The organism is Hymenobacter sp. M1-2, from assembly GCF_057808495.1.
The window spans coordinates 1-57,671 of record NZ_JBTYZO010000014.1 but is presented as its reverse complement, the minus strand read 5'-3'; the positions used below and the strand labels follow the sequence as shown (position 1 = coordinate 57,671).

Sequence of the window (57,671 nt, the reverse complement as noted above, 5' to 3'; positions counted from 1 at the left end):
GAGCAACGCTACGTTTCCGCCTTCCCCGTGCCCTATCACCCCAATCTGAGCCAGATTCACTTCGGGGCGAGTACGCAAGAAGTTTAGTCCGGCCTGCACATCGCTCACCAATTCGGCGGTCGTGGTCAACGCCAAGTCGCCGGTGGAGCTACCAGTACCACGGTCATCGAAGCGAAGCACAACAATACCGCGACGCGTAAGATAGTCGGCCAACGAACCGAGCAGATGATAGTCGCCAACGGTAGCGTCTCGGTCGTGCGGTCCAGCATCCGACATCAGCACCACTGCCGGGAATGGGCCCGGGCCGGCAGGAACCGTGAGCATGCCGCCGAGGCGCACATTTACCGTCACGTTGGTGTAGGTTACTTCTTCTTCCCGATAAGGTGGGGTGAGGCGGGCCTTAGGAGCAGTATTGATGGGAGCCGGGCTGAAAGAAAGCGTCAGGGGAGCTTGGTAGCCGGGCTGTTGCCAGGTTCCCTGCACCTGCTTGCCATCGGGAGCTAGCCGCCCAATGAAGCGGCTGCCCGCTTCTTCCGCGGCGAATATTACTGTATCGCCGCGCACATCCACCCGCACCGACATGCGGCTTACCTTTTGCAGGGGCACGTCGAGGGTGGCAAAATAGGAACCGTCGGTGAGGCTGACGAGGCGAAAAATCACCTCCAGCTCGCCACCGGGCATCTTTAACGGGCCTTTCCACAGTCCGTCAAGAGCCGGCCTAGCCATAGCTACTGGCCCAACCACGCAAAGCAACAATATGAGCAGCCAACGGCGAAGCAAAAACGCGCAAAGAGTTTTTTTCATGTCAAGTAGAGAAAAAGCAACCAGCATAGACCGGTCGCTTCTCCGCAATATAGGAACATCTGGTGCCAGCATTGCAAAAAAAGAGCTTCTAAGCCAAAGATGCAGCTACTATATACGCACAGCGCCCTTTTCCGGAGTGGAAAAGGGCGCTGTTTGAAGAAGACTTATAAGCCTATGTTGTAAGCTGCTTTCAGATAAACAAATCGACCGTTGAAACCCATTTGCACCGGATCATACGGGAAGATGTCGCGGTTTTCGGGCAAATTCGAAGGCCGATTAAAACGGGCCTGGTAATACGCCTCAAAAGCCTCGACACTGGCAAAACGACCTTCGCCCGGCGGGCGGCCATTGCGAGCCGCTTCTAGTTTGGTATTCGGATATACATCAAACAGGTTTTGTGCCCCAGCTGTGAAAGACAGCGCCTTGATGGGCCGGTAGGTTAGCACCACATCGGTAACGAAGCGGGGGTCGTACTGCAGAAAGTAACTACCGAAATCGTTGCCCTCGGAGTTGTTGTCGAAGTAAGACACCTCGCCGAAATAAGTACCACGTAGCAACAGACCTATTTTACCTAGTTCGTAACCCGCCGTAAAAAATGCCTTACTGCGCGGATTGCCAGTTTGCAGCAGCGAAAGCTGGCGCTGATCTACGTAGCTGGTACTTAAGTTGAGCGCGTTTTCGGGTTGTGGTGTTCTATCAGTTGCGAGCTGTCTAAACAGATCAGGTACCTGAATATTTCGGATGGTGGTACGGTTGAAGTTGGCAGCAGCACTCAGCGAGAGGGTACCCCGACCGACTCCTTTTCGAAAATTAGCCACTACGTCTAAGCCCCGCGTGCGCGTATCAACAGCATTGGTGAAGAACTGGGCCTGGTCTATCAGTCTCTCAATAAAAACATCATCAAATGGCTGGTTGCTCCCCGCTCTAAACGTACCAGATAGCACAATCCGGTCGTCAATATCTATTTGGTAGGCATCCACGGCTACATTGAAAGCCGGGCTTGGCGTCAGGACCAGGCCCGCACTGATGTTACGCGAGTTTTCTTCTTTTAGCTGAGGGATGCCTGCCGCTTTCGCGAACAGGGAAGAATTATTGAAGAGACCCGATACAAATACACCTTCAGGAGTAGGCAGCGACGTGAATTGGCTGTAGAACTCCTGTTGTAGCGATGGCGCGCGGAAACCGGTGTTGTATGCGGCGCGCACGGCCAGCGGCTTCAGCAGTTGCAGGCGCGATGCTACCTTATAGATAAAGGCGGAACCAAAGTCGCTGTAGTTTTCGAAGCGAAGCGCCGTGTTTACGGTCCATTTCTTGGTAACGTCAACTTCCACGTCGAGAAACCCGCCTACGTTATTGCGGGTGCCTAACGACTCTTCCACTGACCTTTCACCAAATCCTACAAATCCTTGGGAACCGATTTTGTTGGTGATGCCCTCGTCAAACAAACCAGAAGACAAATTACTGCCGGCGACGATTTCGTAGCGCTCGGTACGGTACTCGGCGCCAAATGCTACGTTGGTTCCGGCCAATACGTTCGAGAACAGGCGGTTGAAGGTAGCGTTGCTTACGTTTTGCCGAAACTGATAGCCGCCGGCCTCAAACTCCGTGGGTGAATTTTCACCTTTGGAAAAGTTCAGCGTGTTGTTTAAATCGTAGCGCATTTGGTTGTAGCCTACCACGTGGCTAACATCGAGGCTCCAGCGACCCAAGCCGAGTGCTACGCCAAGGGCCGCAGAGGCGTCGTGGATGCGGGTATTGATGTTGGGTTGGAAGCCCAAAGGGAAAACGGATGCCCGGATGGCTGCAGTATCGGAAACGGGCAGTACCCACGGGGCTACTGCTTTACCGCGCCGAAAGTTGTAGCCACCAAACGAATAGAACCGAACTTTCTCGGACGCTAACACACTGGCGTTGAACAGGCCTCGCACGTTACGAATCTGGGCATTACCGTTCTGCTGCTCGTAGTCAGCATACGTTTTACCCCTAGCCGCTAAAAGTGAGTCCTCCTGCCGAGGATTAAAGGAAAATACTGGTCTAGAGGCTACGTCGCGGGAGTAGCCGCGGGTAGTGGAGCCGCGATGGTCTACGTCGCCGGTGAGATTGAGAAAACCTTTTTTGCCTAATCGCAAGCCTTTATTTAGCGATATTAGTGTACTGAGCCCGTCCCCCTCGGTGTGAACACCGCTGCTTACTAACGCGTTGCCGCCTTTGCTATCGGACTTCAGATTGATGTTGATTACGCCAGCAATAGCGTCGGAGCCATATTGGGCAGCAGCCCCATCGCGCAGAACTTCCACCCGGTCGATGCCATTGCTAGGCAAAGTGTTCAGATCATAACCCACGTTGCCCACACCCCGGTTGCCAAGCAGATTAATAAGCGCCGTTGTGTGGCGTCGCTTGCCATTCACGAGCACCAACATTTGGTCGGTACCTAGGCCACGCAACGACGATGGATCAATGTGGTCGGAGCCGCCGGCAGAGGTTTGGCGGGTAGAATTGAAAGCCGGCACCACGTAGGTCAGAAGCTGCGTTACGTCGGTTTGCGGGGCGGTTAGAACCAACTCACGCATGTCCACTACATCAATGGGCGCTACGGACTCTAGAGCCGTGCGGTCGACACGGCGAGTACCTACAGCTACAGCTTCGGTTACGAGTTGGAAATTGAAATCCACCGTTTTTTCCGGCACCAGGAAGATGTTAGTCAGTAGCTGCGGACGGTAGCTGATCTGCGTAACCTGGAGCGTGTAGGGTCCACCATGCAGCATATCAGGGATGGTGAAGGTGCCTGTAGCGCCAGTAGTAGCCGTACGCCGAATACCGGTGGGCAAATGCACTGCCGTTACCACTGCCCCGATGAGCGTTTCATCCTTATCCGATACAACACTACCAGTGATTGAGGCAGTTTGGGCTACAGAGCTGTGGGCAAGGAAGGTGAACAGGCCGAAAAAACACAGCCAAAAGCGGGTACAATTTATTGTCATATTACTGTTCAGCTTTGTTAAGAATCCTCACAAAAAAAGTATAAAGCTTCGGCATACTTATATTATTTCCATTAATCTCAAAAAAATAAACACAGTTGCGTGTTAATCAATGACTTTGTTATTGCATCAATTCATCATAAAATTTGAAATCAGCCACCTTAAGCTCAACAAAAAGCTGATATTCAACAAACTATATTTATCGAATACAGTGAATAGCTTACTATATTTACACCATGTCATTTTTTCAAGTTTCCTTTTTCTCCACTGTACAGCTTCTTCCCAACTCCTCTCAACTTAAGACTCTTTTAAAATCTCCGCCTTTTCGTTCGCCTCAGATTGCCACACCTTCTTCTCACCTTCAATTGTATGATCCAGAAAAAACTTTACACGCTTTTACTGTTTGCCTGCACTTTGCTTGCTACCGCTTGCAAGGACGACGACAAAGAGATCCCGCCTACACCTGCCAACCCCATTGTGAAGCTTGGCGCTGCTATGACAGGTGCCCAGCAGGTTCCGGCGGTTACAACCATGGCCTCAGGTGAATTCGAGGGTACATATAATACTGAAACCCAGGAGTTGGAATACACGATTGTTTTCCGAGGCCTAACGCCTAGTAATGGTCACTTCCACTATGGTAGACCAGGAACAACTGACATCGTAGCAATAGCTTTTCCACAATATGCAACCTCCCCTATAAAGGCGCGAATAACCTTGTCACGGAGTGATGCGGAGAAGATGCTCAATGGTGGGATGTATGCGAACTTGCATAGTTTAGATTTTCCTAAAGGAGAATTACGCGGGGATATCAAAGTTGTTCCTTAGTAAAATTACTATAGCATAATGAAAAGAGGCCAAGCTTGAACGCTTGGCCTCTTTTCATTATGCTTGACAAACCCAATGATTTTTGTTGATGACTACAACATTACTCTTTGACAAATTTTTGGCGATACTCCCGCTTACCGTCGGAAGCGGTGACTATGTAGATACCTGAAGCTAAGTTGGCAACGTCCAGCTGGCCGTTACCAAGATAGCGAGCAGACCTTAGAACAGTACCGTGTATATCAGCAACCTGTGCCCGTGTGAGCTTCAAAGATTCAGGCAAAGACAAAGTCACTGTGGTTTTTGCTGGGTTCGGATATAGTCTTAAAGCTTTTTCAAGTGGATGAGTTGAAGTTGTACTCAAAGCTACTCCCCGATTAGCGCCCACGTACCTTACAAACCACATCTGGTTATAACTGCCAAAGTTGTACCATTGATTGGCTGGTTGACCCTCCCGATAATAATTGGGGTTCCCACCACCAATCTCTAGTACCTTGTCACTATATGTGTTTTTGATTTTGAAGTTGCGGCCATCCTTGATCTGTTCCAGAGTTAAGTAGTTATTAGTACCTGTATCATGGAAAGACCATTGTTGATGCCGAGCACCCCAGACATCATTTGCATTGTTCCACAGATTGGCGTGGCGCCCAGCTTCCGTTAAATCGCCATTGCCACCAATTTCGAGGACTTGTTGAGTGTTACGATTAGTAATGTAGAAGCTGTAAGGATCAATGTAACCATCGAAATTAACGTTTGAAAATGTCCATTGTTGCCCTGCCAATCCCCGATCGGTCGATTGAGTAACCCGATTATCGTCGCCATTAGCTGATAATGCCATGAGGCTATTTGCATTGATAATACTGTACACGCCCAAGTCTGTGTTGGCACTTGGATTTGCGCTTACATCAATGATATTCCAGTTCCGCCATAATGATTGATTTTTAGACACGCAAGCTTTGTCTGTACCCGTAGGTGAAAAACCAAGTCGATATCCATTAGCACGCAAGGCTATTTGAACTGTGCCGGAGTTGCTTACTTGGCGTAACTCCCACAACTGAACGGGGTCAGGAAGTGAGTTTCCGCTTTGCTGACGGAAATTTTGACTCACTAGGCTTCGCTCGTCTTCTCTTCCGAAATAATTACTTCGAAGGTCAGGAACTTCTAGTATTTGCCCACTATTCCTATTGATTATTTCATATGAGATTACTGTGCCTCCCGCCTCAGGAACTGCTCGGAACATCCACTGTTGATGAGCTCCACCCCAATAGTCCCACTTGTTAACGTAATGGCCAGGTTGATATCGGTTGCCTCCTCCTACTTCTAATGCTTGCTGATCCCTAATTGGGCAAGGTGAATTCGGGTTGCTTTGATTAAGTATGTTTGGGTCAGACCCAGCACAACCAAGAATCTTGTATACATGTCCGGGAATTGGAACAAAGTCGGCATGACCAGCAAATGGCAGCAACAAAAGAATCATTAGTAGGGACCAAGCGCTACTACTTACTAAGTAATATTTTTTCATGTGATTACAGTTGATTTTTGATGAATGATTTAGGTTTGTCGATGGCAAGTATATCATTTTATATGATTTTTTTAAATTTCGTGTATACGTTTTTGTTAATTAATACTGCACTTGAGTTTGCTGAGCTCATTTTTTCTGAGAACAACAAACCCTACATAGTTAGAATACCATAAAATATAATCGTCTACTCCGCCACAAACACCCGCTTCACTCGCTCACTCACATTCGTGAGCAGCTCGTATGGGATGGTGCCGATACGGGCGGCAAGTTCCGGGAGGGGCAGGTGAGGCCCGAAGATTTCGGCGGTGTCGCCGGCCTGGGTGCCCTCAATGCGCGTGACATCGACCATGCACATGTCCATGCACACGCTGCCGATGATGGGCGCGCGCTGGCCCCGAATTACTACTTCGCCAGTGGCGTTGCCGAAGCGCCGGTCATAGCCATCTGCGTAGCCGATGGCGAGGGTGGCGATGCGCCGCTCGAAATCGGTGGGTTGGCCGCGGCGGCCGTAGCCGACGGTTTCGCCGGGCGGCAGCGTTTTCACCTGCGAGATGGTGGTGCGTAGCGTGCTGACGGGCTGCAATGCATCTTGCTCGCGGGTGGTGGCTTCCACGCCGTAAAGGCCTATTCCGAGCCGCACCATGTCGAAGTGAGCTTCGGGGAAGCGAAGAATGCCGGCTGAATTGAGGGCGTGCCTGAGGATGGGATAGCCGAGGGCTGCCTCCAAGGCGGGCGTCATGCGTTGGAAGGCGGCCAGCTGGCGGCGCGAGAAGTCGTCGTGCTGGTCTTCGTCGGCGCCGGCTAAGTGGGTGAGGGCGCTGGCAACGCGCAGGTGAGCGGCGTTTTCGCGAAGTAGGCGGGTGAGTTCCGGCAGGTCGGTTTCGGCGAAGCCGAGGCGGTGCATGCCGGTATCGAGTTTGAGATGAATAGCGGGCAGTGGTTGCTCCTGGGCGGCGCGCAGGTAGTCGTGCAGCCGCTCGAAGGAGTAGATTTCGGGTTCTAGGTGATACTGACGCAGCTTTTGGAAGGCATCAGGCGAGGGATTCATCACCATTACGGGCAGGCTGATGCCGTGTCGGCGCAAATCCACGCCTTCGTCTGTGTAGGCCACGGCGAGGTAGTCGGCGCGGTGGAACTGGAGCAGGTTGGCCACTTCGAAGGAGCCGCTGCCGTAGGCAAACGCCTTCACCATCACCATGAGGCGAGTGCCGGGTTGCAGACGGCGGCGGTAGAAATTGAGGTTGTGGGCTAGCGCGTCGAGGTTTACTTCCAGCACCGTGCCGTGGATTTTCTGCTGGAACACGGCCACGATTCGCTCGAAGCTAAAGCGGCGGGCACCTTTCACGAGGATGGTTTCGTGCCGGTACTCATCGGGTTGAAAGTGTTGCAGAAAGTCTTCCGTACTGTCATAAAAAACAGCCTTCACCGCCTCAAAAGCCCGCTGGCGCCTGGTGATTTCCGGGCCGATGCCAATGAGCCTTTCCACACCGTGGGTGGTGAGCAGGATGGCGACGCGGGCGTACAGCTCGGGGGCGGGCAGGCCGGATTCGAGCACGTCGCTCAGGACCAGGGTGCGGCTGCTCCGGCGGGGCTGCTGGGCCAGCGCGTTCAGGGCCAGCGCCAGGCCGGCGAGGTCGTTGTTGTAGGTGTCGTCGAGGATGTAGCAGTCGTTGAGGGCCTGCTTCATTTCCAGACGCATGGCCACGGGCTGGAGCCGGGTGAGGCGGCGCTGGATTTCGTCGTTGGGCGTTAGCCGCCACAGCAGCACGGCGAGGCAATGCAAGGCATTTTCGATGGAAGGCTCATCGGCAAAAGGCAGCGTGAAGGTGTAGACGTGCGGCTTCGATTGATGCGTGAAGGATGCCTGTACCACCGCGTGGTCGTCGGCCGCGCGCTGCACGCGCATGGTCAGGTTGGCGGCGGCCAGGGCGCGGCGGCTCCAGGTGAAGCGTTTGTGCTCGGGCAGGTGGCGCTGGGCGGCGGCGTGAATCAGTTCGTGGTCCTGGCAGTAGAAGAGCGTATCTACGTCATGGAACAGCTGCATCTTCTCCGCTACTTTCTCCAGATGGTCGGTGAAGCCGGCATCGTGGGCGGTGCCGAGGTTGGTGAATATGCCCAGCGTGGGTTGGATTACGCGGGCCAATCGGGCCATTTCGCCCCGCTCGGAAATGCCGGCCTCGAAGATGCCGAGCGTGTGCGTGTCGTTCAGCTCCCACACGCTCAGAGGCACGCCCACTTGCGAGTTGTAGGAGCGCGGGCTTTTGCAGATCAGCTCATCGGGAGCCAGCAGCTGTGCTAGCCACTCCTTTACGATGGTTTTGCCATTGGACCCCGTGATGCCGAGCACGGGCAGGCGGAAGCGGCGGCGGTGCGCGGCGGCCACAGCCTGGAGCGCGGTTAGTGTATCTTCTACCAACAGAATGCCCGCCGCTGGATAAGCCAGCGCCCCGCCCGGAATTTCCGCCTCCCTATCCACCACAAATAGCCGCACGCCTTGCTGGTACAGCTCGGGCAGGTAGCGGTGCCCGTTGTGCTGCGGCCCGCGCAACGCAAAAAATACGCTGCCCGCCACCGGCCCCACGCGGCGGCTATCGAGCAGCAACGACTGAACGGGCGCGGGGCCGGCGGGAGTACATAGCACCGTGCCGCGGGTGAGGCTAGAAAGGTCGATGAAGTCGAGCATGGTGCCGGCAAAGGTACGGCAGGCGCGGGGAGGCTGTAGATAGCTGGCGGCAGTCTTGAGCCGACGCAGTCGACGAAGACTGCCAGCCACGCAGCCGGGCAAGTCTTCAGACTTGCGAAACTGACCTATGCGGATCTACTGGTTTGTCCTATCCATCTGAAAACGGAACCTGCTAAGACCAACGGTAGCACCGCGCTTTGTTCACGAGGTTTCGCGGGTTGGAAGGTTTGTACAGGGGAATAGTGCGGCTTTGTTTGGTGGGCTTCGCAAGTCTGAAGACTTGCTGGGCTGCGTGGCTGGGCAGTCTTCGTCGACTGCGTCGGCTCAAGACTGCCGCCAGGGGCGCTAAGACTGCCGCCAGAGGAGGATTGTCCAAGGCCCGCACCGCCGACAACGCGTAGCCGATACGGGTTAGAAATTGAATTTTTTCAAGCCCGGCCGCGGCCGGAGCCGTGAGAAATCAATTTGGGAAGGCTCCGCCCTCGACCGGAGGACCTGGAAATCGATTTTTCACCGCACCGGTCTTCGCCCGAACCAGTAAACTTGTCGTTCCCGGCCCTCCGCCCTATCCCGGAAGGCTCGGAACGGCGTTTTCGGGCATTCTGGCCGGGACCGGAGCGGTAAAAAACTGCTTTCCCGAAGCACCGGCCGGCGCCAGGGGCTTTACAAAAGCATTGCTTCCGGAAGCTGCTATACGGAGACAATAAGCCCTTACTCACTTACTCACCTACTCACCATCTTAGGGCCACTATCGTTATCGGCTGGCGCGGGCTGTAGCCCGCCATCGGCTACTGCACCGAATGCCATCTACAACGCGCCATTGGCGACCAAGTACGTAGAGGGGCGCTTTGATGGGAACTGGTACTGGCGCAGCACCTCGCTGTCCTGCCTCGATGAGATGCGAATCGGCCATGACACGCTCGGCCGCTCCCTTATCAATGAGGTGCCCTACGACACCTTCTACAGTGTAGAAGGTGTCGTAGGGCTACGCCACCAGTAATTTTCTCCGTCTCCTGGGGGTTGCAGAGCATCATCAGCCCGAAATGTGGCTGCACCTGGAGCAAGGCCGGCAACTGCTTATTCTAACCTATGAGTTCGAGCGGTACGCGGAAAAGTGTGCAGAAAAAGCTGTCGCCCGGCGCCGGGGCGGGCCGCGGCCCCGAACTCGCGCCGACGGACCGGCGCGGAAGAACGCGCGGGGCCCAGGCTAGCGGCTGACCTGCAGGCCGCGGCCTTCCAGGGCCTGCATCCGGCGCAGCAGCGCGGCATTCTGGGCTTGGAGGGCTTCAATCTGAGCCTGCTGCTCCTGCACGGCCCGCACCAGCGGCACCACGAACTGGGCGTAGCCCAGGCTGTAGTGGTCGCGGGCGGTGACCGGGCGGTGCAGCCCGTCGAAGTCGTAGCCCACGGCGCGGGCGGCCTGCTCCACCTCCTGGGCCAGAAAGCCGGTTTGCACGCGGGCCGCCGGGGCGGGCGCGCTGCGGGCCGGCAGGGTGCCGGTGCGCTCGAGCGCGCTGAGGCGGGCGTCGTCGAAGCGGTAGGTAACGGGGCGCAGGCGGGTGATGAAGGCCAGGCCCGGCACGTTGGCCCGCACGTCGTACTTGAAGCGCGCGTCGGAGCTGACCGTGAGCGGGGCCGTGCAGAACAGGAACTGGGTAGCCGCGTTGCCTAGCCGGACGGAGTTGTTGACGGCGGTCAGGGAGGCGTAGCCCAGGGTCACGATATTCGTCAGATTGGGAGCGGCCGGGCCGCTGCCCGAGCCTACGGCCGTAATGCCGCTGCCTTGGCTGACCCCGTTGCCGGCGTTGTAGCCGAGAAGCGTGTTGTCGGCGGCCGCGGCGAAGTTTCTGCCGCTGGTGTACCCCACGCAGGTGTTGCGCACCCCGCCAACGTTGGCGTAGCCGCTCTGGTAGCCTTCATAATGGTTGCGGTTGCCGGTGGTGTTGGAAAAGCCGCTCTGGTAGCCGCTGAAATGGTTGCCGCTGATGCTTTGGTTGTTAAAGCCGCTCTGGTAGCCGTCGAAGTGGTTGTTGCTGCCCGTCGTGTTCGCGTAGCCGCTCTGGTAGCCGCTGAACACGTTGTTGTTGCCGGCTGTGTTGTTGTAGCCGCTGTTGTAGCCGTCGAAGAGGTTGTTGAAGCCCGTTAAGTTGTTGTAGCCGCTCAGGTAGCCGCTGAACTGGTTGTTGGCACCCGTTCGGTTGTTGTAGCCGCTTCCAAGGCCATTGAACTGGTTGTAGCTGCCCGTCGTGTTGTAGGAGCCGCTCCCGTTGCCGCTGAACTGGTTGAAGCTACCCGTCGTGTTGTCGTAGCCGGTTTGAAAGCCCACGAACAAGTTGTCGCGGCCCGTGGTGTTGCTAATGCCGCTCTGGTAGCCAGTGAAGTGGTTGTGGATGCCTCTGGACAAGCCAGGGGTCAGGCTTTGCCCGGCCTGGTAGCCGATGAGCAGGTTGTTGCCCACCCCGTTCTGGGCCAGGTTCAGGCCGCCGTCGGCGCGCACGCCCACCCCCACGGTGCCGATGCTGGCCCCGGTGCCGGTGAGGGCGTTGGCTTGCAGGTTCAGGGCCTGGGTGGCGGTGTGGTTGCCCAGGTTGTCGGCCGCGCCGCCGGCCGGGTTGAGAAACACCCAGGCGGCGGGGCTGCCACCGAAGTACCAGAAGCCGGTTTGCGGCCCGCCGCTGGCCGTGCCGTCGGTCTGATACACCATCAGCCCCTGGGGCGGGCCGACGATGGCCCCGCGCTGGGCGGCCGTGAGGCGTGGCACGAGCAGGCCCTTGTCCGTGGCGCGGATGTCGAGCGCGGCCGAGGCGGCGGGTGTGGCCGTGCCGATGCCCACCGATTGGGCCAGCGCCGGCCGGACCAGTCCACCCAGCCCCAGCAGTGACAGCGGCGCTATTCGCCAGAAGAACTTGATTTTCATGAAAAGAGAGAAATACGTGTTATAAAGCCTGGTCTGCGCCCGCGCCTACTCCACGGCCACCACCACCCGGCAGCTCACCGGCTGGGCCGCCACCTCGGCTCGCAGCACGTAAAGTCCAGCCGCCAGGCCGCGCAGCGACAGCGTGCCCGTCGGGCTTTTCGGCGAAGCGAAAGCGCGCACCAGCCGGCCCTGGGCATCGTAGAGGCGCAGCCCGGCCGGCACGGGGCCGGAGCTGGGGTAGCGCAGGCGCAGTTCCCCGGCGGCGGGGTTTGGGTACACCCCAAAGCCCAGCGCGGCGGCCGCCCGCTCGGTGGTACCCAGTAGCGAGCCGGAGGACTGCACCCGCGCGGCAAGGATGTCCCGGCTGACCGAGCCCGTTGACCAGTGCACCTGCACCGAGCCGTTGGGCTGGCTCACGGGCACATGGTCCAGGTTCGTAGACGTGGCATCCAGAGATCCAGGCTGGTTGTTGGCCTCCGTGCTCAGCGTCACGCCGTTCACGGCGAATGCGACGCCGCCCGTCGGCAGCAGCTTCTGGGCCCGGAAATCGGTGTTGGTGCGGTAGAAGGCCATCACCGAGCCGTTGTCGGACGGCACCAGCCGGGGGCGCAAGGGCGAGGCCGGCTGGTCATAGAGGGGCACGCCCGCGGGGTTCCAGGCCAGGGTGCCGGCCGCGTCTATTTTCTGGGCGTAGCAGTTGTAGATGTTCGTCCCCAGCCGATTGTCTTCCCAGGCCATCCACAGGGCGTTGTCGTGCCAGATGGCGTGCGCGTTGGTCTGGCCCGAGGCGAAGGTGCACAGGCTCACGTAGCCGGGGCTGGCCCAGCCCAGCGCGCCGCTGGGCAATATCTTCGCCACCAGCGGGTCGCCGCCAAACGAGGCCCAGGCCACGTAGAGGTTGCCGGCCGGGTCCGCCGCGGCCTGCACGTCGCCGGTGCCCTGGCCCAGCGGCCCGTCGGCCGACAGCAGCGTGGTGGTGCTCCACGCCGGGCTGTTGCCCTGGAAGCGCTGCACCTGAATGCCGGTGGTGCCCGAGCCGTACGCAACCACGTAAAAGCCGTTGGCCCCGTCGCTGAGCACACGGTGGTTGGACAGCGGTCTGCCGTTGGGCGAGGTCGCGCTGAACTGATTCGAGTTGAGGGCCCAGCGCACGGCGCCCGTCGGGCTCACCTCGTTGAAGGACAAGCGCGTGGGGCCCGAGCCATCCGCACCGCTCGTGATGACGGCACCCGTGCTGGTGGGAATGATGTTCAGACTGCCTTCGGAGACAAAGGTGATGAAGGCCGAGTTGTCGCGCCGGGCCACGAGGGCCGGCTGGGCCCACTGCGGCGCGCCGGCCGCGTCGTAGTACTGGCAGCGCACGCTGTCGCCGCCAATACCGAAGCCGCCCTGCACCCAGGCCACCAGCATCCCGCTCTGCCAGGCAATGGCCCGCACCCCGAAAATTTCGCGCCCGCGGGTCTGGAACAGGCGCAGGCCGTTGATGGGCAGCTGCGGGGTGCCGGCCGCGTCCAAGTGCTGCATGTAAAGCGCCGTGCCGGGGCCGCTCTGGCTGCCGCCGCGCTTGTCGGCCCATATGGCATAGGAGCCGCCTGCCCCGTCGGCGAAGCCCTGCACGTACCGCTGGTCGCCGGGGGCGAAGCACACCGTCAGCGGCGTGCTCGGCGAAGTCGGAAACTGCGCCCTTGCCGACAGGCTCAGCAGCAGAACCAGCAGGGCGCTCAGGTAAAAAGTCGTAGTCGTTTTCATGGGTATGAGGTTGAGTGAAAGTCTGTTTGTGGCGTAGTTCAGGAAATAACTATTTCAACCTGATGGAGTCGCCTGGCAGCGCACTGCCAAATTCACCGCAGGCGCAAGGTGAAAACCGAGCCCTATGGCCAGGGAGGAAGCAAGCGCACACTCACGCCCCAAAGTTGTTTTTTCAGCCAGACCGCCGCTGGTTTAGTCGACCAGCAGCAGGCGAACAGCGCAATACGACCCTGGCGCGGCGACGAACAGCGTCCAACCAGCGAGTCGGCCAGCCCAACAAAATGACAAACCATTCCGACCGTGGGTGGCCGGATAAGGGGAAAGCCTGACGCGCCCGGCAAACGGTGAAAATGGAAGCGCGGAACGAACACAAAGCAAGAGCAGGCGGCTCAGGCGGGCGTTTGCGAGCGTTACAAAAGCCTTTGCTGACGTAGCAGAGGCTTTTGCGGAGGTTTCAAATATGTTTGCGGAGGTTGCGCCGTAACGTTTTTCTGGATTAGCGGCAGCAAAATCAAGGGCGAAGCGCCGTTATTTTGTTGGGTAACGCGCTTACCATCAGCGCCGCAAACTTTACCTTAGTGGGGCGACCTTGCTACCTTTCCCTTCACGCTGGTCACCGCTGATGAACCTTCGCCACTTTACCGTTTTACTCGGCGCTCTGCTCAGCGGGCTGGTGTCCATCGCTCAGTCCGCTCCTCCAGAGGCCATTGTCCCAGCTTCGCTCGACAGCGCCTTGGTACACCTCACGGCCCCGCAGGTTACGGCCGATGCCATGCAGCGCTTGGCGCCCGGCTCGCGCTGGCGTTACCAGCCCGGCCAGCCCGTCGGCTGGGCCAGCCCGGCCACCGACGACCGCGCCTGGCCCCTAGTCGATGCCTCGTTTCCGTTTAAGAGCGGCCCGCCGGGCTGGCGCGGTACGGGCTGCTTTCGCGCGTGGTTCACCCTCGATTCGGCCTTGCTTGGGCAGCCGCTGGGCTTTCGCTTTCGCCACGCGGGCGCTTCGGAAATTTACCTCGATGGGCAGCTGCTGGAACGCTTGGGTACCCTGGGCACCTCCCGCGCCAGCACCACGGGCTGGTGGCCGAGCCACCAAATGTTGCCCTTTATGCTGCGCGAAGCCGGCCCGCACCTGCTGGCCGTGCGCTTCGCCCGGTTCGACCCCTGGCCGTCGAACGTGAACAGCGGCTTCACGGTGCGGGTGGCCCCGGCACCGCGGCTCATAGCCGAAAATCTGACTATCCTACGCTTGGCCGATGCCAATATCATCGTCATGGCGGGCGCGGCCGTGCTGATGATGCTGCACCTGTTTCTCTTCCTGTACTACCGGTCCCAACGCGCCAACCTGTATGGCAGCCTCTACATGGCGGCCCTGTTGGCCTCGGGCTGGTTCCGGTACTGCTCGTTTGTCCGCAGCGGGATGCCGGTGCGCTTTTGGTGCAACGTGGGCTTCGAGGCCAACTTAGCGCTCGGCAGTGTAATGCTGCTGGCCTTTGCCTACGCCATCTGCCAGCAGCGCGTGCCGTGGCGGTGGCTGGGGCTGCTGGGCGGTGGCTGGCTGGGCGCAGTGGCCTGGCACGCGAGCCATCCGCTCTGGAACATCAGGCCGGTAAGTGGTGGGCTGGTGGTGCTCTCTTTTCTGAACATGTTCGGGGTACTGGGCGGGGCGCTGCGTCGGCGCCAGCCGGGCATCTGGCTGGTGGCGGTGGGGGCATTCTGCACGTTACTGGTGTATGCGTTTACAGCCAGCCCGGCTTTTCAGCAGCGCGGCAACGACGTGGCGCTGCCCTACGACTTGGGCGTGCAAGCGGGCTTGCTGCTGCTGCCCGTCTGCCTCTCGCTCTACCTGGCCCGCGACTTTGCCGTGACGCGCCGTAGCCTCGAAGCGCAGCTGCGCCAGGTGCAGGAGCTTTCTGCCCAAACCCGCCGCCAGGAAGCCGAGCGCCAGCAGCTCATCAGCGCCCAAAACGAGCGCCTCGAAAGCACCGTGCGCGCCCGCACCGAGGAAATCAGCGCCCAAAACCTCGTGTTGGCGGCGCAGCGCGACGAGATAAGCGCCCAGGCCGACCAGCTGCGGACGCTGGACGAAGCCAAAACCCGCTTCTTCACCAACATCACCCACGAATTCCGCACCCCGCTCACGCTCATGCTCGGGCCCGCAGCTCAAATTGCGGCCGATACCCGTGAGCCCGGCACCCGTCAGCAGGCCGAACTGGTGCAGCGCAACGCCCAGCGCCTGCTGCACCTCATCAACCAGCTGCTGGACCTGAGCCGCCTCGACGCCGGCCAGCAGGTTCCGCACCCCGCGCCGGGCGAGGTGGTCGGCTTCGTGCGCGGCGTGGTGGGGTCGTTTGAGTCGCTGGCCCGGCAGCGCGGCGTGGCCTGGTCGTTCGAAGCCAACCCGCCCGAGCTGCTGGTCGATTTCGATGCCGACGTGCTGGAGAAAGTGCTGGCCAACCTGCTCGCTAATGCGTTCAAGTTCACCCCGCCCGCCGGCACCGTCGCGGTGCGTCTGGAGCAGGAGCCGAGCCCTGCGCCAGCCCCGGCCACGTGGGTGGCCCTGACGGTCAGCGACACGGGCTGCGGCATTGCCCCGGCCCAGCTGCCGCACGTATTCGACCGATTCTACCAGGCCGACAACTCGCACACTCACGAGCAGGAAGGCACCGGCATTGGCCTGGCGCTGACCAAAGAGCTGGTTGAGCTGCACGGAGGCACTATTGCCCTTAGCAGCGAGCCGGGCCGTGGCACCACCGCCGTGGTGCGGCTGCCGCTGGCCGTGGCCGGCGAGGCGCGCGCGACCGTTATGACCGATGGGCCGGCGGCGGCGGTGGCCGCCATCGACGTGCAGGCGCTCGGCCCCGCGGCCGAGTCCCTCAAAGTCCCCTCATCTCCGGAAGACTCATCCGCGGAAACTCCGCTGCTGCTGCTGATTGAAGACAATGCCGACGTGCGCGCCTACCTGCGCACCTTGTTGGCGGCTCACTACCAGCTGCTGACGGCCGAAAACGGGGCCACCGGCGTTGCCCTCGCCGTGGAGCACCTGCCCGACCTCGTGCTGACCGACGCCATGATGCCCCGCCTCGACGGCTACGGCGTGTGCCGGGAGCTGAAGCAGGACGAACGCACCAGCCACATTCCCATCGTGATGCTCACCGCCAAGGCCGACTTGCCCAGCAAGCTCCAGAGCCTGGACATCGGTGCCGACGCGTACCTGACCAAGCCGTTTGAGCGCGCGGAGCTGCTCGCCCAGCTGCGCAACCTGGTGCGCGGCCGTCGGCAGCTCCAGGCCGCCTACCGCCGCGGCCTAGCGCCCCCGCCGCCCGGGCCTCAATCCCTGGAGGAAATCTTCCTCGGCAAAGTGCGGGAGGTCATCGCGCGCTTTCTCGACGACGACACCCTGAGCGTGGAAATCCTGAGCCGGGAATTGGGCCTGAGCCGTACTCAATTGCACCGCAAGCTCAAGGCCCTGACCGACCTGGCCCCCGGTGATTTTATTCGCATGGTTCGGCTGCAGCGGGCGCACGAGCTGCTGGCGGGTGGGGGCGCCACCGTGGCCGAAGTAGCCTACCAGGTAGGCTATGCCAACCCGGCCAACTTTTCCACCAGCTTCTCCCGCCACTTTGGCTACGCGCCGAGCAATACGCCCCACGACGCGAAGCAAAGCCTGTAAAAGCACCGCATCTTTCGCAAACGAAGCATTCTGAAACGGTCATGCTGAGTTTGTCAAAGCATCTCCATTATTTCGTTTGAGACGTTGCAACGAAGCGGTAGAGATGCTTCGACAGGCTCAGCATGACCGTTTTTATTTGGTGCAGACAACTGCTGGTACGTGTCTGTAGGACCGGCGGGCGGGGTGGCTACCTTTGCAGCTTCCTTGAATCAGCTGCTTTGAAACTTTCCCAACATCATTTGGCCGCGTTGGCGGCTTTTCTTATCTGGGGCTTCTTCCCGGTTCCTCTTCGCTTGCTGCACGGCTACGCCAGCGGCCAAATTCTCTTCTTCCGCATTCTGCTCTCATTGGTGCTGCTGGGCCTGATTCATGGTTTGGGCCGGCGCCAGATCGTGCAAGCCACTTTCAAACAATGGCGGGCCGCTCCGGTGGCGGAACGGCGGCAGGTGGCTTTCAGCACGGGCCTGGGCGGAGTGCTGCTGACTTCCAACTGGCTGCTGTTTATCTACGTGGTGAACCAGGTGAGCGTGCAGGCCGGCTCGTTTGCCTACCTCATCTGCCCCATCCTGACGGCGCTGTTGGGCTTTTTGCTGCTGCGCGAAAAACTGCGGAGTAACCAGTGGGTAGCTATAGCCCTGAGCGCGCTGAGCTGCGTGCTGCTAGGCGCCGGCGACCTGCGTACGGTGCTCATGAGCTTGGTGGTGGCCCTCACGTATGCTTTCTACCTGATCACGCAGCGCCGCCTGCAAGGGTACGACCGGCTGGTGCTGCTCACGGTGCAATTGGCTCTGGCGGCGGCCCTGATTCTGCCGTTAGCTCCGTTGCTCGGGGCTCAGCCGCTTGTGGGGTTCCGGGATGTACACCTGCTTCTTATTACGGCGCTACTGAGCGCCGCCTTCACGGTGCTGCCGCTGTTTTTGAACCTGTACGCGCTGAACGTACTGCCGTCCGGGACGGTGGGGATTCTCATGTACCTCAACCCGCTGGTGAGCTTCGTGCTGGCTTTTTGGTATTTCGGGGAAGCGGCTACGCCCGTACAAGGCGCGGCGTATGGCGTCATTCTGGGGTCGGTAGTGCTGTATAACATGTCGTTTCAGCGGCGGCTTAGCTCTTAGCCTTCTCACATTCTGGCGGTTCAGAGAAAAGACACCCATACGCTGTATTACTTGAAGGACTTTCTGGTGTCAGCTAACGTCTCGCACTCGGTTGGCTCTAGCTGTTTCCGCCCTCCTACAAGCAGTTACAATTGAACAATACTCCGGTCAAGCACCCCCAACCCCTCCTCATCTGAGGAGGGGAGCTAGGCCTAAATCCACAGCTAGTTCCCCCTCTCTGAAGGAGAGGGGGCTAGGGGGTGAGGCCAATCGTTGTTACCTTCGGGGCGTTTTCGCTCACTATTCTCCTGCTGAATGACTACCGTTTCTTCCGCGCCGGCCGTGGCGCCCGTTACCGTGCCGTTGTGGCAGCGGGTCCTGCCCCACTTGCTGGCCGTGCTGGTGTTTCTGGCTTTGGCCGTGCTCTACTTCTCCCCCATCGTGTTCGATGGCAAGACGCTGGCCCAACACGACATCGTGCAGTTCAACGGGGGCGCGCACGAGGCGCAGGTATACCGCGAGACGACCGGCGAGGAAGCCCTCTGGACCAACTCCATGTTCTCGGGAATGCCGACCTACCTCATCAGCACCCGTTTCCCCGGCGACCTGAGCATTTACCTGCAAAAGATCTTCACCCTCGGGCTGCCGGGGGTGGTGGCCAATTTGTTTCTGGCGCTGGTGTGCGGCTACGTGCTGTTTGTGGCGCTGGGGCTGCGGCCGTTGGTGAGCGGCGTGGGTGCCATTGCGCTAGGTTTCACCAGCTACAACCTCGTGATTCTGGCAGCGGGCCATAACACCAAAAGCATTGCCCTGGCCTACGCTCCTCTTGTGCTGGCGGGCATTCTGGTGGCGTTTCGGCGCAATAAGTGGCTAGGAACCGGCCTGTTCACGGTGGGGCTGGCCATGAATATCCGGGCCAACCACTTGCAAATCACCTATTACCTGCTGCTGCTGGTGTTCGTATTCGGCATCGTGGAGCTGATTGGGGCGTTTCGGGAAAAACGTTTGGCCGATTTCCTGGGCCGCGCGGCGCTGCTGAGCGTGGCGGCGGTGCTAGCGGTGGGCGTGAGCTTTGGGCGTCTTTATACCACCCTCGAATACGGCAAATACAGCATTCGCGGCAAATCGGAGCTGAAGACGCCGGGGCCCAGCGCAAGTCCGCAGGCCGCACCGGCTGCGGGTGAAGATGGCGGCGGCTCCGGCCTCGACCGAGACTATGCCTTCGGGTGGAGCTACGGCGTGGGCGAAACTATTACGCTACTCATTCCCAACTTCTACGGCGGCGCCTCGCAAAGCAAGCTCAGCGACGATTCGGCGACTGGCAAGGCCCTCAGCGTGCTGGGCGTACCACCGGTACAACTCAGCGACTATCTGGCGCACATGCCGACGTATTGGGGCGACCAGCCCGTAACGAGCGGGCCGGTGTACGTGGGCGCTATCGTGTGCTTTCTGTTCGTGCTGGGGCTGTTCGTGGCCGACCGCCGGACGCGCACTTGGCTGCTGGCGGGCACTATTTTGTCGATTGTGCTGGCCTGGGGCAAGAACTTCGAGACGTTCAACTACCTGATGTTTGACTACTTCCCCGGCTACAACAAATTCCGCTCGGTGAGCATGGCCCTGGTGATTGCGCAACTGGCTATGCCGCTGCTGGCCGTGCTGGCCTTGGCCCGAGTACTGCGCGGCAGCGCGCCCGCCGCGCCAGTAGCTGGTGCCAGCACGCACCCCAGCCTCGCTGCTTTGGGCTTCAAGCCCGCTGACGCCCCCGAAACCACCGACCTCAAACGCAAGCTGCTGCTCTCCCTGGGCATCACGGTGGGCATTTGCGTGCTGGCTTTTCTGATTGGCTTGGGAGCCGACTTCTCGTCGCCGGTGGATGCGCAAATGCAGCAGCAAGGCTTCCCAGTAGATGCCATCCGCCAGGACCGCGCCGCGCTGCTCCGGGGCGACGTGTTTCGCTCCATTGTGTTTATCGTGCTGGCGGCGGGTACGCTGTGGTTTTACCTGCAGCGCAAGCTCTCGGCTAGCATGGCCGCCGCGCTGGTAGGGCTGTTTACGCTCGTGGATTTGTGGGCCGTGGATAAGCGCTACCTCAACGACTCCAACTTCCAGACCCAAACTATAGCGCAGCAGTTCGTGCCCACGGCCGCCGATCAGCAGATTCTGCAAGACAAGGACCTGAGTTACCGCGTGCTGAACACGGCCAATCCGTTCAACGAGGCCAACACGTCCTATTTCCACAAAAGCATCGGCGGCTACCACGGGGCCAAGCTGCGCCGCTACCAGGATTTGATTGACCGGCAGATTTCGCAGAATAATACGCAGGTGCTCAACATGCTCAACACCCGCTACGTGATTCTGCCGGCGCAGCCGGGCCAGCAGGGGCAGCCCGACCAGCCGGAGCAGGTGCAGCGTAACCCCGGCGCGCTTGGCAACGCCTGGTTCGTAACCGATATTGAGAAGGTGCAGACGCCCGACCAGGAAATTGCGGCCCTCACCAAGCTCAACGCGGGCACGACGGCCGTGGTGGACGTAACGAAGTTTCCGCTCAGCAAAACCAGCTACGACGCGGCCGGCTCCACCATTGCCCTCACCAAATACTCGCCCAACGCCCTCACCTACCGTGCCACGGCCGCGGCCGATGGCTTCGTGGTGTTTTCGGAAATCTACTACGCCGATGGCTGGAATGCCTACCTCGACGGCAAGCCGGTGCCCTATGTGCGGGCCAACTACGTGCTGCGCGCCATGCAAGTGCCGGCCGGTTCGCACACCATCGAGTTCCGGTTTGAGCCCACGGAATACGGCATCGGCAACACGGTTTCGCTGGTGTCGTCGGGGCTGCTGATTCTGGTGTTGCTGGGGCTGCTGGTATATACGGTGCGGCGGCCGGGTGGCGAGCCGGCGTTGGTGTAGCGTTTCTCGCAGTGTTTCGCGGGTGTTGGCGCTGTGTTTCGCAGTGTTCTGATGGTTGAAAACTGCGCGGAATTCCTATGCTCATCCAGCCGCTCGAAGAACCTGAAGCCATGCGCCGCGGTATTCGGCTGCTCTTGCTGCGTGATGATCTGGCGCACCCAGAATTGCCGGGCAACAAGTGGCGCAAGCTTAAATACAACCTCGCGGAAGCTCAGCGCCTCGGTCATCATACGCTGCTGACTTTCGGGGGCGCTTTTTCCAACCACATTGCCGCCGTAGCCGCGGCTGGCCGCCTCACTGGGCTGCGCACTATCGGCATCATCCGGGGCGAAGAAACTGAGCCGCTCAACCCCACCCTCGCCCAGGCCACCGCCGACGGTATGCAGCTGCGGTATCTGGATAGGGAAACCTACCGCCACAAGCAGGAACCGGCGTTTCTGGCGGAGCTGCTGCGCGAAACCGGCCCGGCTTACGTCATTCCTGAAGGCGGCTCCAACTATCTCGCGCTACCCGGCTGCGCCGAATTGGTAACGGAGCTAGCGACGGAAACCGACTTCCATTACCTCTGCGTAGCCTGCGGCACGGGCGGCACTCTGGCTGGCCTACTCACTGGCTTGGCGCCGCAACAGCAAGCAGTAGGCGTAGCGGCCCTCAAAAACGGTAGTTTCCTCCGCGCCGACATCGACGCGCTGACGCAAGCCGGCACCAACCGCGCTTACCCCAACTACGACCTGCGCACGGAATATCACTTCGGGGGCTACGCTCGGTTTTCCGCGGAGCTGCTGCGCTTCATTGAGCAATTCCAAACCCGCCACGGGGTGCTACTAGACCCCATCTACACCGGCAAGCTGCTGTTCGGCGTACTCGACTTGCTGCGCCAAGACTATTTCGCGCCCGGCTCCACCGTCGTGACAGTGCACACGGGCGGCCTCCAAGGCTGGTCCGGCTACCGCCAACGGTTCGGAAACCGCCACGCCTGGTGGCCAAGTTGAGCCATCAAAACCCCGCGGAACACTGCGAGAAATATCTTTGAAGGATAAATTTCCAAGCCCACGTATACGCATGGGCTTGTCCTCACTCTCCCTGCATGTCGTCCATTCCGCTTTTGCTTCGCCGTTTGCTGCCGCTGTTGTTTCTGCTGGGCCTGGGCTGGTTTCTCTGGACGAAAGTTCGGCCCGCCCTGAGTGAGTTCGAAAACCCGCTCAATCCGGCGCCCCGGATCACGGTCACGCACAATACAGTGCTCGAAAAAGTGGAAAGTCTGGGCCGGCTAGAGCTGGTGCGCTACCGTTTCAAGGACGTGGTGGAGTACAAGCAAAGCACCTACCGCCTGCTGCCCGACGCCAAAGTGGCCCTCATCGTGGCCGGCGACGCCGTGGGCTGCCTCGACCTGCGCAAGGTGCGCCCCCAGGATGTGGTATTCGAAGGCGACTCGCTCGTGCGCGTGGCGCTGCCGCCCGCCGAGCTGTGTACCTGGCAAATCAATCATAGCCAAAGCCGAGTGTACAGCGTCGAGAACGGCTTTTTCAAGGATGCCGAGTTGGTGGATGCCGGCTACAAATACGCCGAGCAAAACGTGCGGCGCGCGGCTCTGCAATCTGGTATCCTGGCCCAAACGGAGCAAAATGCCCAGCAAATTTTGCGGCCCATGCTCGAAACCCTGACCGGCCGCCGCGTGGTGCTCACGCAGCAAATGCAGAATCCGCAGCTGCCGGCGCGGCGGTAGCGGGCTACTTATCACTTGTTTCTATTGCCCAAGCAATGACCATCTCCGAAGCCCAGGACCTGCTCCTAGCACACGCCGGCGCCCATCCCGACATGGGGCACCCGCTGCTGGAAAATGGCTTTTTGGGCATGCTTCGCCCCTACCGTGGCTTGATAGAGCGCAATTTCCACGAAGTGATGCACGCCTTGCAAGTGCTGGCTCCCACCCTGCAAACCACCACGGCTCTCGACCGAAATCTTATGAGCGCACTGTGGGTAATTTGCCATTACGGCCGGGCCTGGGCACTGGAGCCGGAAGGCATGCTCCGGCGCAACAACCTCATCCTCGATGCCGACGTGGAGCGGCTGGGCGAATGGCTCGACATCATTTCCTACGCTGTAGCAACCTTGCTGGAAGGTATGGCACTTGAAGAGGCTTTTGAGCCCTATACATTTTATCAGCAAGACGCCTCGGCCGCGCCACCTACGGGAAGCTAGTCCTCGTCGTCTGGTTCCGGCGCTTTGCCGAGGTCGTCGAGGGCCATTTTTATCAGGTCCGACTCGTAGCCTTTGGCGGTGAGGAAAAGCTGGATTTTCTGGCGGCGCGCCCGGGGGTTCCGCTCCTTTTCCTGCCGGTCTTTCTTTTCCAGCACGTCTACCAGGTTCTGGTAGTATTCGTCGCCGTCTATTTCCTTGAGGCCGGCTTTGATGCAGTACTCCGAAATACCTTTCTGCTTCAGATCCTGCACAATGCGGCGGCGGCCCCACTTCTTGTGCCGGTAGTGGCCCCGCACGAAAGCCTTGGCAAAACGCTCCTCGTCCAGCAGCTTCTCGCGGCTCAGCCGGATAATAATTTCGCCGGCCTCGTCCTCGTCTAGTCCGTAGCTGCGCAGCTTGGCCTCTACTTCCTTCTGGTTACGCTCCTGGTAGGCGCAAAAGGCGGCTATTTTCTGCAGCGCCTCGCCTGGCGTATAGGTCTTTTGCTTTTTGTCGGATTGATTCATCATAGGGAAAGATAACGCCGAACCCTAGCCGGAAGTGCGTTTTTAGCTGAACTAAGCCAAGAGCTATGAAACGGGTATGGGTCCTGTTGGGGCAATGAGCAGGTAGTTAGTAGACCGTCCTGCTTCATCTGGCGTCTGCTGCTTGAAGTATCTTTACCGCTTCGTTGGGGTTGCGTAAACCCGCTGTCCAGCTGAAACCGCGCCTGGACTTGACGGTTGTAGCTTCATTGGCCCGCCGCTTTTATGCCCTTCTTCTCCCCTGGGGTACGCTACATGCTACTGAGCACGCTCTGTTTTGCGCTGCTGAATGTGTGCGTGAAGCTGCTCTCCCACCTGCCACCGCTCGAAATTATCTTCTTTCGCTCCGTTCTTTCGCTGGCGCTCAGCTACGGGGCCTTACGACAAGCGCGGGTACTGCCGTGGGGGCAGCCGCAAAGCCGCTTCTACCTGCTTTCCCGCGGCACTACGGGCGCGCTGGCGCTGGTGCTTTACTTCTACACGCTCCACACCATGCCGCTGGCTTCGGCCGTTACCATTCAGTATCTGGCGCCCATTTTCACGGCCATTCTGGGCATCTTTATCGTGAAGGAGCGGGTGCGGTTCTGGCAGTGGATGTTTTTCCTGGTTTCCTTCGCGGGCGTAGTGGTGGTGAAAGGCGTAGATACTCGCATTGCGCCGCAGTACCTGGCGATGGGCGTGGCCTCGGCGGTTTTTTCGGGCTTGTCTTACAATTCCATCCGCAAAATGGGCAGCCAAGAGCACCCAATGGTGATTGTACTCTACTCGCAGCTGGTGGTGCTGCCGTTTAGCGCGGCGTATTGTCTCTGGGACTGGACCACGCCTACGGGCTGGCAAGACTGGGGCCTGCTCCTACTCACGGGTGTTTTCACGCAACTCTCTCAACTCTACAAAACCAAAGCCTACCAAACCGGCCCGCTAGCCAGCATCAGCAGCCTCGATTACCTCGGTATTCTATATGCGCTGGGGCTGGGTTTCGTGTTTTTCAGTGAAACGTTCGGGCTGCCGTCCTACCTGGGCATGGCGCTGGTGCTGCTGGGCGTGGCGTTGAATGCCGGCTACGCTATCCGGCAGTCGCGCAAAGTGGCGGCGGTACCAGCCGTAGAAGAAGTAGCCACCTGAATCGTTGCTCGAAAGGCCGAGTCTGCCCGCTGCTCAGTGTTTGGCCTGGTTGCCGGAACTGTGAGCGAAAGTTGGCGTTACAGTTAAGCTGCCGGCCCTACGTAATGGCGCCTATTCTTTTCTGTAGACCCAGACACACTACGCTTGTCTTACTTCTCATGTCTCACTGTCTCCTATCTCCTGCCCGCTAAATCACAACCTTCAGACAACCTCGCACCCTCGTATTCTATCTATCTTGGCAAAAGCTCTTGTCCACGCTCCATGTCGCGCTATTTACTGCTCTTACTACTCTTTCTAACGGCTAGCACGGCGCATGCCGGCATCGTGCGTGGGCGCGTTTCCGATGGGCAGGGCGCGGGCCTTCCCTTCGCCAACGTGGCTGTGCGCACCACTACTACCAGCACCGCCACCAACGAGCAAGGCGACTATCAGCTCCGCCTGCCGGCTGGCAGCTACGAGTTGGTGTTCCAGTACGTCGGTTACAAGCCGCGCATAGAAACGGTGCGCGTGGCCGGCGGCGACACGCTGCTCACTTTCAACGTGAAGCTGGAACCCGAAAGCTACAAGCTCCGCGAAGTGGTGGTGCGCGCCTCCGACCGGGACCCCGCCTACGCCATTATTCAGCAGGCGCAGCAGTGGCGGCGCTACCACCGCCGCGAGGTGGCCGCCTTCAAAGCCCGCGCCTACATTAAGGCGCTCGGGCGTTTCGTGGAAGTACCGGGCAAGATTCTGGGCCTCATGAAAGTGGGGCCGGACTTCAAGCCGGGTATTTTTTACTTGTCGGAATCGGTGTCAGAGATGAGCTTCCGGCAGCCCAACGTGGTGCAGGAACGCATGATTTCCTCGCGCGTGAGCGGCGACGCCAAAGGCATCAGCTTCAATCGGGCGGGGCGCGGGGCGGGCCTCAATTTCTACGAGAACATCCTGAAAAGCGGCTTTTCGGAGCGCGGCTTCGTGTCGCCGATTGCGGATGGGGCGCTGCTATTTTACAAGTACGAGTTGGAAGGCACCACCCAGCAAAACGGCGTTTCAGTGCACAAAATCCGCGTGACGCCGCGCCGCCGCACCGACCCCGTGTTTTCGTCGGGCCACATTTACATCGTGGACGGGACGTGGCGCATTCATTCTGTCTCGCTCAACCTCGACAAAAACGCCCAGCTCGATTACGTGGAGAAGTTCCACATCGAGCAGCTGTACGCCCCCGCGCCCGGCCCCTCCGACGTGTGGGTGATTCAGTCGCAGAAGATTACGGTGGACTTCACGGCTTTCGGCTTCAAAGGCAACGGCTACCTCACGGCTGTGCTGTCCAACTACAAAGTGACGCCGACCTACCCCAACCGCCCCGGGCCTACCGCTGCGTCACCCGCCCCAACGGACAAAGAGCCTGCCGAGGCCTCCGTTACCCGCGAAACCGTGGCCGACATCCGCAAGCAGAAACCCAAGCTCAGCGGCCTCAACCGCGAGGTGCGCCGCCAGACCCGCCTCGCCGAGCGCGATACGGCCGGCCTGAGCATCGGCAAAATGAAGCGCGGCGAGGTGATGCTGGTAGAAAAAGGCGTAAACGAGCGGGATTCGAGCTACTGGGACAGCGTGCGGCCTATTCCGCTAACGCAGGAAGAGCAGAAAGACTACCACGAGAAAGACAGCAGTGAAGTGGTGCGCAACTCGCGCCCCTACCAGGACTCGCTCGACCGGAAACGCAACGAAGTGGAAGTAAGCAAGCTGCTGCTAACCGGCTACACCTATGCCAACACCTTCCGCAAACGCTCCTGGTACGTGGCGCCGGTGTTTAACATCGTCAACTACAACACCGTGGAGGGCACCGTGGTCAATCCCCAGGCCACCTTCACGCAACGCACCGACGACCGGCGAGTGTATTCCATCACGCCGTCGTTGCGCTATGGGTTCAGCAACGAATTGCTCAGCCCGAGCGTGGCGGCCACCTGGCAGATGCACCCGGTGCGCCTGGCGCGGCTAAGTCTGAAAGCCGGCCGCACCATCGAAAACTTCGACCCGTTCACGCAACTCACGCCCTTCATCAACACCTATTACACGCTGCTTGAAAACCGCAACTACGCCAAGCTCTACCGCCGCGACGGGGCCCAGCTGGGGTACGAGGCCGAGGTGATAAACGGGTTGCGGCTGCAAGGCACCCTGAGCTACTACGACCGGCGGGAGTTGCAAAATACGAGCATAGAGCTGTGGCGCGACCGGCTTGGCGTGGCCTTCACGCCCAATGAGCCCATAAATGAAGAATTGCCCGGCGGCACCAGCTTTGGCCGCAACCAATCCTTGGCTTTTGAGCTGACGGCGTCTTTGCGGCCCGGCCAACGCTACATCACCCGCCCCGACGGCAAGTATAATCTCGGCTCAAAAGCGCCCACGTTCGGGGGCACCTGGCGGCAGGGCATTGGCGGGGTGCTGGGGTCCGATGTGCGCTATACGTTGCTGGAAGCTAGTATCCGCCAGACGGTTGGCCTGGGTTTGTTCGGCACCAGCACGTACCGGGTGGCTGCGGGCGGCTTTGTGGGCTCGCGCCGGCTCTCGTTCATGGATTATCGTCACTTCAGCGGCAACCGTACCTACCTGGCCAGCGACTTCAGCCAGTTTCAGCTGCTCGACTACTATCGGTTCAGCACCCGGAGCGGCTTTTTGGAGGCGCACTACAACCATCATTTCAACGGCTTCTTCCTGAACAAAATCCCGCTGCTGCGGCAGTTGAAGTGGCAGGAAGTGGCCTCGCTCAACTACCTCACCACCGAGCAGGCCGGGCATTACGTGGAAATTGGGGTGGGCCTAGAGCATATTTTCAAGCTGCTGCGCGTAGACTTCTACACCGGCCTGCAATCTGGCCGCCGCGTAGGAACCGGCCTGCGGCTAGGCATAGGCTTCTAGGGTTTTGTGTCATTGCGAGGCGCAGCCGTGGCAATCCTTCCGCTCTTAGCACCAAACCTATCTTACTTAAGCAGAAAGCCCTTGACGTTGGCAGGCGTCAAGGGCTTATCTATGTAGAAAACTAGTCTCAGAGAGAGGACGGATTGCTTCGCGCTGCTCGCAATGACAGTGGGGAGTTTACTTGACTTCCTCGAACTCCACGTAGTCGCCGCCTTGGAACTCTTGAGGCTTGGTAGCGCGAGGTGTGGGCGGCACGTAATCTACGCGCACTTGCCCGGTGGCATCGGCGCCATTGCGTGGCGGCTCAGGAGCTGGTCCGAACGGGGCCCCGCCAAACTGCTGAGCGTGGCGGCGGGCCTGTTTTTGCAGGAATCCAACCACCAGATACCGCATCAGCACGGGCAGCACGAAGCGCAGGACGAGGGAGATGAGGAAGAATATGAGCAGGAACTTGACCATCAAAAAGCAGCTGCGGAGGCGGGTTAGGCAGGTTGAAAGTAAAAGTCGGCGATGACGGCGCTGGCTAGTTGTGCTTCGGAGCACGGCACGAGTTCAGAACGCGCCGACAACACAAATGGTTTATAGCCTAGCTTGGCTAGCACGCTCACCACAGCCCGGCGGTTTTCCAGTCCGTTTAGCTCCGTCTGAATAAGCGGCCGGAAGCGCCGCAAGGTTGCCTGCATGTGCCGAAATACCTCGTGCTCGAAGCCTTCCACATCACACTTCACGAAGTCGAGGCGGGGCAGATGGGCCAGCAGGTCGTCGGGCACGCGCATGGGCACGTCGTAGGTGCGGGCGTAGTGTTCCTGGGGGTTGCTAGCCGCTACTTTGGTCATGCCGTGGTGCAGCAGGCCGTCACGCTCCGGGGTGCCCATCTGCACGGTGGTGTTTTGGCCGCCGAGCGCGTAGGGCAGCAGCGTGAGGTTGTTGAAGCCGCTGCTTTTCACGTTGTCGCGCCAGATGGCCTGAAAATCGGGAATGGGCTCCACGGCCAGCACCTGCCCCTCCGCCCCCACCAGCCGCGACAGCGCCACGGAGTAGTAGCCCAGGTTGGCGCCAATATCCAAGCACACAAAGCCGGGCTGAATGATCTGCTTTAGAAAAAATAGCTCCGGATACTTCTGTCGGCCCCAGCCTGCCCCCACCAGCCGCAGGTACACGCCGCTCACGAAACGAATGTATCGCTCGAAGCCAAGCGTGCGGACCAGAAGTTTGCGGAGGGCTTTCATCATTGTGCCGCAAAGATGCCGGAAAGCCAGGAAATACGCGGCCGACTGAAACGCAGTGCTTATACAGTAATAAGTGCTGGCAGACCCGCAACACGGCAATCTGTTCCGCGACAAGCGAAGCGAGTTTTTAAGCAGGTGAGATAGATGGTGCGGTACTGCTTATTCGCTCTATTCGTGTGCGGAACGTAAAGCCGTACTACGGTCGCTTACTACTCCACCACCGCGATGCTCCAGCCGCTGCCAAACCGCCAGCTAAGTACCATGCTACAGTCATCAGCTTGGTTTGCGGCGTGCGGTTGCTAGGCGCTTCTCCTAGGCCCAGTGGGCCCGGCAATACCACGCCGCCAATACCAGCCGCCAGCCCCAGCACCGTTCCCCGCGTCCACACGCCGCGCCCTGTTCCAACCAAGCTATAGTAGAGGCCATTGCTTAGGATGTCGCCTAGCATAGTGAGGCCGTATGCCGTGTCATCGTTGGGTTGCGGGGCATTGGCCTTGCCGAGCAGCTTGCGCAAGCCGCGCATACCTAATACGTCCATACGGGGCGCATCAGCGGGCCGTAGTTGGCGGACGGTTTCGTGCAGCGCAGTAAGCAGGACGGCACCAGCTAGGCCGCTTAGCAGCGCCTGAGGGAGCCTGGCGTTTTTCTGTTGCTTCATCAGGGTAGATTTTGATTAGAGCTTCTTGTTTCAGAAACGCCAAAGCTTTACTCGGGGTTGATGTGGCGCTTGCTCTCAGTCTGGAGTAAGATTACCTAGCCTGCCCCACATCCATTCTCAGCTCACAACTCGCGCAACGACAGTTATACCAAGCACCACCTGGTAGAAGCGCAGTCCTACGATAGCGCCTGTTTCACTGGCTTGGCTGTTTGTAAAAAATGCAGGCGGCACTTGTGTGGTTTTCCCTGGGCTTTCTATCTTTGCAGCCCCTGCTGGAGTTGTCAGCTCGGAAATGCCTCTTTAGCTCAGTTGGTAGAGCAGCTCATTCGTAATGAGCAGGTCGTTGGTTCGAGTCCAATAAGGGGCTCCATTATCTAATCCCGGCAAACCCGGAAAACCGCATATCTGGCACCAGAAGCGGTTTTCCGGGTTTTTTGCGTTTGGACTAATCCCGCATTTAAGCCCATCTAATCCCCTATTCAAGCCACACTTCCAGCCACAGTTATGACCATTCAATTTTACCTCCGGGACCCAGATTCCCAGACGCCCACCGCGGTGTATCTGCTAGCCCGCTTCCAGACCCAACGCTTGCGGCTGAGCACCAATGAAAAATGCTTGCCTTCGCAGTGGGACGCCAAGCGACAGCAGTTCCGCCGTTCGTTCCCTGGCTACCAGGATGCGAATGATCTACTAGCGGCTTTATCGACGCGGGTGGTAGAGGCGTACCGGCGGCAGCGGGCTGATGGGCTCACACCGTCGCCTACGTCCTTAAAACAGGCATTAAATCCGGCATCTGCTCCGGTGGTGCGGGAACAACGGTTGCCCGTGCTGATGGAGGAATTTCGGGAGGTAGCCCGCGGGCGGGGCTACAGGCACGAAACTCTACGGCACTACCTAGTCGTACGCAACTGGCTGCGGGACTTTGAGCAGCATAGCGGACAGCCACTACTGGCCGAGTCCTATACTCTGGCTGACCACGATGCTCTGCTGCATTATCTGACCATCACGCGCAAGCTGGGCCCGAATACAATCTATACAGCCCTGAAAGACCTGAAAACGGTGCTTAACTATCTGAAACGGGACCGTGGGTATACGCTCAGCATCGACGTGCGCAGCATCAAGGTCACGAGTGTAGAGGTTGAAAAGGTATACCTATCTGCTACTGAGCTAGAGCGGCTGGAAACAGCGGTGCTGCCGTCTACGCTGGTGCCGGTGCGGGACGTATTTCTGTTTTGCTGCTACACAGGGTTGCGCTACTCCGATGTATTGCAGCTACATGCGGGCAACGTCTCGAGCTGGGATGGGAGCCAAGTGCTACGGCTCACGCAGAGCAAGACCAGGCGGTCGGTGAGCATTTACCTGACAGCGGCAGCGCAGGCTATCCTTCAGCGATACGACGGGGACCGGGCCCGGCTCCTGCCGGTATACCAAAACCAAGTAATGAACCGCTACCTGAAACGTATCTGTCGGCTGGCTGTGCTGACGGACTGCGTAGAAGTGGTAGAGATGTTGCAAGGTCGGGTGGTGAAAAGCCAGCAGTACAAATATGAGCTAGTGACTATGCATACCGCGCGCCATACTTTCGCCACGCAAAGCCTGCTGCGGGGTATGCCAGTGGAAGTATTGCAAAAAGTTTTAGGCCATACCAACATCAAGACCACGCTCATCTACGCGAAGATCGTCGAGGACTTTCAGCACCAGACGATGCGCCGCATTTGGGAGGGTCAGAAAGATAATGCTGTCGACGTGTTGAACTCTGTGTGTAAGGTAGAACCGGCAGCTTAAGGCGACACCTGATAAGACACGATGACCTTGTTTAGCAGACCAAAGGTTCAAACTACCGCATAGCTATTAGAGTGGCATATCAAGAATCCTGTTACTCCTAGGTGAACATAATGCATCGCGCTCAAGGTTGTTTCAGGTTCTTTGTGACACTCAACCTGCACGGCGAGTTTGACTTCTCCGACGATGCCCTCAAAGACTCGCTTCGCTTTAACATGGAAGTCCTCTTTGCCTTCAACTGGTAACAGGTTCCGGCCCCGTCCAATTAACTTTTGGACCAAGCTTTTAACCGAGAACACCGTTGAGGCGTAAGCTAAATACGGGGCTTATGAATGGTGCTGTGTCCATCCCATATTGTATCTTGCCCTTCCCCTAACGCTCCGCTTCCGGCTTTGCTACGCCATGAAAACGCCTGCTGACCTGCTGACCCTGGAATTAGAAAACGCGGCGCTGCGCGAGGAAAACCGGCAGCTGCGCGCCGGCCGGAAGGTGGCGCGGGCCGCGCAGGATGCCTCTGACGAGCGAGAGCAGCAGCAGGAACGGTTTCGGACGGTGTTTGAAAACTCGCCCTTTGGGCAGAAAATCATCACCCCGGACTTGCTCATCACGCAGGCCAATCGCGCGGTGGTGGAGATGCTGGGCTGTGCGGGCCTGGACGAGGTGGTGGGCCGCGAAATCATGGACTTTGCCCACCCCGAGCACCGGGACGACTGGCGCTTTCTGCAGCAGCGGCTCTGGAGCCACAAGCTGCCGCACTTTACGCTGGAAACCCGGCTGGTGCGCCCCGACGGCTCTACTTTTTGGTGCCAGGTCACCTCCATTCGGTTCCCGGACGGCGCGGACGGCCAGGAATTGGGCTACACGCTGCTGGAAGACATCAGCGACCGCAAGGCCCTGGAAGAGTCGCTCAAGCGGCTCTACGACGCGCAGGAAACGATTCTGCATCTGGTCACGCACGACTTGAAAGCCCCCATTGGCCACGTGCAGATGCTGGCCGAGCTGCTGCAGCACCAGGTGGACGAGGCCACTTTCGCGACGGAGGACCCGGCGGAAACGGTGCAGTTCCTATCGCTTATCCGCCGAGCCTGCGCCACGGCCAACAAGCTGGTGCAGGACGTGCTGCTCGTCGGCACGCTCGACGCCGCCAAGCTGCCCCTGAAGCCCACCGAGCTGGGGGCCTGGCTGGCCTACACGCTGGAGCCCCACCAGCTGGTGGCGCAGCACAAGGGCCTGACGCTAACCCTGGACCGGCCGGCGGCGCCCGTGACGGCGAACGTGAACCCGGACGCCCTCGGGCGGGTGGTGGACAACCTGGTGAGCAACGCGCTCAAGTTTACCCCAACCGGAGGAAGCATTACGGTAGGGCTGCAGGAGCGGGAAGGCCGGGCGCTGCTCACGGTGCGCGACACGGGCATCGGCATCCCCGCGGCGCTGCAGCCCACTCTGTTTGAGAAGTTCAGCCCGTCGGCCCGTTCGGGCGTGGGGGGCGAGGCCAGCACGGGGCTGGGCATGTTCATCGCCTGGCAGATTGTGCAGCAGCACCGCGGCAAGCTGTGGGTGGAAAGCCAGGAGGGCGCGGGCACCTGCTTCTTTATGGAGCTGACCTAAGCACGTCCGCGCGGTACGCTGACACCGGTTCTCCCTGGGATGGGACGATTTCGTTGTCGGGCAAAGGGAAATCGGGCGTTTTGTCCATATGCCAGGTCGATACCCACACGGAACGCGGGGCCAACAGCGGATGGGTCGCCCCGGCGGTGTGGCAACGCAGACGGGAAAGAACGTGCCAACGCGGGGGCGGCTTACCCGGCGGGCTGGCCGAAGTGCTCGTGCAGCAGGTGGGTTACTTTTTCGCGGGTGAGGGGCTTGGTGAGGTAGCCGGCGATGGGCAGGCCCTGCATCTGCTCCACGTCCTTCGGGTTGAGCGAGGTGGTGAGCATGATGATGACCACCGTGGGGTTCTGGCGCTCGGGCCGCTGGGCGTAGACCTGCAGAAACTCGAAGCCGTTCATGAGGGGCATCTTCATGTCGAGCAGAATCAGGGCCGGGCAGGAGGGCGAGGTGGGTTGCTCGCAGTGGGCGTGCAGCAGGTCGAGGGCCTCCTGGCCGTTGCCGGCCACGAGGACGGTGTCAGCGACGGCCATGCGCCGGAGCAGCTTTTGGTTGAGAAAGTTGGTGGTGTCGTCGTCGTCGACGAGCAGGGTGCAGGAAATGGCGGCCATGAGGGGTCAGCGGGTGGAGGCAAGGAAGTAATCCGCTTACGCAGCCGGGGCCGCCGCGTGGGGCAGGTACACCAAAAAAGTGGTGCCGGTTCCTAGCTGGCTGTGCACCTCGATGCGCCCGCCGGCGTTTTCGACTATGCGCTTGACCATGTAGAGGCCGATGCCGGTGCCCTCGACGTGGTCGTGGAAGCGCTGGAACATGCCGAAGAGTTTGGACAGCTGCCCATCGGCCATGCCGAGGCCGTTGTCGTGTACTTCGAGCACGGTGTAGCCGTCGCGAACATGGCCCCGCACGTCGACGTGGGGCGTGCGGTCGGGATGCCGGTACTTCACGGCGTTGCTGAGCAGGTTGTACACCACCGAGCGCAGGTTTTTCTCCGAAAACGGAATGGGCGGCAGGGCCGCCACGTCCACCGTGAGGCGGGTCCGGGTGGCCTGCAGCAACGGGGCCAGGTCCTGCCGAACGCCTTCGATAACGCCGGCCAGGTTAAGCAGGGTGGTGGCGGGGGCGTGCTCTTTCTGGAGCTTGGAGACTTCCGTGAGGTGGTCGATGGTGCGCTTGAAGCGTTCCACGGCGTCCAGCATGCGGGTCAGCGTGGGAGCAATTTCCTCGTCCCGGGTCACGGCCGGGGGCAACTCTTCCTGCAGCAGGTAGAGCAGGCCTTCAATGTTGGAGATGGGCGCTTTGAGGTCGTGGCTGGCCGTGTAGATGAAGTTGTCCAGGTCCACGTTCGTACGCGTGAGTTGGACGTTGGCGTCGCCCAACTCCTCGTTGGTGGCCTGCAATGCTTCGTTGAGCTCCTGCACCCGCTGCCGGGCCCGCACCTGCTCGCTCACGTCGGTGGCCACACACACGATGCCCGCCACCTGGCCGTCGTCGGCGTGCAGGGGCTGGTACACAAAGTTGTAGTACCCGGGCTGGCCGGGCGAGTGGTGAGCGAGCATAACTTCTTGCTCCTGGGCCACGAACGGGGTGCCGGTGCGGCGCACGCCGGCCAGCAGCTCGGCCAAGCCCTGGTCGCGCAGCTCGGGCAGCGCCTGGAAAAAGGGCTGGCCCAGCAACTCCTCCAGCGGGCGGCCCAGCATCCGGCCCATCGGCGGGTTGACGAGGTCAAGCACGTAGTCTTCGCCCTGAAACACGCACACGGCCACCGGGGCCTGGGCAAACACGGCCTGCAGCTGCTGCTGCTGGGCCTCGCGCTCTTGGCGGGCCAGCACCTGCTCGGTCACGTCGAAGGCGAAGACGGAAACGCCCGCCACCGCGCCGTTTTCGCGGTAGGCCTGGTAGGTGAAGTTGAAGTAGTGGGGGCGCGGGGCCTCACCAGCCGCTGGCGGGGGCGTGTAGGGCTGTTCCTGCCCGAAGTGGGTTTCGCCGGACTGGTACACGCGGTCCATGAGGGCCGTGAACCCCTGCGTGACTAGCTCCGGCGCAGCTTCGGCCGTGTCGCGGCCCCGCAGCGGGCGGCCGGGGAAAAACGCCTGATAGGCCGGGTTCACGTACTCGAAGCGGTGGCCGGGGTCGCGCAGCAGGGCTATCGCCGCCGGGGTTTGCTCGAATACCTGGTAGAGCGCGGCGCGCTGCTCGGCCTGCTGCCGGGCGGCGGCCAGCAGCTGGGCCTGCAAGGCATCGGCCTGCTGCCGGGCTTGCACGAGCTCGGTGACCTCGAAGCCAAAGACGAGCACGCCGTCGATGCGCCCGTGCTCGTCGTAGCGCGGCTGCTGGACGTAGTTGAAGTAGCGGTCCTCCAGCGCCCCGCCGTCGGTGCGGGCTAGGGGCGTGTGCAGGGCCTGCTGCCAGATGGGTTCGCCCGTGTCGAACACCCGCCGCATGGTGTGGTAGGCGGCGTGGTCGGTGAGTTCGGGCAGGGCGTCGAGCAAGGGCTTGCCCAGCAGCGGGCGGTCGGGGAAAAACTGCTGGTAAATGGGGTTGACCAGCTCGAAGACCAGTTCCGGGCCGCCCAGGATACAAATGGCGGCCGGGGCCTGCGCAAACAAGCGCTCCAGGCGCTGACTCTGCACGTTTACTTGCCGGGTGCGCTCCTGCACCCGGGCGTCGAGCTCCCGGGCCAGCTGCTCGGCCCGCTGGCGGGCCAGCACGTGCTCGGTCACGTCGGTGCCGATGGAGACGATGCCGCTGATGCGGCCGTCGGGCTGGCGCTCGGGCTGGAACACGAAGTTCCAGTACACCACCTCCGGCTGCCCGTTGCGCACGATGGTGGTGGGCAGCTCGTGGGCCGTGTACGGCGTGCCGGTCGTGTACACCCCGTCGAAGAGGGCCACCACGGCGGGGTCGGCCGCTTCGGGCAGCACCTCGAACACGGGGCGGTGGCGCACCTGCTCCCAGGTCCGGTCCCAGATGGCCAGCGCGGCGGCGTTGGCTTGCTCCACCCGGTACTCGGGCCCGCGGTAAAGCACCGCCGCCGCCGGGGCCTGCATCATAAATTCCCGCAGCTCGTTGCGCTGGTACTCGGCGTCGGCGCGGGCTTCGCGCTCGCGGGCCTGGGCCTCGCGCAGGGCCAGCTCCACGGCGCTGCGGTCCTGGTCACTGGTGTCGGTGAAGCTCACCACCAGCCACTCGCCGCTGCGGCGGGCGGCCAGGCGGAAGTAGTTGTCCAAGCCGTCGGCCTGGTAGTTGACTTCGTGCAGGCCGGTGTACCCGTCCGTATACGCGCGCCGGTAGTAGGCGAGAATGCCGGCGGAGATGGTGTGCGGGAAACGGGTGAGCAGCGTGCCGCCGGGTTGGGCTGCCAAGCCGGTCATGCGCTGGCCGGCGGGGTTGAGGTACTCGATGGCAAAATCCTTGATTTCCCCGGCCGGGTCGTACACCGGGCGCAACACGTTGACCCCAGTAAGGGAGACGGCCAGCAGGTCGTGCAGAAGGCTGTCGGGGAAGGGAAGCGGCACCATCGCGCCGGAAGCAGCATCCATAAGCACAGCAGCAAAGCGAGTAGCGCAGCCGCCCGGTCGAGGCCGCTGCCGTTTAGTAGAAAAAGTAAAGCCCCGACCCGGCGGTGGGATATTGGTAACGGTAGGCGCAGCGGTCTGGACATCAGACCACGCGAATAAAGGTACCCAACAGCACGCGATGCCCACCTATACGTACCGACCAGGCAATAAGCGAGGTCGCATCAGCGAAAATAAGCATGACATCCGAACCGGGAAGCAGTAGTGGAGCAGTAGTGGAGGGGAGTCTATTCACACTGCTCACGTGGAGGCAGCTGCACCGTCATCGCTCCCCGGTGGTCAGCTGGACAAATGACACGATAACCTTACTTGAGGGCGGCGGCTACCTCGTGCTCAGGCAGGCCGGTGAAGCGGCAGAACTCACCGATGGACACATAGGAACCGGCTGGTTTGCCCAGGTGCCGGCGCACCCGTTGCAGCAGACGCTTGGCACCGTCGTAGCTGTGGCCGGTGAGCGTGGCAACGTCTTTCGGGAATACACAAACCTGGGGCATCGTGGGGTATTATGGGGTAGTATCGGAAAGTGAAGATACGAAGCAGTACGCTACGGCGGTAGGTTTGGGCCATGCAGCTACACGGTCTTCTTCTGGTGATTGCGCTAGTGCTGGGTCTTGGCCCGGCTCAAGGCCAGGTGCGGGCCAATAGACTCCGGCAATTACTCTATCCTACGGCATTAGCAGTGGTACTACCTGCCTCCGCACAGTGGGTTACGGTGCGGGTCCTGCGGGTAGTGGACGCGGATACCTACGAAGTGGAAACAGCCCGCGGGCGGGCTCGGGTGCGGCTAATGGGGGCGGATGCCCCGGAAGCCGATCAACCATTTGGGCGGCAAGCTACGGCACACGTTCGGGTCTTGGTTGAACACAAGTACGTGTGGATGCAGGTATGGGGGCTGGACCTGTATGGGCGCAATCTGGCGGCGGTACGCCTGCGTCCGGCGGCGTTCAGCCGGTCGGGGCCGATGGCGCTGGACAGCCTGCTGGTGGTGCGCGGGTGGGCCTGGGCGTATGAGCCAAGCCGGGCAGTGGCCGGATGGATGGCAGAGCAGCGGCAGGCGCAAACGGCTGGGCGTGGAATATGGCAGTGCGGCCCGCAGGGGCCGGTAGAACCCCGTGTCTGGCGGGATTTCAACGCAGAAATGAAGCGGCGCAACTGGGGCGGCTGCACCTGGTAGCAAGAGGCCGATACAGCAGCCTTTTCATCACCTCTTACCTTTTACCAACATGGCACGTATTCGTTCCCTGCTCGGCGACATTGAGGGCTCGGCCGGGCAAATGACCTTCACCAAGCAGAATGGGGTCAACATTTTGCGCCAGAAAGTGGGCAGCAACAGCAGCAACTCGCCCGCTCAACAGGCCATCCGCGCCCGCTTCAAACTGCTGAGCCAGCTCTACCAGAGCCTGGCGGCGCTGATAACGCTGGGTCTGCCTAAGCAGGGCGGCCAGTCGCCCTACAACCGCTTCGTGGCGCTGAACTTCCCGGCCACCGCCTACGACAACGCCACGGCGACAGCCAGCGTAGACATGAGCCTGCTCACGGCTTCGCAGGCCAGCGGAGCGGTAGATCAGCTCGACAACCTGGAGGCCACTGTCAGCGGCGGCTCGGTAACGGGCCAATGGGCACCGGATTTCGGCAACCCGGCCGACTTGGTGACGGCGGTGGTCATCGACCAACGCACGAACCGCACGTTCACTTCGGCTCCGGTGCGCCGGGACGCCGGTTCGGTGGCCGTGGCTACCGGCCTCGCTGACGCGGACGTGCGCGCCAACTGCACTTTCCTGGCGGTGCCCGCCGCGCCCGGCAGCAATGACCGGGGCATGACGGGCAACGTGGCCATCCTCTAGCCTATCCCAAGCAACAAAAAACCCGACCTATCCGGCCGGGTTTTTTTGTGTCTTATCTACTGCAAAGAGTTAGGAGCAACCTAGGAGCAAGCTAGAAGGAAGCAGTTGACAGGTCTTTGCTCACTGCCGCCGTTATTGGCGGCAATTATCTTTGCCAGTAGCCAGAAATTATATCAGTGATGCTTTGGGTCTCGTGATCTATTCTACCATAAAAGTATACTGATCCAAAGCCAAACGGATAACTCCCGTTCAAGAAGTCTTCCGTGAGACCATTCTCGTCAAGTTGAAAAATGAATGTGTATCCTTTTGCTTCTAACTCGGAGTAGAAATACTGTTCCTCCTGAAGAAGATAGGGATTTGAGCCAACCTTGATAAAGTAGCTGTATTCTTCATCATTGCCGGATGTTTTAGCTAAGGTAGCCAAACTCCCCTCTTTTACGGCTGAATATATTAAGTCAGTATTCCTACTCGGAATAGTAGAGGGTTCGTGAACAAAGCATTTTAACTTAAAATCTGGATAAATTGAACGTTGGCTATAATCATCATAATTTTTTGGTATAAAGACTGATAATTCCTTTCCATTGATAAAATGGGAAAAATCATCACTCAGCGTAAACAGGTAGGCATAATCACTAAGCTCTTCTGTATGATTGAATGTCGCTTCATCAACAAAAGCAGGTGGTAGCCCTCCTATCCTAGATTTGTAACGAGGATTCAATTCTTCTATTTGAAGCAAAATGCTGCTGTTGCGGTCAACGAACAGCGATTCAAAATTCATCATGGGCAATTCAACCTGTCAAGCAGATCTAATTCGGCTGAAATACAACTCTTCTTTCGGATTGTGATGCCAAAAGTGTTTGTGATAAAGTCTTTCACATCTCACATGGTCACACACAACACTATGCTTTGACTTTTGACTTGGCTACCGGAATAAAGAAGCCTTTTTCAAGTAGGTACTACGCATTAGTCAAGCGCGAGGGATAACAGTTATTATAAACATTCTATTCTACAGAGAGTGCTTTTACATTATCCTGAAGTATGTACTTAAAAACATCAATTAGATTGTTATAGTCAGGCTCTGCTATGGAAAGCGCAACTACTATTGTATCATATTCGGGATAAATCCTTTTTGCTCTTTCCGAAACCTTAACAACAAGTTTTTCCCTGCTTAAAGTCACTTTCTCACAAGCGTTATAGCTAGAATATTTTTGTTCACACAACTCGAAATAGTAGCTATTCAGACCCAAGCTTTCATCTTGTTCATCAAACTCAAAAGACCTCTGAAATATTACATAGTCTTGAGGGTCTGACTCGTCATCGGCCATACCGATTAATGAATACCCTTCATCGTCATTCCACTCAATTGAAATTGTTTGGCTTGAAAAAGTCTTTGTCATGACCACTATTTTTGGGGTATTTAGCCTTTCAACGATTATTTTCTCCCGTAATCTCTCCACTGATAAACTACGTCTCTTCCAGAACTTGCCGTTTTCGTATTTATTCAACTTCTACACGAAGAACAGGAGAATATTTTCCTGTTATGACCATTGTTTATCCTTCTTTCGATGGAATATATTTAACGGTTCGTGCTTCAGCAGGAGTAGCTAAAGTAGATTGAAGGCTAGCTTTCTCATCTGGCGTTATATTGCTACTTACCATTCTCTTTATAGATTGTTTTGCCTGTTGCATCATCAACAACTCTTACAATCGCCTCATGCTGTTCTTCCCACGACATAGAAACCATTGCATCTCTAGAGTCTACATACTTCAAAGAGCTTAGCTTAAGCTCATGGATTCAAATAGACTTTTAGTATTGTTTTATTGAATACAGATATAGTTTACCATCTTTTGATTTCCCAAAACCAGTGAATGCTAACCCCAGAATTGGGAAAATAGTAAATCCTAAATCTGATGTGTGTTCGTAGTTAGCTATCAAGTAATCTGCTCCCTCTTGCTTCAACAGCAAGTGACCGTCAAACTCTAATTTAGCTCCTGAAAGAAATGAGACTTCATTTAGCTTATCTTTCTTGTATTTCGCCGAAACGTATTTTCTAACTTCTTCTATGCTTCCCGTGTACGTTTTTATTTCACGTTCGAACTCACCGAAGACTTCGAAAACCTCCGCACGTGACATGCCGAACTTAAGCCGGCCAACTTGTTTGAAGGAAATTATGTCGTAAACGGTTGATTGGGCGTTCGCGCTCATTTATAGTTCAGCCCTTATGGATTCAAGATTACTACCTAATTTTAGTAACAAGTAGTAAATACAAGAACCTTGACTATCGTTCATGCAGTATCCTCATCAATTCTTTGAGATATAAAATGCATCCCTGGTATAAGCAACAATTTTTCCTTTACATACTTAGATTTACTTATTTTATCTGCATTCTTTCCTGAGGTATTTGCAACATGTATCAGCAATACAAATTCAGTATTCTGCTCTTCTTCATGCCTTTTCTTCAAAATTATCTCATCAGAAAACCCACCTCTATATCTGTAAGTTTCTCCAGAATATGAGCTTTCATGAGCTTGCAGTTCTATTCCTACGGACTCCTCTATTTCATGAGCAAGCTCTGCTATAGAAGCAGTTTTATGTCCGTATGTATCATAGATTCTTTTCACCATGTCGGTATCCTTTATTAGGTTTTACTTTTTACAAGGCATAGTCATACTCCTGCCTTTTGCTTTCGCTGTTGCCTTATCTTCAAAAATCATGAAGTTTACTTCCCTACCTGACATTTTTGACAAATCTTGCCTAGTTTTAGCTAGGCCTAACTGCTTAGCCAAATCATCAGTATCAATAGGTCTTGATTTTCCCCCTTTCGCTAGACCTAACGATTCCGCTTTGTCGTACAGATCCTTGTTGGCCAATGCAATATCATAGTCGCTGGTTCTGCCCACATCAAACGGAATTCCGGTATCGTGGCTAACTCCAGTCACAGCGCTGCCTTGCATCAACGGCACTGTATTGGGGTAACCTGCCCGGGCTAATCCAGCTTGTGTAGCTTGAGAGAATTGTCTGTACTGGCCAAAACTCTTGAACCCGGCAGGAATTTCACTTAATCCGAACACATCTGTACTAAGCGTTGGATCACCCACGTAACTGTAGAGCCTATCGCCTCCCCAGAGTTTAATAGGATCCTGGCTTACATATTGCCCTGCTTCCGGGTCATAATACCGGAAACGGTTGTAGTAGAGGCCCGTTTCTTGATCCTCATACTGGCCCTGATAGCGAAACGGACACGCCGCCGCCTCGCCTTCCTGCTGCCTGGCTTGCCCATAGCTGGTGAGTTCGGTGGCCCATACCGGCTGTCCGTGCTGGTCGTGCATCTGCATCGGCGTGCCGAGGTGGTCGGTCAGAATGCCGTAGTGCCGCTCTCCCACCAAATACCTAGCAGTATCAATGACTTTAATCTATCATCCAGGTATATGGGTTTTATATATTGGCACGAAATCATCTTCGCTTATTCCCCACTTATCTGCACAAAAGTTTATTAAGTCACGAAAAATCACAAATCCAAACTCTTTATAATCAGAAATACTTTCATTAAAATCCCAGGGGTCTTTAATGCGTGGATCTGCTCTGTAAGTTTGTAGCTTGTAAAGATGAAACACATCATTAGTTATATTTTGTTCGCCCACCAAACTGATATATTGACCTAAAACTGACTCGTCTAAAGATTCCATCTGCCTCAATCTTTCTACTTGGACACTATCGTATGGGATTGTATGGATTTCAATAAATATGGCACCATCGCTTTTACTAATCTCACAAAATTGTCCTTTAGAATCCGCAGGAAATGGACTGTAAGGATTTTCTTCAAAAGAAATGTTAGGCGTCATGGTTTCTTAGTAAAAAATTCTAACAATTTTTCCTTCAAAAGTGTGTGCCTGCAAATGGCTACCCTCAACAGCATGATCACCAGCTTGCGCGTTGGGATTATAGTCATCCCAATGATACGTGCCTCTTTTGCTACTTGATGGTCTTGGTAACCAATCCGACGCATCGCTCTAAGGCGAGAAAGTTCCAGGTGTTGTGGTATTCATATAGGCCCTTTTGTGGCCCGCTCCAGATGTTATATCTCTTAACAACGCCTCTGCATCTGTTCTACTACCTACGTTTACCCTCGCGTTTTTACCCCTCGAAAGTTGCTCGTTTATAGATTTTTTAGCTCCATTCACACAAGCTAGTTCCAATGGATCCGTTGCCACTAAAGGATCTTTCACATAGCTGTAAAACGCAAACCCTCCTTGTAGTCTAATGGGATCTTGGCTCACATACACTCCATTCTCCGGGTCATAATATCGGAAACGATTGTAATAGAGGCCCGTTTCTACATCTTCATACTGGCCTTGGCAGGCATACGCAATTATTTAGCGAGAATGGAAGAATCTAACATGAGCATAAAATGGGTATCAATTCACTGTTTCAATTATATCTTGTGAGATAAAATGCATCTTAGGTATCAATGACATTCTTTGCTTGATGTACTTCGATTTACTTATTTTATCAGCATTCTTTCCATGTGTATTAGAAACTTTCACTAAGATGGGATATGGAATCTGATCATACTCAGTGCTATTTCCGATCACAATTTCATCTGAAAAACCTCCATTATACCTGTACGTTTCGCCAGCGTATAGCCCCTCACAAGCACGTAATTCAACACCTACAACGCCTTCTATTATATGAGCTAAGTCTTCCACAGAAGTCCCCTCATAGCCGTAGGTATCAAAAATTTTCTTAACCATTTTTATTTGTTTTTAAGGGTGTTTGCAAGGCATAGTCATACTTGCCGCCTTTGATTTTGCGGCAGACTTATCCTCAAAGATCATGAAATTGACATCTCTACCTGACATTTTTGAAAGCTTGCTTCTTGCGTCACCAAGACCCAACTGCTCGGCTAATTTATCAGAGTCGATAGGCCTCGATTTGCCACCTTTAGCCAAGCCCATGGCCTCCGCTTTGTCGTACAGATCTCTATTGGCTAATGCAATGTCATAGTCGCTGGTTCTGCCAACATCAAACGGAATTCCGGTATCATGGCTGACTCCAGTCACAGCACTGCCTTGCATCAACGGTACAGTATTGGGATAACCTGCCTTCGCCAACGAGCCCTGTGTGGCTTGGGCAAACTGTTTGTATTGACCAAAACTTTTGAAGCCAGCAGGAATGCTACTTAGGCCTAGAGCATCCGTCCACTGACAAGGATCATGGACGTAGCTGTAAAGATTCTTTCCCCCTAATATCCTGATGGGATCCTGGCTTACATATTGCCCTGCTTCCGGGTCATAATACCGAAAGCGGTTGTAGTAGAGGCCGGTTTCTACATCCTCATACTGGCCCTGATAGCGAAACGGACACGCCGCCGCCTCGCCTTCTTGCTGCCTGGCTTGCCCGTAGCTGGTGAGTTCAGTGGCCCATACCGGCTGCCCGTGCTGGTCGTGCATTTGCATCGGCGTGCCAAGGTGGTCAGTCAAGGGCCATAGGGGGTGTCCTCCGGCAAATTACTTGTCCTAAAATAACATGATTTTAGCGCCAATCCCAGGCTGGTTCATCTTGAACTTTAGTTAAAAACTCATAACTAATAAGATGAAAATCATCGAACTGTATTACCATATTATCAAACTTATGAGAAAGTATTTTCAAAACCACCTTAGCTGTATCAAGATTGCGGTACTGCATTTCAATAAATGATTGCAAGCTCATTACTAATTCCTTTTGATTTTCCTCAAACCACTCTTCATAATTTTCTTTCAGATCTATACATGGTCTCAAAAATATTGCATCGTTTTGGTCCTTGATAAGAACATACCTCTCTGGTTCAGAATGATGATTTTGAACTTCGTCAAAAAAATCGCTAAGCATTTCTGCTATTTGCTTAGAAGCAACTTCGTCAGGAAAAGCCAGAAGCACATTTTGCATTGTATAGGGCGTTTATGGTTTTAGCACATCCAGTAGTAAAGCCTCATCTTTAGTGACAAGCCCGTCCTGCCTCTCGACGGATTTCACTATGCTAGGCTTGAGCTTAGGGCCGTATCCAATTACCACTTTATTGGTAGCCGTTTCGGTACGGGCCATTTGATCAGCTAATCCATTACCTGCGGATTTAACTTGAATTACAGCATTTTGCGTTTCTATGTCAAAGTCTGTAAGTACAGAGCCATCAGGACGGTAAACTGTCTTATTTACGGCAACCACATGGCCGGGATACCGTGCTTCAATTTTATTAGCCAGATCGGCAACGTAAGGGTCATTAGATGCAAATGTCTTCGGGCTACCATTTGGCGGGCACTGCTTGGTTAATCCAAACGGGTCAATCCATCTGGAGGTATCCAACACATAGCCGTAAAGGGCCCATCCGCCTCCTATACGAAGCGGATCTTGACTGATATACTGTCCTGCTTCCGGGTCATAATAGCGGAAACGATTGTAATAGAGGCCCGTTTCTTGATCCTCATACTGGCCCTGATAGCGAAACGGACATGCCGCCGCCTCTCCTTCCTGCTGCCTGGCTTGCCCATAGCTGGTGAGTTCAGTGGCCCATACCTGCTGCCCGTGCTGGTCGTGCATCTGCATCGGCGTGCCGAGGTGGTCAGTCAGAATGCCGTATTGCTGCTCTCCTTCCAGCTTGCCTACCGGCGCAAAGCTCTCTTCTTCAAAGAGCCACGTGGTTACCGCCTCCACTGCGTCTTTGCCCGGCCCCACTTCTAGGCTGCTCCACTCGTGCAAGGGCTTGTTGCCGTCCCATACCCACCTGGTGACCCGGCCCCGGTAGCTCTTGCTGATGCGCCGGCCCAACGCATCGTAGCGGAAGCGCACTACTCCGCCGTCGGGCCGCACTACTTCAGTTAGGTGACCGGCGCTATTCCAGGCGTAGTGCCACTCTTCGCCGGTACGTAAGGTCTTCTGCCGCAGATTGCCCAACGCATCGTATGCATAGCGTGTGCCGTTGGCTTCCAGCAGCTGCCCGGCCGGACCGTAGCGCCGATCCGTACGGTCCGCCGTGCGGAACAAGTTGCCCACGGTATCGGGCAGGCGCAACTCTTTGGTTCCGTCGGCGAAGGTGGTGGCCGCCAGGTTGCCCACCGCGTCGTGCTCATAACGGATCACGCCGCGCTGGCTGTCCTGAATGGAGCTGAGTCGGTCGTCTTTCTGCCAGCTGTAAGTGCGCACCCGCTCGGCCAGGTGGGTGTTGCCCGTACGGATACGCTGCGCCGTGACCCGGCCCAAGCTATCGCGCTGCCAACGCGCCTGCACCCCGCCGCTGTAGGTACGATGCAGCTCCAGCCCCTGCGCGTCGTGCTCGAAGATGGCCTGCCACGTGCCCGCTCGCAGCTGCTCGACCTGCCCGGCCGCGTCACGCGTGTAGCGTACCTCGGCGCCGAGCGACGAGGTCAGGCCAAGACGGTAGCCCAACGGGTCGTACTCGTTGGTGAGCGAGTAGGCACCCTGTTGCTCCTGCGTCACCTGGCCTAGAACGTTGCGCTCGAACTGCACTGTCGTCGTCTCGTTGGCCGCTTCGAGCAAGGCCCCGTCGGCACGGTAGCGATACGTCTCCGTCGCTCCATCATGATATACGACTTCGGCCACGCGGCCAGCCCGGTCGTAGCCGTAGCGCGTGCGCTGGCCGGTGGGCAGGGTCAGCTCGGCCACCCGCCCGGCGATGTCGCGCCCGTAGCGGCGCGTGAGCCCATCAAAGCCCACCTCCGTCAGCACATCGCCTACTCCATCCAACTCGAAGCGATAGGCTAGGCCATGTTCATTGATGATGGCGCGCAGCTGCTCTTCCGTGTCATGCAGAAACTCCACGGCTGTACCTGCCTCCACCCGCCGAATCAGTCGGCCCATGCCGTGGTAGGCATACTGCACGTCGTGGTGGCGGTCCTGCGCTCGCACCACGTTATCGAAGCCGTCGTAGGTGAAGCGGCGCACGTTGCCATCGGGCTCGTACACCGTCGTCACGCGGCTGAGCAGGTCGTACTCGCGCCACTGCACGTTGCCCCGCTCGTCGGTGAGCTTGCGGGAGCGGCCCCACCCGTCGGGCAGCCAGCGACGGGTCGTGCCCGCCGGCAGGCGCACTTCCTGTAAGTTGTGGTCGGCATCATACACCAACTCCGTCTTGCGCCGGGCCGCATCGGTCAGTCGCTGAAGCAAGCCGTGGGCGTATTCGTAGGTATCGGTATTGCCGAGCGGGTTGGTGCGTGCTGTCAGGTTGCCGGCTTCGTCATAGGCCCACTGCCACTGTCCGCCGACGGAGTTGGTGGCCTGCGTGCAGCGGTCGTACTCGTTGTACACAAACGCTAGCGTGGCGCCGTCGGGCAGTTCCGTTAGAATGCGGTTGCCGCGCTCATCGTAGGCGTAGCGGGTTTCGTTGCCCAGCGGGTCGGTTTCGCTTAGCACCTCATTGTACTCGTTGTATTCGGTGAGCGTGACGCCGCCGCGCGCGTCAATGGTTTCGACCACCAGCCCATTTTCGTTACCCTGGTAGGTGGTAGCGTGACCCAGCGAGTTGGTGACGATGGTGCGTTTGGCCGCCACGTCATATACTAGCTTGTGGTCGTAGATGCCCTCGTCGCCCCAGGTATGCACGCAGCGGGCCTCCGGGCCGGTGCCTTCATATTCAAAGTAGAAGTTGAGGCCATTCTTGAAGGTCTCGCGCACCAACAGCCCGCCGGCATATTGATACGTGGCGGCCTGGCCCAGCGCATCCTGGCTGCGCACGAGCTGGCCTTGCCGGTCGTAGGCATAGGCCACCAGCACCACGGTTTGCTTGGGCTCGGTCGGATGCGGGGCCGTGATGGCGCGTACCTGCCCCTGCTCGTCACACGTCACCTGCAACTGACGGCGGGCGCTGTCGGTGATGCCGCTTAGGTGCCCCTGCTCGTTGTAGTGGAACGAGAGAGAGAAGCCGTTGGCATTCTCCACCGCAATTAAGGAGGAAACGCCGTCGCCGCGGTTCACTCCGAAGCGATAGGTGAGGTCGGCGCCATGATCAAGTACGGCGTAGCCGCGCACGTCGTGCAACAGCGTGAGCTTTTCGAGCCGGTCATAGGTGCGTTGGCCGAATGGTACCCATTCAAAGGCCACGCCCCGGCCGTCGGCGGTGCGGAAGGCTACCACGCCCTGTTCGGCATCCACGCACAAGGCCATGTCGTAGGCGTGGTGCCAGCCGTGGCCGAGCGGGCCTTGGTGAATGGAGGTCGAGTTCCAGAGCCGCGCCCACCGCAGCGGGATGGGGCCGGGCAGCTCGAAATCAACGGTTTCGGTGTAGAGGTAGCCGCTGATGACATCGACGGGGTGCCCCGTGAACGAGCACAGCCGCTTGTTGGCCAGGGCTTTCGCTCGCTCCGAGAGGTTAAGCTTGTTCATGGCCCGCTGCGCGGCCTGGCCCAGCTTTTTGAGCACCTTGCCGCCGAGCTTGTTCATGATGTACTCTTCGGCCGCTTCGAGCAGCACCTCCCCGGCGATGGAGAGGCCGGTTTGCAGGCTTGGGTCACGAGCGATGCGGGTGACGCCCTTGACCACGGCCGCGCTGGTGGCCAGCACCGTGCTGGTGGTCATCAGGTAGCCGGCACCCGTCATCATGGCCGCCCCAAGCGGCGCGCCCACGCCCGTGGCACAGAGGATGGCCCCGCCGATGCCCAGGGCCACGCCGCCCCAAAAGGCCCAGCTAGAGGCTTCATTGGCCAGGTCGGCCGCTTCGTCCACTTGGTCGAGCTGCTGGTCGAGGGCCACGGCGGCGTCTGCCTCGGCGCGGGTGAAGTTGATGGAGATCTGCCCGCCCGCCCCACACTGGCACTTGCTCGTGTGCAGCAGGGGCCGGCCACCGAGCACGGTCAGGCCCGAGTCCATGACCCGAGTCCACTCAACGGGCGCCGGCACGCAGGGCGTGCGCGTGACCTGGCACACGCCGAAGGGCTTGATATTAACTAGCGGTATCTTGTCGAACTCCGTGGCGTAGGGTTCCTCGTAGAGCTGCGCCGGCTTGGGCAGCACGGTAAACATGGTCGGCATCACGCCTTTGTCGCAGGTGAGCCACACCCCGCTCATGATAAATTTGTCACCAGTCGCCATAGAAATGCAGCAAGAAAGAAATAAGAATAAGTGGGAAAGACCCTGCAATAAACTAAAAAGCGGCCAGTCCTCCTAGATCATTTGGACCGGCCGCCTACCCTCTCCCTCAGCCCAGCTATGTACTAGAAAGACCATCCAGTCAATTTTTTTGCTCCGCTACGTGATTTCTGCTGCTAGTCCAAGCAGCGCGGGCGGAAATGCCCCGTCCGCAGATTCAGACTACTAGTTGTTGAGCAGCCCGTGTACCACTGCGTTCGGCACACGCGCGCAGTAGCCGCTGATACTTTTTGCGGCCCTGTTCCATTGTGGCCGCGTCGGCGGAAAGCTCCACCAGCCAAATGTCATGTGGAACCTTCTTCTGCACGCCCACAATCAGGAAGCGGTCAGCACCCAACACGTCGGTGTAGAAAGCGGCCTGGCGGTCGTAGTCGTACTGCTCGACGGTACCGATAAACTGCGCGTAGTCGCGGCAGCTGGTAGTCTTGAAATCCACCAGCACCCGGCGGCCGAGGCGGGGCGTGGTCAGCAGCAGATCCGGGCGAATCTTTACGGCCAATCCGGTGGCGGTGTGGGTGGCGGTGTGCGTCAGCTCGGGCGTGCCACGATAAAGTAGGTCACGGCAGTAGCGGTGGCGGCGCACAGCGGCAGCCAGCGACTCCAGCAGGCGCAGCTGGGCGGGCGGTAGGCCCTGCGGAGCATGGTAGCGGGCAGGCTCCAGCACGGCCTCGTGGAAGGCCGTCCCGAAGTCCAGGGCCTGCGGGTTGGGAGTGCGTAACTGGCCGAGCAGTTCTTCTTTCAGGCGGGAGAGGTCGGTATTGCTCACATGGGGCAGGGCGCGGTGGTGGGCCTGGGTTAGTTCTGGCAAGGATTGAACGTTATGGAACATGGGTATGGAGGAGCGAGGAGTTAGAAGCTAGAGAGAATGCGTGGTCCCTTAGCAGATGAAGGCCAGGCGCTGGGTTTCGCCTTGGCGGTGGAGCCAGATATGAGCGCCCCCGCAACCAACCTCGTAGGCCGGGGGCGGGAACAGCTCGCGCACGGCCGGGGCTAGGTCGCGCAGATCAGGCAAGGGCTCGGCGGCGTCGATCAGCTGAGCTAATTGGGTGAGCCGTTGGGCCTCGGTTTCGTCGCGGGCGGATTGGTGCACGACGAGCTGCGGTACTTCCAGCGAAGCAGACATAAGCGAAGGAATTATGGGGTGCGTGGGCGTCCCGGTTGGCCCCGCCCCTGGCGGAGCGGGGCCGGTGGGCTAGACGGTTTCGGGCTGGGCTTCGGCGACCGGGGCTTCGGTGAGTTGCGCCGCCCCGGCCTTCGGGTTGTAGTAGCCGTGGCTGATGCGCACGTCGGCCGCGCCGGTACTGGTTTCTTCGCGCCAGATGGGGAAGTCCTGGGCGAACTCACGGCGGGCGGCTACCTCCTGCGCATCGGCTACCTCGTAGCTGAACTCGGCGATGTAGTAGGTGGCTTTCTTGCCTTCCTTCGTGGTTTCCTTCTTACTGGCCTGCACTTTCACCACCACGTCGGCCAGGGTGAGGTCGTCGTAAAACAGCGGTTCGATGAGGCGGTACAAGTTTTCGACACTGTAGCCGTGGAACAGCACGGCACAGATGGCGCCTTTCTCGTCGGCATAGAACAGCTCGGCCCAGAGCTTGCGGCCCATGTTGAGAATGTCGTCCTGGAAGACGCGCCAGGCCAGCGGAATGAAGCGGAGCGACTGACCTAGCGGCGTGGTACCGTTGATGTTGAACTGGCCGGCTTTGGCATCAAAGCGGATCTGGCGCGGGTGGCCGGGTAGGTAGCGGAAGCGGCTGGCTTCGATGACCTCGCCGCTGGCCTCGTCCACGGCAGCGGTCAGATAAGCCCGGCTGGGCGTGGTGGTCATTTCTGCGGCCGGAATGGCCGCAGCTGGGGCGGTGACGGATTGTTTAGCCATTGTGTGTGGGTAAGAGGTATGGGAGAAAGTGAATGGGGGCCGGTTGCCGGCCCGGCCCCCAGTGGCCGTTAATAGTCGGTATCATCGTAGAAGCCCTCAGGTGCCCAAGCAGGCGGCGGCTCGTGGAAGGCCTCGCCGCCATCTTCCGGCTCCTCGTGGATGGTCTGGAAGTGGCGGGCGTCGCGGATGGCCTCGCGCAGGGCGGCGGCCTGCGTAGGCCGCTCGCCGTTGGCAGTGGTTGGGTAGAAGGGCTGGCGCAGCTGCCAGACAAAGCCGAAGCGCGGGCAGGGCCGCACCCAGGCGCGGAACGTGGGCGCTTTCATTAGCGGAACTGCTTGTCGTGGCACAGAAGGGCGCGGCCCACAATACTGTCTTGGCCGCGCGCCTCCGGCTGGTACTGGTACCAGAGGTAAGTGGCCAGCAGGTTCAGGTAGCAGGGCTGGCGGAACTTGCCTTCGTCGTCGATAATCAAAATCAGCTCGTCGGTGAGGCGCACCACATCCACCGTTTGGCAGTCGAGCAGTTCGTACAATTCGGCCAGCTTGAAGCTGCGGCCGTTGCGGGGGCGGATGGGCTGGGGCTCAGCGCTGTGCGGGTCGAGCAGATGAGGCTGGTAGGTAGCAGCAGTGTTCGGCATTGTTAGTGGTGAAGGGCCCGCGCCGCGCTGGCACGGGCCGATGAGGAATTACTTAGCGGTGATGATGAGCCGGCCGGGTTCTACCTCTACCACGGCCGTGGCGCCGGGCACGAAGCCAGCCTGAGCCAGCCAGTTGCCGCGCAGCACGAGCAGCGACGTAGTAGACAGCGTGGGATGCAGCCGGCGGTAATGCAGGGCCACCTTAAGGCGGCGGGGTGTCGTGTGCATGTGGGCCACGGTACTAGGGTTGTGATGGCCCGCGCCGGATGGCTGGCGCAGGCTGGTGGTAGATTATTGCAGCTCCCAGGGATGAGGATGGTAGTCCTCGGCCGGGGCGGGGAGCAGACCGTAGCGGTCGGCAGGCCGCAGGCGTGCGGCGTTGAAGCGGGCAGCGGCGGCGTAGGCGTAGGCGGCCTCCTGGGTGGCGTAGCGGCCGGGAGCGGCCTCTTGCTGATAGTGGCCGGGGCCGCCGGGGATGGTACCGGGCTGGGCCACATCGCGCACCACGGCCCACCCGTGGCCGGTGGCGTACAGACAGGCGGCATACCACCGGCCGGCTGGCGGCGTATTACCACGTGCCATAGGTGCGGCGCAAGCGTTGCAGCTGCTCCCCGGCCGGGCTGGCGTGAAACGAGCCGGCAGCGGCCTGATAGGCGGCGCGGGCCTGCCGGTGGCGCAGGATAAGCGCGCGCAACCGGGAAAAACGAGCCGGTCGGCGCGGGTACTCGTCACGTAAAGCGTACAGCGCCTCGCGGGCATCAAACAGGGCCGTCTGTGTGCGGGCCAGCTGCTGGCGCACGGCCAGCGCCGGGGCCGCCCCCACCGGGGGAGCGGCCGGCAATAGGGCCACACTACGCATGGCGAAGACGGGCGCAGCGGTGGCGGAGGCAGCGGTAGGCGAAGCCGGGCAAGCCGGCGCGGTAGGTGGCCCCGGCCAACTGGCGGGCGGCCTCGTGCAGCGCGCGGGTGGTGCGCGACAGCGAGACGGGCACCCCGGCCTGGTGAGCAGCGGCTACGGCCTCCGCAATAGCCAGTAAAGGACAATCCCGCTGAGCCATATAACACCCCTGTCCCACATGATAGGAAACGATATACTGCGTTTTGCTGTGGCCGCAGGGTGCCAGATAGCAGCTGATAGTAGCGAAATGAGCGGCGGCGGGGCCTGACCAGGCGGCAGCGGCGAGCTGCGAGAATTGTAAAGCAGTAAGCATGGCTGTAGGTGTTAGCCATGAGGTGCGCGGCCGGGGGCCCTCCGGGGTGCGCAAGTGTCCGGGTCTTTCCCGAACCACATACCCAAATATACAAAATAGCACACATAATGTATAATATTTTACAATAATTCTCATTGTATTTGCACCCTTTTTTACATATTATTCATTATCTTAGCATATGGATATAATACAAATTAAAGCGCGTAGCGTATGGACTGTGGCGGTGGTGGGTAGCCGAAGCCTGACCCGCTGCCAGGCTCTGCTGACCCGACTAGAGGAGCTGCGGGCGACGCACGCGCTGGGCCAAGTGGTAAGCGGCGGAGCACCCGGCGCAGATAGCTTAGCGGCGGCCTGGTGCCGCGCCCACGGTGTGCCCCTTGTAGAGCTACGGCCGGACTATGCCGCCCACGGTCCGGCCGCCCCCCATGTGCGCAACGCGGAAATAGTGCACCGGGCCGGGCTAGTGCTGGTGTGCTGGGATGGGGTAAGCCGAGGCACACTGAGCGCAGCCCGCGCCGCTGCCCGACTGGGCCGCCGCTGCGAGTGGCTGGTGGCCCCGGAGCCAAGCCGCCCGGCAGGGGGTGGGCTGCTGTTCTGAGGCCACCAGCCACGGCTGCCGGTGTTGGCCACAGCCCCCGCAGGCGGGACTAACTGGCCGGGGTACCGGATGGGTGCCTGACCACACCCTAAAAGCTCTTGCCCAGGGGGATTGGGGGCCAGGCTGAGGCCCCCAACAGACCGGCCCGGAGGGCACCTTATGAGGCAGTAGCGGCCAGCTCGTCGCGGGAGCTGCTGAGGTGCGAGATGCTGCGTTTGCAACGTGCGGGCTGCGGAAGCCGAGGCAATGCAGAGCAGCGCGGAGCATGATACGGGGGCTTGGGGGCCTCCCCAATAGACACTCGCCGCAGGCACCAAATTGAGGAAGGGAGAGGCGAGCCGACCAAGTGACGCAGGAGCGCGAGAGGCTGGCCGGACGGTGGGTCTACGGTAGCGGAGGCTGGCCGTCGTGGGTCGGAGTGTGAGTTGACCGGGCGGTGGGCCGAAGCGTGGAACGGGCGGTGAGCGGGCGGCAGGCGGCGCTTTTTGGGCGCGGCCTGCCGCCCTGCGAGGAGATGGCAGCCGACTGCCGGGGCCCATTTTCAGGGCCTGGGCGGGCGGCGTGGGCGGATAGTATCAGGGGTAGCTTCAACGTATCTGGAGGATGCGCAAGGGATAGGAAGGGTGGCGACGCAGGAGCCAGTGCGTCAGCACCGAAGCGCAGCGGAGCCCTGGATAGCCCGGCCCGCAGGGATGCGCCCAAATAGTATAATTATTAAATATTATTAATGTCCTCTGGCGCAAACTTTTTTACCTATTTTTACACATTACACACGCAATTCTACATACTATGCAGACACATACCGACAAACTGGTTCTCAAGGGTCAACCCACTTTAAGTGATGCCCAACAACAGAGACAGGCCCGGCGTTTGGCGGAAGCAGTTCCGGTGTGGGCGGCGGCTTACACGGAAGCTTTAAGACGTTGGTTGGGGGACCCGGCACTACGAGTAGTGGGGCTTCCCATCATTACGGAGTGCTACCGGAGTCCAGAGCGTCAAAACGAGCTGTACACGCAGGGCCGCAGCAAGCCGGGGCCGATTGTGACCTATAAGCGTGGGAGCCAGTCGAAGCATAACCTCTCTCCCACCCCGGCGCTGGATGTGGCCTTTCTGCTAGCCGATGGGTCGGTGTCGTGGTCGGGGCTGCTGCTCTCAAAGTTCGCCCGACTGATGAAGGCGGCCGATGCGCGGGTGGTGTGGGGCGGCGACTGGCCGGGGTTTAAGGACAGGCCGCACTTTGAGATGTAGAGCAACTTGCTAAATGTAAAACAATGGGGGGGAAGGGCGAGCTAGGAATACCGATATGAAGTAGAGCCTTGTAATTTTTTGAGTTCGACTAGGCGCGGGCATCTTACCTTGTGACACCGTTTTCAGCTTCATTTACCAAGTTCATGTTGCACCTTCTATCCACTGCGGCTTCTGATGTTCAGCAGAGCCAAATGAATCACGCTTATGATGCTATTGCGAAGAACATCTGGGACATTTTAGATAAGGTTGAAAATAAAACTGAAACCGCACACCGACGCTGGGTGTGGGAATTAATGCAGAATGCCAAGGATACCGCTAATTACTTTGGACAGGTAAGCGTCGCGGTTGAATTGTCACACGGCGTGCTAACTTTTTCTCATAATGGGGATGCTTTCGAGGTAGACCACATCACAGGCCTCATTCAGCAGAACAGTAGCAAGGATTTTGATAATGAGGATGAGGATGTAACCGGTAAGTATGGCACCGGCTTCATCAGCACTCACGTACTGTCGGGCGTCATTAAAGTGGCCGGCGTTGTGAGACGACCGGAAAATCTGTACCGCCACTTTTCCTTAGACTTGGACCGTCGGGCAACTCGGCCGAAAGACATGATCGAGCCAATCCGCCAGACAATGGAGCGGGTGCAACGGCTTGACGACGATGCCGAGTTTCCCATTGCAGAAGACTATATATTACACCGGGTTGAACACGAAGAAGTTCGAGACACGACATTTCGATACGATTTGGGCGAGGATAATCCAGAGGCCAACAGTTGGCAGGCCGCACGCACAGGCCTTGCTGACTTGGCTATTCTAATGCCCGTTACACTCATTAACAACCAAGGCAAAATCAACGGTCAGGAGAAGAGACGCGGAATTAAAAAAGTATGCGTCAGGCAGGAGGATGGAAGCCGGCAGACCTACCACTGCGAGCAATTGCCTGCGGAAGTGGAAGACGGTTTAGTCAGCCGTTACCAGGTGACCATCACGGATGGAGCAGATTCCGTAATGCGCTATTTTCTGGCTTACGAGACTACTGAACTACGTTTAGTGGTCGAAGTGAAGGGGGCCAACGACTTGACTTTACTGCCGGAGTATTCAACTCAGGTACAGCCAAAAAATCAGCGGGTGCCTACGCTGTGGCGTGATTTTCCGCTGGTTGGCAGCGACAATTTTTATTTCCCATTTCTCCTTAACGGCAAGAGCTTTCACCCACACGAAGCCCGGGACGGCATCAAACTCAACGAGGGACCGAAGGCGCGCCACAACCGGGATTTATTGACGAAAGCTGTAGAAGCAGCACTTGCTTTCATTGACTGGCTGGTGGAGAGAAAGGCAGTCAACGGGTATCTGCTGGCTGTGTCACGGTTACCGATCGACGCTGGATATAGCCAGGCTACTTTGGAATGGTACCGGGACGAATTGCAAAAGCCGTGGCGGACTCAACTTCTGGACAAGGCTTTGGTGGAGGTTGCCAACGACAAACGCACTACATTGCGCCTGGTGCGAATACCACGCTACCAGGCTCAGTCTGAACGAGAGCAAAACCGAATTTTCTGGAAACTGGCCGCCGACTACTTAGGGCACGAAAGCGTTCCGCGGGTCGAACTGCTGGAGTCCTGGATAGATGCGCTGGGCGTGAACGGCAGCTTGGAAGAATATTCTTCCTGGGGCCACGACCTATTTCTGAGCTTGAAAGACCTGTTTGCGCTGGTGGAAAGTATCGGCATTCTAGCGGGCTTACCTGGCGGAGAGCAAGAAGGGCTAGCCTGGCTCAACAGGCTTTACGCTTTCGCAGCTGAGCAGCAAGAATTAGATGGTTTGCTTAAAAAGCACGCGGTGGTCCCCGACCAATGGGGCAAGCTCCGATTAGTCACCGAATTGCGGGCTGAGCGATTGAACGAGCAAATACCCGAGCTGGTGCTGCTAATTCTAAAGGATTTTGATTCCGAATGGCGCGGGCTGTTGATGAATCGGGAAGTGGTGCTACCTGGTTATGAAGGCGATAAACTAGGCTTGAAGGAAGCCGCAAACCTGATAAACGGATTACTGACTTCGTTGCATCAGGAGGAAGGCAAAACGCCCATCGACTTCTTAAGCCGAACTGACGTGCAACCTCAGGACTTGCTAGTGGCCATACTAAGTTTGACCACTGAGCAAGCGAAGGATATTGCCTTTCGGCGGCAAATGCTGGCGTTTGCGGCGGACGTGTTCGGTTTTGCATTGGCGCTAACCTCCGTAGCTGAGCCTACTAATTTCATGGAGCAATTTGAGTTGCCGCTAGAAACGGCAGCTCGGCTCATGGGGCAATTGCTCAATAAAAAACTGGCTGAGCTAAGTTCGGTAAAGGCCCTGGCTGAAGTGCTGCAGCAGGATACAAATGAGACGGTGGCTTGGCTTAACCGCTACCTGGGCTTGCTGGCAGGTAGCGATAAATACAAAGTATTGCTACTGGAGAAGGGAGGCCACTTAGTGCCAAACTGGTTTGGCGACTTTTGCCAGTACACTGACCTGTACAATTTCGGTACAGCCGAGCAGCAAGCCGATTCCAATGCAGTTGAGCCGCTACTGAAACTATTACCACAGTTCGCGCCAACGCACGATTGGCAGCCTCGGATTCTGGCGGACGGAATGAGTTTGCGACTTCTCAAGGCGCTTTCCTTCGTGGACCTCGGCAACGAGTTAGTGAATCAACTGAAGGATATTTTTGACGCTAACTCTTACGGAAAGCATAAGCAAGCCCTCCAAGACTTAATGGAGTGGTGTGACGGCCATAAAACCGAAGCTCAGGACTATGTTAGGTGGTTTGTTGATAACATAGAGCGCACGTTTTACACCCTTAATGTCCAACTCAGTGGCAATAGCGCGGCTGTTATGCGCTTGCTCCGCCAGCCGACGGCGCAGCTTAACAAACTGGCTGATCTAGCCCGGCTTACCGACCAAAACCCGCAGCTTTTAGCGGATGCCTTGGCGTATGCTCATAAGCAGGCCGCATTGAATAAAGAGTGGGAAACCAACTTTGAAACTGGTCGTTGCGTTGAAAAGCTAGTTAGAGCGGCACTAGAAGATACCGAATTGGACGGAAAACTTATTCGCTACCAGGGGTCTGGTGACTGTGATTATGTAGTGCAGCATCCGATAACAAAGCAAAAATTCTATCTGGAGGTGAAGTCTTACCGCGAAGGCTCGGAAGCTACGCCGTTGCACTTAGCCTTGAGCCAAGCTACACGCGCTGCTAGCAACCCCGACGATTACGCGCTGTGCGTTGTCCCGCATCCCGGCGACATGAGCCAAATGAACAAAGACACGGTAGCCAAAACACTCAAACGCTTGGTGTGAGTTAACAACGGAAGAGGTCCGCAAAAGCCAGGGCTGGCCT

General features: G+C 58.3%; 50 protein-coding genes and 1 tRNA gene (1 of these 51 running past the window's edge). 18 read left to right on the top strand and 33 right to left on the bottom strand.

Features of this window, described 5'->3' with window-relative positions:
* Positions 1-804: the 5' portion of an alpha/beta hydrolase family protein gene (locus ACYSMN_RS14665; RefSeq protein WP_488924650.1), read on the bottom strand. 624 nt of this gene lie to the left of the window's left edge; the window shows 804 of its 1,428 coding nt (coding positions 1-804); the start codon lies at positions 802-804; the stop codon falls past the left edge of the window.
* Between the two features lie 164 nt (positions 805-968).
* Positions 969-3,785, bottom strand: a complete 2,817-nt coding sequence (locus ACYSMN_RS14660) for a TonB-dependent receptor (RefSeq protein WP_488924649.1) — start codon at positions 3,783-3,785, stop codon at positions 969-971.
* Between the two features lie 366 nt (positions 3,786-4,151).
* Here ACYSMN_RS14660 and ACYSMN_RS14655 point away from each other — a divergent pair, with 366 nt between their 5' ends.
* Positions 4,152-4,607: a CHRD domain-containing protein gene (locus ACYSMN_RS14655; protein WP_488924648.1), complete on the top strand. Its 456-nt coding sequence runs from the start codon at positions 4,152-4,154 to the stop codon at positions 4,605-4,607.
* A gap of 100 nt (positions 4,608-4,707) precedes the next feature.
* On the opposite strand, the gene ACYSMN_RS14650 is transcribed toward ACYSMN_RS14655, so the two are convergent.
* A complete protein-coding gene (locus tag ACYSMN_RS14650; RefSeq protein ID WP_488924647.1) occupies positions 4,708-6,126 on the bottom strand; it encodes an RICIN domain-containing protein in 1,419 nt (472 codons plus the stop codon).
* A 184-nt stretch (positions 6,127-6,310) separates the two neighbouring features.
* Complete coding sequence (locus ACYSMN_RS14645) at positions 6,311-8,809, bottom strand: bifunctional UDP-N-acetylmuramoyl-tripeptide:D-alanyl-D-alanine ligase/alanine racemase (protein ID WP_488924646.1); 2,499 nt, start codon at positions 8,807-8,809, stop codon at positions 6,311-6,313.
* Between the two features lie 820 nt (positions 8,810-9,629).
* Here ACYSMN_RS14645 and ACYSMN_RS14640 point away from each other — a divergent pair.
* The gene (locus ACYSMN_RS14640; RefSeq protein WP_488924645.1) at positions 9,630-9,809 is read left to right on the top strand and encodes a hypothetical protein; all 180 of its coding nucleotides are present in this window, start codon (positions 9,630-9,632) and stop codon (positions 9,807-9,809) included.
* 207 nt (positions 9,810-10,016) lie between these two features.
* Here the strand turns inward: ACYSMN_RS14640 and ACYSMN_RS14635 are convergent, their stop codons facing one another.
* Positions 10,017-11,726, bottom strand: a complete 1,710-nt coding sequence (locus ACYSMN_RS14635; RefSeq protein WP_488924644.1) for a tail fiber domain-containing protein — start codon at positions 11,724-11,726, stop codon at positions 10,017-10,019.
* A gap of 45 nt (positions 11,727-11,771) precedes the next feature.
* On the bottom strand, positions 11,772-13,475 hold the full coding sequence (locus ACYSMN_RS14630; protein WP_488924643.1) for a T9SS type A sorting domain-containing protein: 1,704 nt from the start codon (positions 13,473-13,475) through the stop codon (positions 11,772-11,774).
* A gap of 622 nt (positions 13,476-14,097) precedes the next feature.
* Here ACYSMN_RS14630 and ACYSMN_RS14625 point away from each other — a divergent pair.
* The 6 genes from ACYSMN_RS14625 (at position 14,098) to ACYSMN_RS14600 (ending at position 23,351) form a co-directional block, all read left to right on the top strand.
* Positions 14,098-17,145, top strand: coding sequence for a hybrid sensor histidine kinase/response regulator transcription factor (locus tag ACYSMN_RS14625; RefSeq protein ID WP_488924642.1), 3,048 nt, complete (start codon positions 14,098-14,100; stop codon positions 17,143-17,145).
* Between the two features lie 218 nt (positions 17,146-17,363).
* Entirely contained in the window at positions 17,364-18,260 is an 897-nt protein-coding gene (locus ACYSMN_RS14620; protein ID WP_488924641.1) for an EamA family transporter, read from the top strand.
* 294 nt (positions 18,261-18,554) lie between these two features.
* A complete protein-coding gene (locus tag ACYSMN_RS14615; RefSeq protein WP_488924640.1) occupies positions 18,555-21,149 on the top strand; it encodes a YfhO family protein in 2,595 nt (864 codons plus the stop codon).
* 77 nt (positions 21,150-21,226) lie between these two features.
* Positions 21,227-22,141, top strand: a complete 915-nt coding sequence (locus ACYSMN_RS14610; protein ID WP_488924639.1) for a 1-aminocyclopropane-1-carboxylate deaminase/D-cysteine desulfhydrase — start codon at positions 21,227-21,229, stop codon at positions 22,139-22,141.
* Positions 22,142-22,236: 95 nt separating this feature from the next.
* On the top strand, positions 22,237-22,875 hold the full coding sequence (locus ACYSMN_RS14605; RefSeq protein ID WP_488924638.1) for a DUF4230 domain-containing protein: 639 nt from the start codon (positions 22,237-22,239) through the stop codon (positions 22,873-22,875).
* Between the two features lie 35 nt (positions 22,876-22,910).
* The gene (locus ACYSMN_RS14600) at positions 22,911-23,351 is read left to right on the top strand and encodes a hypothetical protein (protein ID WP_488924637.1); all 441 of its coding nucleotides are present in this window, start codon (positions 22,911-22,913) and stop codon (positions 23,349-23,351) included.
* On the opposite strand, the gene ACYSMN_RS14595 is transcribed toward ACYSMN_RS14600, so the two are convergent.
* Complete coding sequence (locus tag ACYSMN_RS14595; RefSeq protein WP_488924636.1) at positions 23,348-23,860, bottom strand: regulatory protein RecX; 513 nt, start codon at positions 23,858-23,860, stop codon at positions 23,348-23,350. The genes ACYSMN_RS14600 and ACYSMN_RS14595 overlap by 4 nt on opposite strands.
* 240 nt (positions 23,861-24,100) lie before the next feature.
* Here ACYSMN_RS14595 and ACYSMN_RS14590 point away from each other — a divergent pair, with 240 nt between their 5' ends.
* Positions 24,101-24,997, top strand: coding sequence for a DMT family transporter (locus ACYSMN_RS14590; protein ID WP_488924635.1), 897 nt, complete (start codon positions 24,101-24,103; stop codon positions 24,995-24,997).
* 261 nt (positions 24,998-25,258) lie between these two features.
* Positions 25,259-27,892, top strand: a complete 2,634-nt coding sequence (locus ACYSMN_RS14585) for a DUF5686 and carboxypeptidase regulatory-like domain-containing protein (RefSeq protein WP_488924634.1) — start codon at positions 25,259-25,261, stop codon at positions 27,890-27,892.
* Positions 27,893-28,069: 177 nt separating this feature from the next.
* Here ACYSMN_RS14585 and ACYSMN_RS14580 read toward each other — a convergent pair whose 3' ends face one another.
* The 3 genes from ACYSMN_RS14580 to ACYSMN_RS14570 form a co-directional block, all read right to left on the bottom strand.
* Positions 28,070-28,351, bottom strand: a complete 282-nt coding sequence (locus ACYSMN_RS14580) for a DUF4834 family protein (RefSeq protein WP_488924633.1) — start codon at positions 28,349-28,351, stop codon at positions 28,070-28,072.
* A gap of 23 nt (positions 28,352-28,374) precedes the next feature.
* A complete protein-coding gene (locus ACYSMN_RS14575; protein WP_488924632.1) occupies positions 28,375-29,124 on the bottom strand; it encodes an FkbM family methyltransferase in 750 nt (249 codons plus the stop codon).
* Between the two features lie 193 nt (positions 29,125-29,317).
* On the bottom strand, positions 29,318-29,779 hold the full coding sequence (locus ACYSMN_RS14570) for a hypothetical protein (protein ID WP_488924631.1): 462 nt from the start codon (positions 29,777-29,779) through the stop codon (positions 29,318-29,320).
* A gap of 294 nt (positions 29,780-30,073) precedes the next feature.
* Here ACYSMN_RS14570 and ACYSMN_RS14565 point away from each other — a divergent pair.
* The 3 genes from ACYSMN_RS14565 to ACYSMN_RS14555 all read left to right on the top strand — a co-directional run bounded on the left by ACYSMN_RS14565 (position 30,074) and on the right by ACYSMN_RS14555 (position 33,169).
* Positions 30,074-30,149 (top strand) — tRNA-Thr (locus ACYSMN_RS14565).
* 134 nt (positions 30,150-30,283) lie between these two features.
* A complete protein-coding gene (locus tag ACYSMN_RS14560; protein ID WP_488924630.1) occupies positions 30,284-31,564 on the top strand; it encodes a tyrosine-type recombinase/integrase in 1,281 nt (426 codons plus the stop codon).
* A 399-nt stretch (positions 31,565-31,963) separates the two neighbouring features.
* A complete protein-coding gene (locus ACYSMN_RS14555) occupies positions 31,964-33,169 on the top strand; it encodes a PAS domain-containing sensor histidine kinase (protein WP_488924629.1) in 1,206 nt (401 codons plus the stop codon).
* Between the two features lie 191 nt (positions 33,170-33,360).
* Here ACYSMN_RS14555 and ACYSMN_RS14550 read toward each other — a convergent pair whose 3' ends face one another.
* The 3 genes from ACYSMN_RS14550 to ACYSMN_RS14540 form a co-directional block, all read right to left on the bottom strand.
* Positions 33,361-33,780 carry a response regulator gene (locus tag ACYSMN_RS14550; protein WP_488924628.1) on the bottom strand — a complete coding sequence of 140 codons (420 nt, stop codon included), beginning with the start codon at positions 33,778-33,780 and terminating at the stop codon, positions 33,361-33,363.
* 36 nt (positions 33,781-33,816) lie between these two features.
* Complete coding sequence (locus ACYSMN_RS14545; RefSeq protein WP_488924627.1) at positions 33,817-36,708, bottom strand: PAS domain-containing sensor histidine kinase; 2,892 nt, start codon at positions 36,706-36,708, stop codon at positions 33,817-33,819.
* Positions 36,709-37,049: 341 nt separating this feature from the next.
* A complete protein-coding gene (locus ACYSMN_RS14540; RefSeq protein ID WP_488924626.1) occupies positions 37,050-37,238 on the bottom strand; it encodes a hypothetical protein in 189 nt (62 codons plus the stop codon).
* 71 nt (positions 37,239-37,309) lie between these two features.
* On the opposite strand from ACYSMN_RS14540, the gene ACYSMN_RS14535 reads away from it, so the two are divergent.
* Positions 37,310-37,918 (top strand): thermonuclease family protein, encoded by a 609-nt coding sequence (locus ACYSMN_RS14535; protein ID WP_488924625.1) that lies wholly within the window; start codon positions 37,310-37,312, stop codon positions 37,916-37,918.
* Between the two features lie 49 nt (positions 37,919-37,967).
* Positions 37,968-38,588: a DUF6266 family protein gene (locus ACYSMN_RS14530; protein ID WP_488924624.1), complete on the top strand. Its 621-nt coding sequence runs from the start codon at positions 37,968-37,970 to the stop codon at positions 38,586-38,588.
* A gap of 145 nt (positions 38,589-38,733) precedes the next feature.
* Here ACYSMN_RS14530 and ACYSMN_RS14525 read toward each other — a convergent pair whose 3' ends face one another.
* The 20 genes from ACYSMN_RS14525 to ACYSMN_RS14430 all read right to left on the bottom strand — a co-directional run bounded on the left by ACYSMN_RS14525 (position 38,734) and on the right by ACYSMN_RS14430 (position 52,447).
* Positions 38,734-39,369: a hypothetical protein gene (locus ACYSMN_RS14525; RefSeq protein WP_488924623.1), complete on the bottom strand. Its 636-nt coding sequence runs from the start codon at positions 39,367-39,369 to the stop codon at positions 38,734-38,736.
* 220 nt (positions 39,370-39,589) lie between these two features.
* Positions 39,590-40,093, bottom strand: a complete 504-nt coding sequence (locus tag ACYSMN_RS14520) for an Imm10 family immunity protein (protein WP_488924622.1) — start codon at positions 40,091-40,093, stop codon at positions 39,590-39,592.
* A gap of 302 nt (positions 40,094-40,395) precedes the next feature.
* Positions 40,396-40,794 (bottom strand): PLC family EF-hand domain-containing protein, encoded by a 399-nt coding sequence (locus ACYSMN_RS14515; protein ID WP_488924621.1) that lies wholly within the window; start codon positions 40,792-40,794, stop codon positions 40,396-40,398.
* A gap of 80 nt (positions 40,795-40,874) precedes the next feature.
* Entirely contained in the window at positions 40,875-41,213 is a 339-nt protein-coding gene (locus ACYSMN_RS14510; protein WP_488924620.1) for a hypothetical protein, read from the bottom strand.
* Positions 41,214-41,234: 21 nt separating this feature from the next.
* The gene (locus tag ACYSMN_RS14505; protein WP_488924619.1) at positions 41,235-41,972 is read right to left on the bottom strand and encodes an RHS repeat domain-containing protein; all 738 of its coding nucleotides are present in this window, start codon (positions 41,970-41,972) and stop codon (positions 41,235-41,237) included.
* A 33-nt stretch (positions 41,973-42,005) separates the two neighbouring features.
* A complete protein-coding gene (locus ACYSMN_RS14500; RefSeq protein ID WP_488924618.1) occupies positions 42,006-42,431 on the bottom strand; it encodes a hypothetical protein in 426 nt (141 codons plus the stop codon).
* Between the two features lie 168 nt (positions 42,432-42,599).
* The gene (locus ACYSMN_RS14495; protein WP_488924749.1) at positions 42,600-42,959 is read right to left on the bottom strand and encodes an RHS repeat-associated core domain-containing protein; all 360 of its coding nucleotides are present in this window, start codon (positions 42,957-42,959) and stop codon (positions 42,600-42,602) included.
* 45 nt (positions 42,960-43,004) lie between these two features.
* Positions 43,005-43,340, bottom strand: coding sequence for a hypothetical protein (locus ACYSMN_RS14490; RefSeq protein ID WP_488924617.1), 336 nt, complete (start codon positions 43,338-43,340; stop codon positions 43,005-43,007).
* A gap of 12 nt (positions 43,341-43,352) precedes the next feature.
* Complete coding sequence (locus tag ACYSMN_RS14485; RefSeq protein ID WP_488924616.1) at positions 43,353-44,069, bottom strand: RHS repeat domain-containing protein; 717 nt, start codon at positions 44,067-44,069, stop codon at positions 43,353-43,355.
* Positions 44,070-44,121: 52 nt separating this feature from the next.
* Positions 44,122-44,514, bottom strand: a complete 393-nt coding sequence (locus tag ACYSMN_RS14480) for a hypothetical protein (protein WP_488924615.1) — start codon at positions 44,512-44,514, stop codon at positions 44,122-44,124.
* A gap of 12 nt (positions 44,515-44,526) precedes the next feature.
* A complete protein-coding gene (locus tag ACYSMN_RS14475) occupies positions 44,527-48,666 on the bottom strand; it encodes a DUF6531 domain-containing protein (RefSeq protein WP_488924614.1) in 4,140 nt (1,379 codons plus the stop codon).
* 214 nt (positions 48,667-48,880) lie between these two features.
* Positions 48,881-49,552, bottom strand: coding sequence for a PD-(D/E)XK nuclease-like domain-containing protein (locus ACYSMN_RS14470; protein ID WP_488924613.1), 672 nt, complete (start codon positions 49,550-49,552; stop codon positions 48,881-48,883).
* A 48-nt stretch (positions 49,553-49,600) separates the two neighbouring features.
* The gene (locus ACYSMN_RS14465) at positions 49,601-49,846 is read right to left on the bottom strand and encodes a hypothetical protein (RefSeq protein WP_488924612.1); all 246 of its coding nucleotides are present in this window, start codon (positions 49,844-49,846) and stop codon (positions 49,601-49,603) included.
* A gap of 69 nt (positions 49,847-49,915) precedes the next feature.
* Complete coding sequence (locus ACYSMN_RS14460; RefSeq protein ID WP_488924611.1) at positions 49,916-50,599, bottom strand: hypothetical protein; 684 nt, start codon at positions 50,597-50,599, stop codon at positions 49,916-49,918.
* A 68-nt stretch (positions 50,600-50,667) separates the two neighbouring features.
* On the bottom strand, positions 50,668-50,922 hold the full coding sequence (locus ACYSMN_RS14455; RefSeq protein ID WP_488924610.1) for a hypothetical protein: 255 nt from the start codon (positions 50,920-50,922) through the stop codon (positions 50,668-50,670).
* On the bottom strand, positions 50,922-51,236 hold the full coding sequence (locus tag ACYSMN_RS14450) for a DUF3846 domain-containing protein (protein ID WP_488924609.1): 315 nt from the start codon (positions 51,234-51,236) through the stop codon (positions 50,922-50,924). Before ACYSMN_RS14450 ends, ACYSMN_RS14455 begins: the two co-directional genes overlap by 1 nt.
* Positions 51,237-51,284: 48 nt before the next feature.
* A complete protein-coding gene (locus tag ACYSMN_RS14445; RefSeq protein WP_488924608.1) occupies positions 51,285-51,464 on the bottom strand; it encodes a SymE family type I addiction module toxin in 180 nt (59 codons plus the stop codon).
* Positions 51,465-51,527: 63 nt separating this feature from the next.
* Entirely contained in the window at positions 51,528-51,818 is a 291-nt protein-coding gene (locus tag ACYSMN_RS14440) for a hypothetical protein (RefSeq protein ID WP_488924607.1), read from the bottom strand.
* Positions 51,805-52,086, bottom strand: coding sequence for a hypothetical protein (locus ACYSMN_RS14435; protein ID WP_488924606.1), 282 nt, complete (start codon positions 52,084-52,086; stop codon positions 51,805-51,807). Before ACYSMN_RS14435 ends, ACYSMN_RS14440 begins: the two co-directional genes overlap by 14 nt.
* Before the next feature lies 1 nt (position 52,087).
* Positions 52,088-52,447, bottom strand: coding sequence for a hypothetical protein (locus tag ACYSMN_RS14430; RefSeq protein WP_488924605.1), 360 nt, complete (start codon positions 52,445-52,447; stop codon positions 52,088-52,090).
* Positions 52,448-52,625: 178 nt separating this feature from the next.
* On the opposite strand from ACYSMN_RS14430, the gene ACYSMN_RS14425 reads away from it, so the two are divergent.
* From ACYSMN_RS14425 to ACYSMN_RS14415, 3 genes are all read left to right on the top strand, one after another.
* Positions 52,626-53,045, top strand: a complete 420-nt coding sequence (locus ACYSMN_RS14425) for an SLOG family protein (RefSeq protein WP_488924604.1) — start codon at positions 52,626-52,628, stop codon at positions 53,043-53,045.
* Positions 53,046-53,834: 789 nt separating this feature from the next.
* The gene (locus ACYSMN_RS14420) at positions 53,835-54,293 is read left to right on the top strand and encodes a M15 family metallopeptidase (RefSeq protein WP_488924603.1); all 459 of its coding nucleotides are present in this window, start codon (positions 53,835-53,837) and stop codon (positions 54,291-54,293) included.
* 143 nt (positions 54,294-54,436) lie between these two features.
* Positions 54,437-57,631, top strand: a complete 3,195-nt coding sequence (locus tag ACYSMN_RS14415; RefSeq protein WP_488924602.1) for a sacsin N-terminal ATP-binding-like domain-containing protein — start codon at positions 54,437-54,439, stop codon at positions 57,629-57,631.
* Positions 57,632-57,671 lie beyond the last annotated feature (40 nt).

Excerpts from the sequence above, each read along its gene's own strand:
- ACYSMN_RS14420 (WP_488924603.1), top strand. The coding sequence starts at position 53,835 with ATGCAGACACATACCGACAAACTGGTTCTCAAGGGTCAACCCACTTTA.
- ACYSMN_RS14470 (WP_488924613.1), bottom strand. The coding sequence starts at position 49,552 with ATGTTCCATAACGTTCAATCCTTGCCAGAACTAACCCAGGCCCACCAC.
- ACYSMN_RS14540 (WP_488924626.1), bottom strand. The coding sequence starts at position 37,238 with ATGCCCCAGGTTTGTGTATTCCCGAAAGACGTTGCCACGCTCACCGGC.
- ACYSMN_RS14610 (WP_488924639.1), top strand. The coding sequence starts at position 21,227 with ATGCTCATCCAGCCGCTCGAAGAACCTGAAGCCATGCGCCGCGGTATT.
- ACYSMN_RS14560 (WP_488924630.1), top strand. The coding sequence starts at position 30,284 with ATGACCATTCAATTTTACCTCCGGGACCCAGATTCCCAGACGCCCACC.
- ACYSMN_RS14655 (WP_488924648.1), top strand. The coding sequence starts at position 4,152 with ATGATCCAGAAAAAACTTTACACGCTTTTACTGTTTGCCTGCACTTTG.
- ACYSMN_RS14575 (WP_488924632.1), bottom strand. The coding sequence starts at position 29,124 with ATGATGAAAGCCCTCCGCAAACTTCTGGTCCGCACGCTTGGCTTCGAG.
- ACYSMN_RS14480 (WP_488924615.1), bottom strand. The coding sequence starts at position 44,514 with ATGCAAAATGTGCTTCTGGCTTTTCCTGACGAAGTTGCTTCTAAGCAA.
- ACYSMN_RS14440 (WP_488924607.1), bottom strand. The coding sequence starts at position 51,818 with ATGGCACGTGGTAATACGCCGCCAGCCGGCCGGTGGTATGCCGCCTGT.
- ACYSMN_RS14555 (WP_488924629.1), top strand. The coding sequence starts at position 31,964 with ATGAAAACGCCTGCTGACCTGCTGACCCTGGAATTAGAAAACGCGGCG.
- ACYSMN_RS14570 (WP_488924631.1), bottom strand. The coding sequence starts at position 29,779 with ATGAAGCAACAGAAAAACGCCAGGCTCCCTCAGGCGCTGCTAAGCGGC.
- ACYSMN_RS14510 (WP_488924620.1), bottom strand. The coding sequence starts at position 41,213 with ATGGTGAAAAGAATCTATGATACATACGGACATAAAACTGCTTCTATA.
- ACYSMN_RS14615 (WP_488924640.1), top strand. The coding sequence starts at position 18,555 with ATGACTACCGTTTCTTCCGCGCCGGCCGTGGCGCCCGTTACCGTGCCG.
- ACYSMN_RS14460 (WP_488924611.1), bottom strand. The coding sequence starts at position 50,599 with ATGGCTAAACAATCCGTCACCGCCCCAGCTGCGGCCATTCCGGCCGCA.
- ACYSMN_RS14625 (WP_488924642.1), top strand. The coding sequence starts at position 14,098 with ATGAACCTTCGCCACTTTACCGTTTTACTCGGCGCTCTGCTCAGCGGG.
- ACYSMN_RS14490 (WP_488924617.1), bottom strand. The coding sequence starts at position 43,340 with ATGGTTAAGAAAATTTTTGATACCTACGGCTATGAGGGGACTTCTGTG.
- ACYSMN_RS14430 (WP_488924605.1), bottom strand. The coding sequence starts at position 52,447 with ATGCTTACTGCTTTACAATTCTCGCAGCTCGCCGCTGCCGCCTGGTCA.
- ACYSMN_RS14445 (WP_488924608.1), bottom strand. The coding sequence starts at position 51,464 with ATGCACACGACACCCCGCCGCCTTAAGGTGGCCCTGCATTACCGCCGG.
- ACYSMN_RS14530 (WP_488924624.1), top strand. The coding sequence starts at position 37,968 with ATGGCACGTATTCGTTCCCTGCTCGGCGACATTGAGGGCTCGGCCGGG.
- ACYSMN_RS14645 (WP_488924646.1), bottom strand. The coding sequence starts at position 8,809 with ATGCTCGACTTCATCGACCTTTCTAGCCTCACCCGCGGCACGGTGCTA.
- ACYSMN_RS14595 (WP_488924636.1), bottom strand. The coding sequence starts at position 23,860 with ATGATGAATCAATCCGACAAAAAGCAAAAGACCTATACGCCAGGCGAG.
- ACYSMN_RS14500 (WP_488924618.1), bottom strand. The coding sequence starts at position 42,431 with ATGACGCCTAACATTTCTTTTGAAGAAAATCCTTACAGTCCATTTCCT.
- ACYSMN_RS14415 (WP_488924602.1), top strand. The coding sequence starts at position 54,437 with ATGTTGCACCTTCTATCCACTGCGGCTTCTGATGTTCAGCAGAGCCAA.
- ACYSMN_RS14550 (WP_488924628.1), bottom strand. The coding sequence starts at position 33,780 with ATGGCCGCCATTTCCTGCACCCTGCTCGTCGACGACGACGACACCACC.
- ACYSMN_RS14600 (WP_488924637.1), top strand. The coding sequence starts at position 22,911 with ATGACCATCTCCGAAGCCCAGGACCTGCTCCTAGCACACGCCGGCGCC.
- ACYSMN_RS14635 (WP_488924644.1), bottom strand. The coding sequence starts at position 11,726 with ATGAAAATCAAGTTCTTCTGGCGAATAGCGCCGCTGTCACTGCTGGGG.
- ACYSMN_RS14585 (WP_488924634.1), top strand. The coding sequence starts at position 25,259 with ATGTCGCGCTATTTACTGCTCTTACTACTCTTTCTAACGGCTAGCACG.
- ACYSMN_RS14455 (WP_488924610.1), bottom strand. The coding sequence starts at position 50,922 with ATGAAAGCGCCCACGTTCCGCGCCTGGGTGCGGCCCTGCCCGCGCTTC.
- ACYSMN_RS14450 (WP_488924609.1), bottom strand. The coding sequence starts at position 51,236 with ATGCCGAACACTGCTGCTACCTACCAGCCTCATCTGCTCGACCCGCAC.
- ACYSMN_RS14630 (WP_488924643.1), bottom strand. The coding sequence starts at position 13,475 with ATGAAAACGACTACGACTTTTTACCTGAGCGCCCTGCTGGTTCTGCTG.
- ACYSMN_RS14605 (WP_488924638.1), top strand. The coding sequence starts at position 22,237 with ATGTCGTCCATTCCGCTTTTGCTTCGCCGTTTGCTGCCGCTGTTGTTT.
- ACYSMN_RS14650 (WP_488924647.1), bottom strand. The coding sequence starts at position 6,126 with ATGAAAAAATATTACTTAGTAAGTAGTAGCGCTTGGTCCCTACTAATG.
- ACYSMN_RS14425 (WP_488924604.1), top strand. The coding sequence starts at position 52,626 with ATGGATATAATACAAATTAAAGCGCGTAGCGTATGGACTGTGGCGGTG.
- ACYSMN_RS14465 (WP_488924612.1), bottom strand. The coding sequence starts at position 49,846 with ATGTCTGCTTCGCTGGAAGTACCGCAGCTCGTCGTGCACCAATCCGCC.
- ACYSMN_RS14580 (WP_488924633.1), bottom strand. The coding sequence starts at position 28,351 with ATGGTCAAGTTCCTGCTCATATTCTTCCTCATCTCCCTCGTCCTGCGC.
- ACYSMN_RS14535 (WP_488924625.1), top strand. The coding sequence starts at position 37,310 with ATGCAGCTACACGGTCTTCTTCTGGTGATTGCGCTAGTGCTGGGTCTT.
- ACYSMN_RS14475 (WP_488924614.1), bottom strand. The coding sequence starts at position 48,666 with ATGGCGACTGGTGACAAATTTATCATGAGCGGGGTGTGGCTCACCTGC.
- ACYSMN_RS14515 (WP_488924621.1), bottom strand. The coding sequence starts at position 40,794 with ATGAGCGCGAACGCCCAATCAACCGTTTACGACATAATTTCCTTCAAA.
- ACYSMN_RS14590 (WP_488924635.1), top strand. The coding sequence starts at position 24,101 with ATGCCCTTCTTCTCCCCTGGGGTACGCTACATGCTACTGAGCACGCTC.
- ACYSMN_RS14525 (WP_488924623.1), bottom strand. The coding sequence starts at position 39,369 with ATGATGAATTTTGAATCGCTGTTCGTTGACCGCAACAGCAGCATTTTG.
- ACYSMN_RS14660 (WP_488924649.1), bottom strand. The coding sequence starts at position 3,785 with ATGACAATAAATTGTACCCGCTTTTGGCTGTGTTTTTTCGGCCTGTTC.
- ACYSMN_RS14545 (WP_488924627.1), bottom strand. The coding sequence starts at position 36,708 with ATGGATGCTGCTTCCGGCGCGATGGTGCCGCTTCCCTTCCCCGACAGC.